The organism is Neobacillus sp. K501, from assembly GCF_053749995.1.
On record NZ_JBSLYA010000009.1, the window covers coordinates 1 to 57,671 of the forward strand.

Annotated in this window: 42 protein-coding genes and 1 pseudogene (1 of these 43 running past the window's edge); 30 read left to right on the forward strand and 13 right to left on the reverse strand. The window is 38.4% G+C overall.

Annotation, left to right across the window (positions count from 1 at the left end):
* Positions 1 to 145: 145 nt before the first annotated feature.
* Both ACWM35_RS18700 and ACWM35_RS18705 read left to right on the forward strand, forming a co-directional pair.
* Positions 146 to 6,543 (forward strand): annotated as a pseudogene (locus tag ACWM35_RS18700) (DNRLRE domain-containing protein); the annotation flags it as partial.
* Between the two features lie 264 nt (positions 6,544 to 6,807).
* The gene (locus tag ACWM35_RS18705; RefSeq protein WP_454820377.1) at positions 6,808 to 7,038 is read left to right on the forward strand and encodes a DUF7336 domain-containing protein; all 231 of its coding nucleotides are present in this window, start codon (positions 6,808 to 6,810) and stop codon (positions 7,036 to 7,038) included.
* Between the two features lie 394 nt (positions 7,039 to 7,432).
* On the opposite strand, the gene ACWM35_RS18710 is transcribed toward ACWM35_RS18705, so the two are convergent.
* From ACWM35_RS18710 to ACWM35_RS18720, 3 genes are all read right to left on the reverse strand, one after another.
* Positions 7,433 to 7,714 (reverse strand): DUF4359 domain-containing protein, encoded by a 282-nt coding sequence (locus tag ACWM35_RS18710; protein ID WP_454820378.1) that lies wholly within the window; start codon positions 7,712 to 7,714, stop codon positions 7,433 to 7,435.
* 73 nt (positions 7,715 to 7,787) lie between these two features.
* Complete coding sequence (locus ACWM35_RS18715) at positions 7,788 to 8,738, reverse strand: N-acetylmuramoyl-L-alanine amidase (protein ID WP_454820379.1); 951 nt, start codon at positions 8,736 to 8,738, stop codon at positions 7,788 to 7,790.
* A 268-nt stretch (positions 8,739 to 9,006) separates the two neighbouring features.
* Positions 9,007 to 9,771 carry a metallophosphoesterase gene (locus ACWM35_RS18720; protein ID WP_454820380.1) on the reverse strand — a complete coding sequence of 255 codons (765 nt, stop codon included), beginning with the start codon at positions 9,769 to 9,771 and terminating at the stop codon, positions 9,007 to 9,009.
* Between the two features lie 189 nt (positions 9,772 to 9,960).
* Here ACWM35_RS18720 and ACWM35_RS18725 point away from each other — a divergent pair, with 189 nt between their 5' ends.
* The 3 genes from ACWM35_RS18725 (at position 9,961) to ACWM35_RS18735 (ending at position 18,046) form a co-directional block, all read left to right on the forward strand.
* Positions 9,961 to 11,811, forward strand: coding sequence for an Ig-like domain repeat protein (locus ACWM35_RS18725; protein WP_454820381.1), 1,851 nt, complete (start codon positions 9,961 to 9,963; stop codon positions 11,809 to 11,811).
* Positions 11,812 to 12,084: 273 nt separating this feature from the next.
* The gene (locus tag ACWM35_RS18730) at positions 12,085 to 16,857 is read left to right on the forward strand and encodes a hypothetical protein (RefSeq protein WP_454820382.1); all 4,773 of its coding nucleotides are present in this window, start codon (positions 12,085 to 12,087) and stop codon (positions 16,855 to 16,857) included.
* A 124-nt stretch (positions 16,858 to 16,981) separates the two neighbouring features.
* Entirely contained in the window at positions 16,982 to 18,046 is a 1,065-nt protein-coding gene (locus ACWM35_RS18735; protein WP_454820383.1) for a glycosyltransferase family 4 protein, read from the forward strand.
* Positions 18,047 to 18,157: 111 nt separating this feature from the next.
* On the opposite strand, the gene ACWM35_RS18740 is transcribed toward ACWM35_RS18735, so the two are convergent.
* The 3 genes from ACWM35_RS18740 to ACWM35_RS18750 all read right to left on the reverse strand — a co-directional run bounded on the left by ACWM35_RS18740 (position 18,158) and on the right by ACWM35_RS18750 (position 22,292).
* A complete protein-coding gene (locus ACWM35_RS18740) occupies positions 18,158 to 19,183 on the reverse strand; it encodes an LCP family protein (protein WP_454820384.1) in 1,026 nt (341 codons plus the stop codon).
* Positions 19,184 to 19,604: 421 nt separating this feature from the next.
* Positions 19,605 to 21,452, reverse strand: a complete 1,848-nt coding sequence (locus ACWM35_RS18745) for a S8 family peptidase (protein WP_454820385.1) — start codon at positions 21,450 to 21,452, stop codon at positions 19,605 to 19,607.
* Positions 21,453 to 21,656: 204 nt separating this feature from the next.
* A complete protein-coding gene (locus tag ACWM35_RS18750) occupies positions 21,657 to 22,292 on the reverse strand; it encodes a YigZ family protein (RefSeq protein WP_454820386.1) in 636 nt (211 codons plus the stop codon).
* Positions 22,293 to 22,605: 313 nt separating this feature from the next.
* Between ACWM35_RS18750 and ACWM35_RS18755 the strand changes: the two genes are divergently transcribed.
* The 6 genes from ACWM35_RS18755 (at position 22,606) to ACWM35_RS18780 (ending at position 29,941) form a co-directional block, all read left to right on the forward strand.
* A complete protein-coding gene (locus tag ACWM35_RS18755) occupies positions 22,606 to 23,760 on the forward strand; it encodes a sensor histidine kinase (RefSeq protein WP_454820387.1) in 1,155 nt (384 codons plus the stop codon).
* A 25-nt stretch (positions 23,761 to 23,785) separates the two neighbouring features.
* Entirely contained in the window at positions 23,786 to 24,469 is a 684-nt protein-coding gene (locus ACWM35_RS18760) for a response regulator (protein ID WP_454820388.1), read from the forward strand.
* Between the two features lie 111 nt (positions 24,470 to 24,580).
* Complete coding sequence (locus ACWM35_RS18765) at positions 24,581 to 25,420, forward strand: DegV family protein (RefSeq protein WP_454820566.1); 840 nt, start codon at positions 24,581 to 24,583, stop codon at positions 25,418 to 25,420.
* A gap of 120 nt (positions 25,421 to 25,540) precedes the next feature.
* Positions 25,541 to 27,604, forward strand: a complete 2,064-nt coding sequence (locus tag ACWM35_RS18770; RefSeq protein WP_454820389.1) for an LTA synthase family protein — start codon at positions 25,541 to 25,543, stop codon at positions 27,602 to 27,604.
* A gap of 121 nt (positions 27,605 to 27,725) precedes the next feature.
* Positions 27,726 to 29,213 carry a DEAD/DEAH box helicase gene (locus tag ACWM35_RS18775; RefSeq protein ID WP_454820390.1) on the forward strand — a complete coding sequence of 496 codons (1,488 nt, stop codon included), beginning with the start codon at positions 27,726 to 27,728 and terminating at the stop codon, positions 29,211 to 29,213.
* A complete protein-coding gene (locus tag ACWM35_RS18780) occupies positions 29,210 to 29,941 on the forward strand; it encodes a ComF family protein (RefSeq protein ID WP_454820391.1) in 732 nt (243 codons plus the stop codon). Before ACWM35_RS18775 ends, ACWM35_RS18780 begins: the two co-directional genes overlap by 4 nt.
* A 10-nt stretch (positions 29,942 to 29,951) precedes the next feature.
* On the opposite strand, the gene ACWM35_RS18785 is transcribed toward ACWM35_RS18780, so the two are convergent.
* Positions 29,952 to 30,449, reverse strand: a complete 498-nt coding sequence (locus ACWM35_RS18785) for a spore coat protein (protein ID WP_454820392.1) — start codon at positions 30,447 to 30,449, stop codon at positions 29,952 to 29,954.
* A gap of 256 nt (positions 30,450 to 30,705) precedes the next feature.
* Here ACWM35_RS18785 and hpf point away from each other — a divergent pair, with 256 nt between their 5' ends.
* On the forward strand, positions 30,706 to 31,254 hold the full coding sequence (hpf, locus tag ACWM35_RS18790; protein WP_454820393.1) for a ribosome hibernation-promoting factor, HPF/YfiA family: 549 nt from the start codon (positions 30,706 to 30,708) through the stop codon (positions 31,252 to 31,254).
* A 247-nt stretch (positions 31,255 to 31,501) separates the two neighbouring features.
* Entirely contained in the window at positions 31,502 to 32,737 is a 1,236-nt protein-coding gene (locus tag ACWM35_RS18795; RefSeq protein ID WP_454820394.1) for a DUF5667 domain-containing protein, read from the forward strand.
* Between the two features lie 301 nt (positions 32,738 to 33,038).
* Here the strand turns inward: ACWM35_RS18795 and secA are convergent, their stop codons facing one another.
* Positions 33,039 to 35,552, reverse strand: a complete 2,514-nt coding sequence (secA, locus tag ACWM35_RS18800) for a preprotein translocase subunit SecA (RefSeq protein ID WP_454820395.1) — start codon at positions 35,550 to 35,552, stop codon at positions 33,039 to 33,041.
* Between the two features lie 474 nt (positions 35,553 to 36,026).
* Here secA and prfB point away from each other — a divergent pair.
* The 12 genes from prfB (at position 36,027) to cydS (ending at position 48,289) form a co-directional block, all read left to right on the forward strand.
* Positions 36,027 to 37,128 (forward strand): peptide chain release factor 2 gene (gene prfB, locus ACWM35_RS18805; protein ID WP_454820396.1). Its coding sequence is split into 2 segments (ribosomal slippage): positions 36,027 to 36,098 and positions 36,100 to 37,128, totalling 1,101 coding nucleotides; the frame shifts between segments, so codons are not numbered across the junction.
* Between the two features lie 232 nt (positions 37,129 to 37,360).
* Complete coding sequence (locus ACWM35_RS18810; protein WP_454820397.1) at positions 37,361 to 38,227, forward strand: YitT family protein; 867 nt, start codon at positions 37,361 to 37,363, stop codon at positions 38,225 to 38,227.
* A gap of 51 nt (positions 38,228 to 38,278) precedes the next feature.
* Positions 38,279 to 38,602, forward strand: a complete 324-nt coding sequence (cccB, locus tag ACWM35_RS18815) for a cytochrome c551 (RefSeq protein ID WP_454820398.1) — start codon at positions 38,279 to 38,281, stop codon at positions 38,600 to 38,602.
* A 281-nt stretch (positions 38,603 to 38,883) separates the two neighbouring features.
* A complete protein-coding gene (gene ftsE, locus ACWM35_RS18820; RefSeq protein WP_454820400.1) occupies positions 38,884 to 39,570 on the forward strand; it encodes a cell division ATP-binding protein FtsE in 687 nt (228 codons plus the stop codon).
* Positions 39,560 to 40,453, forward strand: coding sequence for a permease-like cell division protein FtsX (ftsX, locus tag ACWM35_RS18825; RefSeq protein ID WP_454820401.1), 894 nt, complete (start codon positions 39,560 to 39,562; stop codon positions 40,451 to 40,453). Before ftsE ends, ftsX begins: the two co-directional genes overlap by 11 nt.
* Positions 40,454 to 40,593: 140 nt before the next feature.
* The gene (locus ACWM35_RS18830) at positions 40,594 to 41,880 is read left to right on the forward strand and encodes a murein hydrolase activator EnvC family protein (RefSeq protein ID WP_454820402.1); all 1,287 of its coding nucleotides are present in this window, start codon (positions 40,594 to 40,596) and stop codon (positions 41,878 to 41,880) included.
* A 155-nt stretch (positions 41,881 to 42,035) separates the two neighbouring features.
* Positions 42,036 to 43,490: a S41 family peptidase gene (locus tag ACWM35_RS18835; protein WP_454820403.1), complete on the forward strand. Its 1,455-nt coding sequence runs from the start codon at positions 42,036 to 42,038 to the stop codon at positions 43,488 to 43,490.
* Between the two features lie 141 nt (positions 43,491 to 43,631).
* Positions 43,632 to 44,825: a PDZ domain-containing protein gene (locus ACWM35_RS18840; protein ID WP_454820404.1), complete on the forward strand. Its 1,194-nt coding sequence runs from the start codon at positions 43,632 to 43,634 to the stop codon at positions 44,823 to 44,825.
* A 186-nt stretch (positions 44,826 to 45,011) separates the two neighbouring features.
* Positions 45,012 to 45,575: a putative ABC transporter permease gene (locus tag ACWM35_RS18845; RefSeq protein ID WP_454820405.1), complete on the forward strand. Its 564-nt coding sequence runs from the start codon at positions 45,012 to 45,014 to the stop codon at positions 45,573 to 45,575.
* A 228-nt stretch (positions 45,576 to 45,803) separates the two neighbouring features.
* Entirely contained in the window at positions 45,804 to 47,150 is a 1,347-nt protein-coding gene (locus ACWM35_RS18850) for a cytochrome ubiquinol oxidase subunit I (protein WP_454820406.1), read from the forward strand.
* Complete coding sequence (locus ACWM35_RS18855) at positions 47,147 to 48,172, forward strand: cytochrome d ubiquinol oxidase subunit II (protein WP_454820407.1); 1,026 nt, start codon at positions 47,147 to 47,149, stop codon at positions 48,170 to 48,172. The genes ACWM35_RS18850 and ACWM35_RS18855 overlap by 4 nt, the downstream gene beginning before the upstream one ends.
* A gap of 18 nt (positions 48,173 to 48,190) precedes the next feature.
* Positions 48,191 to 48,289, forward strand: a complete 99-nt coding sequence (gene cydS / locus ACWM35_RS18860) for a cytochrome bd oxidase small subunit CydS (RefSeq protein WP_454820408.1) — start codon at positions 48,191 to 48,193, stop codon at positions 48,287 to 48,289.
* A 19-nt stretch (positions 48,290 to 48,308) separates the two neighbouring features.
* Here the strand turns inward: cydS and ACWM35_RS18865 are convergent, their stop codons facing one another.
* The gene (locus ACWM35_RS18865; protein ID WP_454820410.1) at positions 48,309 to 49,367 is read right to left on the reverse strand and encodes a hypothetical protein; all 1,059 of its coding nucleotides are present in this window, start codon (positions 49,365 to 49,367) and stop codon (positions 48,309 to 48,311) included.
* A 185-nt stretch (positions 49,368 to 49,552) separates the two neighbouring features.
* On the opposite strand from ACWM35_RS18865, the gene ACWM35_RS18870 reads away from it, so the two are divergent.
* Genes ACWM35_RS18870 through ACWM35_RS18885 form a run of 4 tightly spaced genes read left to right on the forward strand, consistent with a single transcriptional unit; the run spans position 49,553 to position 53,547 of the window.
* A complete protein-coding gene (locus tag ACWM35_RS18870; RefSeq protein ID WP_454820411.1) occupies positions 49,553 to 49,921 on the forward strand; it encodes an ArsR/SmtB family transcription factor in 369 nt (122 codons plus the stop codon).
* Between the two features lie 4 nt (positions 49,922 to 49,925).
* Positions 49,926 to 51,983 carry a heavy metal translocating P-type ATPase gene (locus tag ACWM35_RS18875; RefSeq protein WP_454820567.1) on the forward strand — a complete coding sequence of 686 codons (2,058 nt, stop codon included), beginning with the start codon at positions 49,926 to 49,928 and terminating at the stop codon, positions 51,981 to 51,983.
* Positions 51,976 to 52,584: a class I SAM-dependent methyltransferase gene (locus ACWM35_RS18880; protein WP_454820412.1), complete on the forward strand. Its 609-nt coding sequence runs from the start codon at positions 51,976 to 51,978 to the stop codon at positions 52,582 to 52,584. Before ACWM35_RS18875 ends, ACWM35_RS18880 begins: the two co-directional genes overlap by 8 nt.
* A gap of 27 nt (positions 52,585 to 52,611) precedes the next feature.
* Positions 52,612 to 53,547, forward strand: coding sequence for a cation diffusion facilitator family transporter (locus ACWM35_RS18885; RefSeq protein ID WP_454820413.1), 936 nt, complete (start codon positions 52,612 to 52,614; stop codon positions 53,545 to 53,547).
* A gap of 260 nt (positions 53,548 to 53,807) precedes the next feature.
* Here ACWM35_RS18885 and ACWM35_RS18890 read toward each other — a convergent pair whose 3' ends face one another.
* Positions 53,808 to 54,074: a transposase gene (locus tag ACWM35_RS18890; protein WP_454820414.1), complete on the reverse strand. Its 267-nt coding sequence runs from the start codon at positions 54,072 to 54,074 to the stop codon at positions 53,808 to 53,810.
* A 73-nt stretch (positions 54,075 to 54,147) separates the two neighbouring features.
* Complete coding sequence (locus ACWM35_RS18895) at positions 54,148 to 54,555, reverse strand: transposase (RefSeq protein WP_454820415.1); 408 nt, start codon at positions 54,553 to 54,555, stop codon at positions 54,148 to 54,150.
* Positions 54,556 to 55,009: 454 nt separating this feature from the next.
* Here ACWM35_RS18895 and ACWM35_RS18900 point away from each other — a divergent pair, with 454 nt between their 5' ends.
* The gene (locus tag ACWM35_RS18900; RefSeq protein WP_454820416.1) at positions 55,010 to 55,837 is read left to right on the forward strand and encodes a methyl-accepting chemotaxis protein; all 828 of its coding nucleotides are present in this window, start codon (positions 55,010 to 55,012) and stop codon (positions 55,835 to 55,837) included.
* 44 nt (positions 55,838 to 55,881) lie between these two features.
* On the opposite strand, the gene ACWM35_RS18905 is transcribed toward ACWM35_RS18900, so the two are convergent.
* Together ACWM35_RS18905 and ACWM35_RS18910 are read right to left on the reverse strand one after the other, a co-directional pair.
* Positions 55,882 to 57,087 carry an ABC transporter permease gene (locus ACWM35_RS18905; RefSeq protein ID WP_454820417.1) on the reverse strand — a complete coding sequence of 402 codons (1,206 nt, stop codon included), beginning with the start codon at positions 57,085 to 57,087 and terminating at the stop codon, positions 55,882 to 55,884.
* On the reverse strand, positions 57,084 to 57,671 hold the 3' portion of the coding sequence (locus tag ACWM35_RS18910) for an ABC transporter ATP-binding protein (RefSeq protein ID WP_454820418.1). The gene runs 93 nt beyond the window's last position; the window shows 588 of its 681 coding nt (coding positions 94-681); its start codon lies off the right edge, out of view; it ends in the stop codon at positions 57,084 to 57,086. Before ACWM35_RS18910 ends, ACWM35_RS18905 begins: the two co-directional genes overlap by 4 nt.

The window sequence follows — 57,671 nt, forward strand, 5'->3', positions numbered from 1 at the left end:
CTGAAAAGAAATAATCAGATCATATTTTTCCAGTGCAGTATAGGCACTTTTCGCCATAGAAAAAACCCCCAATAGAGTAAACAGATTTTTTATTATTTCATCTGTCTACTTTATTGGGAGCATATCACGATCTTTCATCTATCTAATGATTATTTCACTTATTATGCCATTAATGCCTAGTCAATCTCATGCAGAATCGGCATCTCCTCCTAGGAATGTATGGGGAGAAACTGCTCCACCATTTATTCCACCAAGCAAACCGGAACAACCAACTGAACCAAAAGACAATCTTCCATCACCACAACCAGGTCAGTTTACTAATGTAAGTTCAAGTCCTGTTGAACTGGTTAATCAGCGTACAGAGACTTCTAAAGTCTTTGACAATGGTGATTGTACATTTACAAAAAAAGTTTATTCAGTACCAGTACATTTTAATGAAGATGGAACATGGGAAGAAATCTCAACAAAATTAAAGGAGAATAAGAATAAGAAAGGTTTAGTATCTATCTCTACTGATCAAACAAAGCTTAAGACAAGTTTTGAAAAGAAACTAAAGAAAGGGGAATATGTAACATTACAAGTCCAGGGTCACCCCCTTACATTTTCTTTAGTAAATGCGATTGGGGAATCTGGTGAATTTCAGCCTTCTTCTGTTTCTGCAACATATGAGAACAATACCATAGGGTATAAAGGAGTTTTTCCAAAGATAGATTTAAGAAATACAGCTTTTAACGAAACTGTTAAAGAAGATCTAGTTCTTCACGAATATACTGGATATAATCAATTTGTTTTTGAAGTAAAGACCGAATTAAAACCTAGTTTACAAAATGATGGTTCAGTTATATTTCAAGATGATGAAAATAACATAGTTTATACTATGCCGGCACCTTTTATGTCTGATTCGGATATAAACCTAGAATCTGGTGAAGCATCAATTTCACACAATGTAGTATATGAATTAAATACCTCATCTTCTAAAAACACGTACCAACTAACTGTTAATGCTGATTTAGATTGGCTTAAGGCACCTGAACGAGTGTATCCGGTTTATATTGATCCAACAGTATATTCTCATATTTTGTATAATACATATACTTCCGATCGATATCCTACCACAAATTACTCGGGAGGAAATTTATGGGACCCTGGGTTAAATACCTATACCCTAAAGGTTGGATACTATGATTTTACAACAGGGACAAATGAGGCTTATTTAAAAACCCCAATTTCAGGGTTGGAGAATTTTATTATTGATTCCGCTAAACTATATTTAAATGCAGCCCATTCTTATTCCCCAACTACTCCAACAGGTGTCTGGTTGGATGAAGTAACTACCGATTGGCATTCAGGATTAGTTAACTGGAATACAAGACCAGCGTCTACTACTATAGCTTCAACTTATGTAGCAAAAGGACAGGCTGCTGTCTTTGACGTTACAAATACAGTCCGTTCGTGGGCAAATGGAACAAAGCCGAATTACGGGTTCAAGATACACAATGCAGGCTATGGTCAAACTTATTGGAAGAAATTTTTTGCATACGAGGCCGGACTACTAGCTCCTTTCTTAGAAATAAATTATAGTTATCCAAAACCAACAAGACCACGTGCAATTGCCTATTCTAACGGAAGTGGGAGTAACTCTGGTTATGTAGATCTCTCGTGGGACGCTGCACCTGGAGCAACTAACTATTACGTCTTAATATTTAATGGTTACGGATACGAAAAGATAAGTGTTGGAAATGTAACAAATTGGTCCACAAAAGGAAAGAAAATTTGGCCGACACCAGATGAAATCTCCCGTGGAGAATATGCTCTATTTGATGATGCTGAAGGGACAGAGCTTGCATTAGATCCTTCAAGCGTATATAAGAATGCATATGATGCTCATAGTCCATATGGTGATTACAGTTCTGCCCATCGATATTGGTTTAGGATTATGGCTGAATATCCAGGTGAATCCCCATCTAACACTAGCCCAATATCGGACGAGGTTACGCCTTATATTCCATTGGAACAAATAAAAAAGCCTGCTGGCTCTGCATATACAAATATTACTGGAAATAATGGCTATGTAACGGTTAACTGGGAACCTGTTCCTGGTGCAACGGGATATAAAGTTTGGATATACAACGGGAAAGATTATGAACCCTTTGATGTTGGAAATGTAACCACATGGACCACTCAAAATCAAAATATATGGCCAACTGAAAGTGAAATTGGACAAGGTAGATATCTATTACATCATGACAAATTGGGGACCGAACTTTCCCTAAATCCTTCTCCTGTTTACAAAAATTCAGGTGGAGTCTATGGTGACTATACAAATTATTGGTTTCGGGTCACAGCATATAGTTCAATAGGGTATCCAGAAAGTAATATATCAGCTGAATATACACCTAATTTTACTACAACGTCCTGGTTAGGAACGCAACAAGCTTGGGCAAGTATTCCAGTAAGAGCTGGTCAAGTTACAGCCTTTAATGGAAATTTTATTATGAATGAATCCGATTTCCACTTGGATGGACGGGGACCAAGTATCAATATAAACCGTACTTACAATAGTCAGGATTCAAATATAGGGTTATTTGGAAAAGGTTGGTATAGTTCACTAGAAGAGAATGTGAAAGAACAAAGCAACGGAAATATCTTACTCATAGAAGAGGATAAAGCAAATATTCTGTTTACTAAAATAGGAGATAATCAATATCAAAGCCCAAATGGAATATATTTAGAAATAAAGAAAACAGACAGTGGTTTTGAAATAACGGATAAAGAAAAAACGGTTACAACTTTTAACCTCGCTGGGAAAATAGTATCTATTAAAGAACCACATAAGAATACTGTCGAATATAAATATGAAGAATCTTCAGGGAAGTTAATATCCATCACAGATGCTTCAGGAAGGCAATTCTCATTCACATATTTAGGGAAATTTGTATCAGAGATAATGGGTCCTGATGAACGAAAAGTTACTTTTGAATATGATGGTAATTATTTAAACAGTTCCACAACGCCAGAAGAGAAAAAGTATAGTTATGCATATGAAAATGGAAAGCTAAGTGCAATTTTTGATCCTAAGCATACTGAAACAACCCCCTATAAAACTTCATTCAGTTACGAGAATAATAGATTGACTAAAATAACAGATCCAAATGGAAAAATAACGTCTCTAACCTACAATGATGGAGTACAAGAAGTTGTTGTTACCGATCCAAAGGGGATTAAAGATTCATATGGCTATACCATTGCGGGAAACCCTTTAAAAACAGTAGTGGATATTGAAGGGTTAAAACTTACGACATCGTATGAGTATCAGGCAAATAATTTAATGAAAAAAACAAATCCGAATGACCAAGGAATTAGAGTTTCGGAAGCGTATACCTATGATGGAAAAGGAAATGTAACAACTGTAACTGATAACCTTGGAAAAGAAAGTTTTGAGTATAATTCCAATAATGATATAACAAAGGCTACCGATGCAGAAGGTAAATCTACTACTGTAACATATAGTGGAGCAGATGCAATATCTGCAACTACTAACGATCAACATCAAGTTGCCATGACTTCAACAGTCATGCAGTATGATTCCAAAGGGAATCTAGTTAATGGAAGTCAATCATTAACTATGGGAACAAATCTATTAAGAAACGCAGGTTTCGAGGAGCCTGTCAATGAAGGTAATTTAAACGTATTTAGAATCGGAGATCAGGGGACTGTTTCCCAAGATTCAACAACCCGTGCGCCAGGAGCGCTTGAGGGAAATTCTTCTTTAAAGATTGTTTCCAAGGCTATAGATACCAACTTGGGCTATATAGCTGGTTCTCAAGACGTTTTTGTAGAACCTAATCAAACGTATACTTTAAGTGGTTGGATAAAATCAGAAAGTTTACGAAATGCGGGTGCATTTTTTAACATTACAATGTTTGATGGTAACGGGAATCCCATTCCATCTCCTTATAGAGATAATCGATATAGCAAGATTTTTGGTACGATGGATTGGCAGGAACGACAACTCACCATCCGCACAACGAATGAAACCAGGAAAATCCGCTTCTATCTGGAAGTAGAACATCAGGATTCATCGGCTGCTGGAGGTACTGTTTGGTTCGATAACATGCAATTGGAAGAAGGAGTTGTTTCATCGTCTTTCAATCCTGTTCTAAATAGTAGTTTTGAAAACAACTTAGAAAATTGGACTATGTACACTGGAAATGGAACAATGGATGGTGTGTCTACAGATGGATATCAATCATTAAAGTTAACACGACCCTCAATCGATGAACAAAATTATGTTCCACTACAAAAAGTCATACTTAATCAGTCTAAAGCAGAGGAAGTTACTATTACAGGGATGAGCAAAGCAGATGGTGTAAAACATTCCAGTGAAAGTAATGAATTAACCTCAGATTATGCAATTGTTACTAACGTAATTTATTCCGATGGTACGGTGGGTGTCTTTAGTGCTCCTTTTGCACTAGGTACTCATGACTGGCAAAGATCAGCAGTTACAGTACCAGCGTCTAAGCCAATTAAAGAGTTGCATATACACCCTCAAATTGCTGGTAAAGTAACTGGAACAGTCTGGTATGATGCTATTCGTGTAATAGATGGAAATAAACTAACAAGACAAGAATACGATAGTGACGGAAATTATATTACAGCCGTTTATGATGAAGAAAATCGTAAAACATCATTTACTTACGACATTTATGGGAATAAACTCACCGAAACGGATCCTAATAATAACAAGAAGACTAACGAGTATAACAAGGATAATCAGTTAACCAAAACAACCTTAGCAAACTTAACCTCAGTGGGCTATCAATATGATGATAATGGTAATACCACGAATAAGAAAATCACTGCGGATGGTAAAACACAATCGGTATCTTATTTATATGACGTAGATAATAAATTAACTGAATTTCAAGATGCACTCCAGCGTAAAATTTATTACACATATGATTTTAATTCAAACTTAATTCGTACAAAAATGCCAAACGGTCATCTTTTAGAATGGTCCCACGATCCTGCAAACCGTGTAACCGAAGAAAAGAGAAACGGTGTAAAAGTTTACGGATATGAGTACGATGCTAATGGAAATGAAACAAAGGTTAGTGATGTGTTAAATGGTACCTCTAGTGTCAAGACCTATGATGTTGGAAATCGCCTAACCAGTAACACTGACCGTGGAGGAAGTGTAACGTGGTCTTATTACGATAAAACTTTTAAACTGAAGGAAATGAAAGCAACGCATGGTACCTTCAGTAATACTACAACATACGATTATAACCCATTAAATCAAAATACTACGGTTAATGATGGAGGTCAAACCTATTATTTTGATTATGATGAATTTGGTAATGTTCGAACCTATTCATCTGGGAATGGGACAGGATCATCCTATCACTATGACCACACGAATAAGCTCAATCAATTGTCTATTGGAACTAAATTAGGAGAAGTTATTCTTAACGAGAAGTATAAATACGATGCAAATAGTAATTTAACTTCTATCAATAGACTAACAAATCTAGGTTTACAAACACTTTCCTATGAGTTCGATTCTATTAATCAATTAAAGAAGGAATCTCTCCCTGATGGTACAATTAAAGAGTACAACTATGATGGTTTTGGTAATCGTTCAAGTGTAAAAGTAACAACGCCAACTGGTACAGAAACAACCATATCATCGGCTTATAACAATGGAAATCAGTTAACTAAATTTGGTACAGAAACACTTGCCTACGATGCAAATGGAAATAGAATAGCAGATGGAAAGTATGCTTATTCTTGGAATGAAAAAGATCAGCTAACATCTGTTACTAAAAAAGGTGAAGTTACTCCTTTTATAACCTTCAAATATGATCATGATGGGAGAAGAATCGAGAAGAATGTAAATGGACAAGTAACCCGTTACTACTATAATGGTGATAGCATTAATGTATTATACGAAACGGATGGTAACGGTGTAGTACAACGTTCCTATGTCTATTCAGTAGATGGTATTCGTTTAGCCATGAAAGCTAGTGGGCAAACGTTCTATTATCATTACAATCGCCATGGTGATGTCATTGCCATGACAGATGTTAATGGTAGTATTGTAGCAAGTTATGAATATGACGCATGGGGGAACGTTACAAAAAGGGAAGAGCAAGGAATTGTCGTCGATAACCCATTTGGATATGCCGGGTATCAGTATGATGAAGAACTTAATATGTATTACCTCATGGCAAGATATTATCAGCCAGAACATGGAGTATTCCTATCAATGGACCCTGATCCAGGGGATGCAGACGATCCTATAACACAAAATGGGTATACTTAGCTAGTAACAATCCAATAATGATGGTAGACCCGGATGGACACTGGGTTTGGTTAGTTATAAATGCAGGTTTTGCAGCTTATGACGGATACAAAGCTTATAAAGCAGGCGGGGATTGGAAACAAGTCGCTTGGGCGGCAGGATCAAATTTTATTGGAATAGGTAAGGTAACGAAGGTAGCAAAAGTAGCGAAAGCTACTAAGGTTTCAAGTAAAAATTATTTATTGAAATCAGACCTTCAATTATTCTCAAAAGCATTTAAAAAGCCTGTGTCAGGGAAATCCGCAAAAGAGATGGCAAAAGACGTCCCTAGTTGGGCTAAAGGAAGTAGACCATACGTTGATGAGAATGGAAAAACTTTTGCTAAGAGATTGCTAGATAATAGATACGGACCTGGGAATTACCCTACTGGACCAAAGAGTGAGTTTAATATGATAAAAAAGTGGGGAGACCGAGGATTTAAATAAGGGAGTGTGTATTTTATGCAATATTTTTATCTATTACAACATTGCTATGAGAAGAATTATGGAGAACAAGTAGTTGAGGAAACAAAAATATTAGGCATTTATTCTTCCAAAGCCCTTGCCGAAAAAGCCATTGAAAGGCTAAAGGATTTACCAGGATTTAATAATTATTCTTTAGATTGTTTTTATATAGATAAATATGAAATAGACAAAGATTATTGGTCAGAAGGTTTTGGATTTAACATATAAATGAATATAACATGAGTTTAAATAAAAGCCTTAGAGACAAATTTTCTTAAGGTTTTTACATGGGGTGGAGTGATGAATGAAAAGCAGATAAATCCAGATAACCAATGCTATATATGTATAGGTAAACGTAAAATAATCTGTAAACCTTGATTGGCTAAATGCCTTTCAAGGTTATTTTTTTGTGGAGCTGCCGAGAGCCGAATAAACTTCCTTTTAACTTAAGAATAAAGATTACCTTTGTAATGCCTATATGATGTTCTAATAATGTAAATGGAAGAGTAACTCGTTACTACTATAATGGTGATAGTATTAATGTATTGTATCAGAGCCATTAAGTACGACGCCAATGGCAACCGTACGTAAATGCCCCTCTCGGTTAAGAGAAGAGCATTTATTATTCCCCTGGTGAATGAACCCAGTAGAAATTATTAAGGAATCCGATAGCTGTTACATATTCGTCCTTTGAATCATCAAATTTTGTTTTGTAGAATGTAAACAAACCGTAATTTTTTTTTATCGTGAAAGTATTAATTACCGGTCCACTTAACATTCCGATAATAGGATGTCCTTCACTTGTTATTTCTTCTTTTACGAATGAAACATATTCATCTTTGGAAGGGTTAGTGGCAAAAGCTAATACAAGAAAAATTAATGTTGCTGATAGGAATATCCTCATTTTTTTCACCTTGTTTTAACTTAGTTATTAACCCTTTAATATTTTTTTATTCAAAATGAGAAGATCTGTATTTTTATTGAATTGTAAAGTACCAACCTTTTTCATTCAACCAGGCTTCCATTTGCGAAAACATTTCTGTACCCTCTACAAAGTCTCCAATCGTGATGTTGGAAGAAAAAGCTCCCCAATTCCGACTTACCAGATAATCTGCTAATTCTTTCATCATTTGTTGGTTTAACCCACCAGTTACAAACTGAGCTTCTGTAGATGAGACAGAATCAATGGTAAAATACCAACCCTTACTATTTAGCCAAGCTTCTATTTCAGAAAACATTCGAGTCCCTTTAACAAAATTCCCAATTCCGACAGAGGCAGTTAGAGCAGCCCAATTTTTACTGACTAGAAAATCTGCTAAATCCTTCATCATGTTTTGATTGATGCCGCCAGTTATCATTCTTGAAACTTTAGGACCTTTTTTTGGCAAACCTAAAAATGAAGCGGCCCCTCGAGCATGGGCTCCTCCAACGGCTTTTAAAAATTCTTCGTTTTTTAGATAATTTGCATCTGTACTATCTATAAATAGATTTTCTGTTAAAATTGCATCCATGTTTGTTTCCCTTAAAACCGCAAAATCGGCTCGCTTTTTTCCTCGGTCTGAAATGGATCCAAATAGTCGCATAGCCGCTAAAACTTCATTATGAATCATATTTTGCAGGGTGACAGTTGAAGTGCCGGCTTTATTATAAATATAGCTTTCAAAACCAGTTCCCCCACCTGCGTTTATATGCACACTAATAAATACATCTGCTCCCCAATTGTCTGCCACATCATCACGATTGCTTAATGGAAATGTTTGTTCATACCCCCGAGTAGTCCTTTGCTCAAATCCTGTGTAGTGAGCATCTAAATAGGCCATTGCATATTCAACAATCTTAAAGGTTAAGTGTTCTTCTTGCAATCCATTAGCAGCAGCGCCAGTGTCGTTACCGCCGTGACCTGGGTCCCACATTAATTTTTTTGCCATTATCTCCACTCTCCTTTGATATTAGTAAATGAATAACAATTTATTTTGTATAGTTAAAAACGGTAATTAATTTTTGATTAACCTTGGAGCTTGTAGTGAATTTTCTGCAATTGCCCAAAAAATCCTAGAGTTTCCTGAAATTACATCATAAAAAAATTCATCTGGAAAATACTCTGCTTGCAATGCCGCAGCTGCTTTTCATTGGCTTCTAATATCAAAAAAAAAGAGCCCTATCAGGACTCTTAGAATATTAATATTTCATTAGATATTAAACATATATAACCGATAATTCACTTCTAACTCCAAACCGTATATTCATTCTGGATTGTCCTAAACCTTTCGATATATATAGATAACGACCATTATGAATATGCAAACCTTTATAAATCCCTCGTATAATTAATGGACTTTTAAATAATTTATGAGATAAAAAGGGAAAATTAAATTGTTTTCCATGTAAATGCCCCGAAACCATGAGAGTGAATACCTGATTCGTATAATCTATGATATTTGGGTCGTGACACATCACGATGGATGGCTTATCCATTGGGATATTACGGAAAGATTTATTGATATCATGATGACCAGTGCAATAATCGTCAATCCCCACGAGAACAAAATCATCTAAATCGATCCATTGGTTTCTTAAGACTTTTATCTTGAATTTTTCTAATGACTTTATGCAAATATCAACAGGTCTTATGGAATAATCCTTATTCCCCAAAACGGCAAAACATGGAATAGAGGTATTTTGAAGGACAGTTAAATATGGTTCAAGTAAAGCTTTACTATTTTCCCTTTCCATAAAATCTCCCGTAAAAAGAATTATGTCGGGCGTTTCCCTTCTGATGACTTTTTTTATTTTTTCTGGTGAAATTCTTAATCTTTCAACATGTAAATCAGATAGGAGTAAAATTTTCTTATTCAATCCTAGAGGTACACGCACATACTCAATTTTAAGCCATTGAGTCGGCAGTACGAATATCATATATGACAGTAAAAATAATAAAATCCCTATGTACCAATAAAGCATAACTAATAGCTCCTTAATCTGTATTATAGAGATTTTAAATTAATTTTCATCAAATGTATATAGAATAAGAAGTCATAAAAAGGCCGAAAAAATATTTTCAAAAAAATGTATTTTTTTGCCGAAAAATAGAGTTTAATTAATATTAAGAGGACTTGTCTATTATTAATTTATATGGGGGAGCGAATTCAGTTGGCTAAAAGAGTAATAGTATTATTGGGTATGTTGATTGGATTGCCAGGGATGGTTTGGGCTGATACAAGTTTGGCGAGTATACCAAACAAAGAGCTTATCATTGAAAATTCTTCTGCAGATGTTACCGGACCGACTCTTGATTCAATCGACCTAAGTTCAACATCCGTAAAGGTCGGGGAAGTATTAACAATCACAGTGAAAGCGATTGATGATTTTTCTAGCGTGAATAAAGTTAATGTGAATTTACATAATCCAGAAAAAGACGTCTCAAAATATTTAACTTTGAATTACGATTCCAATTCAGGAAAATGGATTGGAAAATATATGGTAGAAAAGAATGATATCGATGGACCTTATGATATTCATATATCGATGCAAGATGAGGTCGGTAATGGAACCCAACTATTTTTTGTAGGTAATTTCAATGTTGAAAATCCGTATTTTGATAGAAATGCTCCTGTTCTAAATGGTGTTGAATTATCAAATACTGAATTAAATTATGGTGAGGAATTAGTTATTACCGCTTTCGTCCAGGATGACAAATCAGGAGTCCAATCTGTTAGTGGTACGATAAAGGATCCAAATGGCTCAGATCGACCTCTAGAGTTTATCTATGATAAAACTTCGGAAAAATGGATTAGTGGGTTTTCAATTATTCCTAGTGACCTGCCTGGAGTATGGAAATTACAGTATATCTATTTAAAAGATAACTTCGGAAATTCTAGTTGGCAATCTATAGACAAAACATTTACCATATCTAACATATGGTTTATTTCGCCAAGTTATTATGATGCATGTTGGTATTATTCGATTCAAAACTATTACAATGCAGTCTACTTCGCTGGAGTAGCAATAGCAGAAGGCGATTCACGTGCAGAAGTTCAGGATTTAATGAACAATGCAGCGAAAGGACTATATAATGCTGCTGCTACAATGAATATGGAAGATGCTAAAAATAGTTATCAATTGCTTATTTCTGCTCAAGGAGTACCAAGCAATCTTAAGGCAGCTGCGGAAGAGAAGTTAAAAACACCAACAGTAGTAAAGTCTCCAAAGTATGAAGAAGCAAGTTGGTATTATTCTAATCAAAATTATTACAATGCAGTGTATTTTGCAGGGGCAGCAATAGCAGAAGGCGATACTCGATTAGAAGTTCAGGAATTAATGAATAGTGCGTCAACGGCATTATATAATTATGCGTCAAGGATGAATAGTGAGGATGCAAAATATGCATATCAGTTACTAGCTTCATCCCCTGGAGTCCCAAGTGACATAAAAATTGCAGCTGAAGTTAAACTAGAAACACCGCCAGCAGTAAAGTCTCTAAAGTATGATGATGCATGTTGGTATTACTCTATTCAAAACTATTACAATGCAGTGTACTTCGCTGGAGCAGCAATAGCAGAAGGCGATACTCGCCCTGAGCTTCAAGAATTAATGAATAATGCATCTAAGGCATTATTTAATGATGCATCAAGGATGAATAGCGAGGATGCAAAATATGCATATCAGTTGCTAGTATCATCCCCGGGAGTCCCAAGTGATATTAAGGAGGAAGCGCAAGAAAAATTAAAACCAGTAGTAGTGTCAGCGAAATATAATGAGGCAGTCTGGTATTTCTCCGTTGCCAATTATTTTAATGCAGTGTACTTTGCAGGAGCAGCCCTTGATGAAGGTGATGCACGTACTGAAGTACAAGAATTAATGAAGGATTCAGCTAGTAAACTATTGAATGCAGCGGAAACTATGACAAGTGAGGATGCAGGATATGCTTATCAATTACTCGCTAGCACAACTGGTGTTCCTGCTGATATAAGGGATTCAGCAGAAGCGAAACTAAGTAAATAATTGTTAAATGGATTCCAAAGTATTAATTTGGAATCCATTTCTTTGTCTAAAAGTAGAATTACTCAAAATTTTTGATTGAATATATTGTTTAAACATATTGAATTAGACTTGTAAGGTTAATCTTTTGAGATAACATTAAATAGTAAAAATTACATATTAGTATAGTAATATTTACCTGTTATTTTTCGACAATTTATAGCAAATATCCCAATTTTGGGGTATGATTTGGTAGTATTATAGTAGTTTAATAGAATAAAATTGGGGGAAAAGTAATTGGGTAGAAAAATTGTTTTATCTTTATTGAGCCTATTGATTTGCTTTCCAGGGATTGGGTTTGCAAACACGGGTATGCAAGTGGGTTCAACTAGTGTTGAAATCAATAACACTAATGAACAAACAAATCCTGAACTTAATGGTCAAGGAATCGATGGAAATTTAAGCAATACAAGTGAAGTTGAGGTACCTGGGCCTCAATCAGATTATACAGCTCCTATACTTGATAGTGTTGAGCTTTCCTCGACAGAATTGAACTTGGGCGAAGAATTAGTGGTAACACTAACTGCACACGATGATTCTGAGATTAGAAATATTATCGGATATTTAACAAGCCCAAGTGGAAAAAGTAACGGATTAAATTTCATATTTAATGAAGAAACACAAAAATGGATTGGAACATTCACAATTGATAGTAATACTGAACCGGGAGAATGGAGATTAAATGACATTTATCTATCTGATATTAATGGAAACAGTGACACGAGAGTCATTGTTAAACCATTTACGGTTAATAACCCAGATGCAGATTATTTAGAGCCAGTACTTGATACTGTTGAATTATCTTCTGATTTGGTCAATAATGGTGAAGATTTAGTTGTATCAGTCACCGCTCATGATGATAAGTCAGGTGTGTCAAGGGTATGGGGATTAATTACAAGTCCAAGTGGAATAAGTAGATATCTGGATTTTGAGTATAATGAGGATACAGATAAATGGACAAGCTTCTATACCATTAGCCTTCGAGATGAAGCTGGAGAATGGAAATTAAGTGAAATAAATGTAGAAGATAGTCATGGTAATATTAATTGGGAGCGGATAGAAAAAACATTTACCGTACATAACCCGGATGCAGATTTCACAGAACCTGTATTGGATAGTTTGGTTGTTAGCCCGAATCTCGTTAAAGTCGGGGAGAAAGTAAAGGTTACAGTAAATGCACATGATGATAAAGGAATTACAGAAGCTCGTGTTAATCTTGAAACACCAAATGAAGGTTGGGTGACGATTAATCTCTCTTACAATGAAAGTACAGATGAATGGGTTGGAGAGCGTAAAATCAGCTACAGTGATAAACCAGGCAAATGGACAGTAGGAAATGTTTGGTTAGAAGACCAGGCTGGTAATTACAGTGTTAATTATTCTGAGGGTTCATTTATAGTAGAGAATCCTTATGCAGACGCTACTTCCCCAGTAATTTCCAATATCAAAATTACTCCGTCGATTATTCAAGTTGGAGAAAAAGTAACCATTACAGCTGATGTGACGGATGATAAAGCTGGAGTTCGGAATGTAATTGCAGAATTAAATCATGAATTAGGGGATTATAAAGAAATTTCATTAGTATTCAATCCAACAACTCAAAAATGGACTGGAAGCTTCGAAGCTCAAGAATCGACAATTCCTGGAGATTGGTCTATTTCTATTATGGCGGAAGATAAACAATTTAATAGGGCATACCAGGAATCAGTACAATCAATTAAAGTAATAAACGATAATGGTGATTATACTGGCCCAGTGATTAATGAAGTGATAGTCCCGAATGAAGTTAAGTCTGGAGAACAGATAACTATTTCAGCTAATGTGGAAGATGAGCAATCTGAAGTTGGTTCAGTATGGGCATATGTAAGTTATGTTGGAAATGTTACCTTTAAATACGATAGTACTACAGGAAATTGGGTGGGTACGGCAAAAGTGCCGACAAACATTCCTAATGGAGAAGAAATTTTTGTATATGATATAAATGCATTCGATTTAAAGGGAAACTATACAGAGCAATGGCTCGAGGATAAGTCAGCAATTGTACATAATTTAACAGGTGACTATACAGCTCCTAAATTAGAGGATGTACAGATTAGTTCTTTAGATGTAGTTGCCGGACAAGGAATCCAGGTAAAAGCGAAAATTAGTGATGGTCAATCTGGCTTAAAAGAGGTTGGAGCTATCATTTCATCTGGTGATCAACCACATATCTTCTATTTAAACTACGATGAAGCATCTGGAATGTGGATTGGAAATTACACCTTTAGTAAAAATGCTATGCCAGGTCAGATGGAATTACAATTGAGTGTTCTAGATCACAATAATAATTCAGATTTTATCCATACAGAACAATATATCAGCATTAGTAATCCAGATTTCGAGGAAACTTCGCCAGTTATTGAAAACATCGAAGTGACACCAGCTAGTGCTAATGTTGGCGATGAGGTTACGATTTCTGTAAGCGTGACAGATAATGAATCAGGCGTTGATTATGTTGAGGCTTCATTACAATCGCTTTTTGACCCAAATGGATCTATGGTTATTCCACTCACATATGAAAAAGACCAAGATAAGTGGATTGGAAATTATAAAGTGATGGAAAATGATTCTGATGGGCTCTGGGAGGTAAGTATTTTTGCTGCTGATCGTTTCAAGAACACAGCATTTGCATCCAAAGCATTACAAATTAATAATCCCGATGGGGATAGTGACTCACCTTCCTTAGAATATATTAAAGTATCTTCACCAAGTGCAAAAGTTGGTGAAACAGTTCACTTTGAAACAAAGCTATCAGATTTTAAGTCAGGGGTTCAATTTGCAAATATCTTGATAAAACATACCGACTCTGATCGTACAGTTAAGTTACCGTTAAGCTATGATAAAGTCAAAGATGTTTGGGCTGCTAGCTATACAATCCCAGCCTATTCTACAGCGGGCTTACAACAAATAGGCTTAGAAGCAATGGATTTTGCCGGTAACGAGATGTGGGAATTAGAAGAACAAAGATTATGGATTTTCAACGAAAATCCGGATGAGGATGCGCCGATTGTTGGAGAAATTTCCTTTACTCCTAGCCAGGTTTCTGCTGGTGATACAGTACAGTTCAAGGTTCCAATTCACGATGCTTCCTCTGGCGTAAAAAATGCATCGGCCAGCTTGGTTTATGGTGCTGAACTTGACTCATATGAATATTATGTAAAATATGTTAGAGATATAGATTTAAAATATGATGAAGAGCAAAATGCTTGGATTGGTACCTATACGGTAAAACCAACTGATACTCTCGGTTCATGGAATATTCATGTAATGACTGAAGATCTTGTTGGGAATTTCGGGTATGAAAGTTTAAAACAAAGTTTAGTAATCTCAGATACAGGTATGAAATCACCGAAGTATGATGAAGCCATTTGGTATTACTCTACAAATAGCTTTTATAACGCAGTATATTTCTCAGCAGCAGCGTTAGATGAAGGTGATCATCGTGCTGAGGTACAAGATTTATTAAATAGAGCAGCAAAGGCATTATTTGATTCAGCCGCAACAATGACGAGTGAGGATGCAGGTTATGCCTATGAATTACTAGTATCAGCAGCAGGCGTTCCAAGTGAAATTAAATTGGCAGCAGAAGCAAAATTAGCAGAGCCGCCAGTGGTAATATCACCAAAATACAATGATGCAGCTTGGTATTACTCTGTAGGCAGTTATTATAATGCAGTATATTATGTCGGAGCAGCGATTGCAGAAGGTGACAAGCGGGCAGAAGTACAAGATTTAATGAACAAAGCGTCCAAAGCATTATTTGATGCAGCGACATCGATGACAAGCGAGGATGCAGGCTATGCCTATGAATTACTAGTGTCAGCAGCAGGCGTTCCAAGTGAAATTAAATCGGCAGCAGAAGCAAAATTAGCAGAGCCGGCAGTGGTAATATCACCAAAATACAATGATGCAGCTTGGTATTACTCTGTAGGCAGTTATTATAATGCAGTATATTATGCCGGAGCAGCGATTGCAGAAGGTGACAAGCGGGCAGAAGTACAAGATTTAATGAACAAAGCGTCCAAAGCATTATTTGATGCAGCGACATCGATGATAAGCGAGGATGCAGGCTATGCCTATGAATTACTAGTGTCAGTAGCAGGCGTTCCAAGTGAAATTAAATCGGCAGCAGAAGCAAAATTAGCAGAGCCGCCAGTGGTAATATCATCGAAATACAATGATGCAGCCTGGTACTATTCTGTTAATAATTACTACAACGCGGTGCACTTCGCTGGAGCTGCGATTGCAGAAGGCGACAAACGTGTGGAAGTACAAGATTTAATGAACAAAGCGTCCAAAGCATTATTTGATGCAGCGACAACGATGACAAGCGAGGATGCAGGCTATGCCTATGAATTACTAGTATCAGCAGCAGGCGTTCCAAGTGAAATTAAATCAGCAGCAGAAGCAAAATTTGCAGAGCCGCCAGTGGTAATATCACCGAAATATAATGATGCAGCCTGGTACTATTCTGTTAATAATTACTACAACGCAGTGTACTTCGCTGGAGCAGCGATTGCAGAAGGCGACAAACGTGAGGAAGTACAAGATTTAATGAACAAAGTGTCCAAAGCATTATTTGATGCAGCGACAACGATGACAAGCGAGGATGCAGGCTATGCCTATGAATTACTGATTTCAGCATCAGGAGTCCCAAGTGAAATTAAATCGGCAGCCGAAGTCAAATTAGCAGAGCCGCTATTAGTCATTTCACCAAAATACAATGAAGCATCTTGGTACTATAGTGTTAACAATTTTTATAATGCAGTGTTTTTTGCCGGAGTAGCAATTTCAGAAGGTGATAAACGATCAGAAGTGCAAGATTTAATGAACAAGGCAACAAAAGCATTATTGGATGCCACAACAACGATGACAAGTGAGGATGCAGGCTATGCCTACCAATTACTTGTAGATACTGTTGGGGTACCGTCAGTAATAAAGGAATTAGCAAATTCAAAATTGGTTAATTGAAGTAAGAGCAGATTTCAAGGTTGAAACTCAACCTTGAAATCTGCTTTTTTTTTCAATATAAGCCATTTTATATGTTATCTTTCTAGCATAATGGACAATATATGGTTAAAAGGAGGGGAAATCATTGAAGCTGCTACTTATTTTGCTACTTTGCTTTATTACTTCAGTATTACTTACTCCTTTGGTAAAAAAACTATCCTATATCGTAGGAGCAATAGACTATCCAAATCAGCGGAAAATCCATCAAACCTTTATGGCTCGACTTGGTGGGCTAGCTATTTATATTAGTTTTTTATTAGGTATACTCATTTTACAGCCAGTTAATCCTTATTCTACCTATATTTTAGTTGGAACCTTAATTATTGTAGTTACTGGATTATTAGATGATACTTTTGGGCTTTCCCCAAAAATAAAATTAGTAGGGCAAATTGGAGCGGCATGTATTGTAGTAATAATAGGTGGACTTGATATCACTTTTATCAATTTGCCTTTTGGGGGGCAGTTTTATTTAGGGATTTTAGAAATCCCTCTAACAATTATTTGGATTGTTGGCATTACCAATTCAATAAATTTAATTGATGGGTTGGATGGGCTTGCCGCAGGGGTTTCTACAATTGCATTAATTACAATATCCGGAATGGCAATCACCATGGGGAATAGTTATGTTATAACAGTTGGAGCAATTCTAATATGTTGTACTCTGGGTTTCCTTTTCTTTAATTTTTATCCTGCAAAAATTTTTATGGGAGATACAGGAGCATTGTTTTTGGGTTTCATGATATCTGTGCTCTCTTTGTTGGGCTTCAAAAATGTTACTTTTGTTTCATTCATTATCCCAGTTATTATTCTAGGGGTTCCTATAACTGATACATATTTTGCAATTATACGACGAATAGTCTCAAAAAAGCCACTCACTTTACCAGATAAATCCCATCTGCATCATTGCTTAATACGAATTGGATATACTCATAGACAAACAGTGCTGATTATTTATGGGATTGCCATCATGTGTGGTATTGTTGCAGTTATCATAGCAGTAACAAATACAAGGGAATCATTGATTTTTATTATCTTGCTATTTATTTTGGTACAATTGTATGCAGAAAGAATTGGATTATTTGGTGGGGAAATCCAACTTTTTATAAGAATAGCACGTATATTCAGGCCTCAAATAAAAGACAAAAGTTGAATCTGTTGCTCTTAGATATTTTCTTTAACCTTTTCCTATTATACAAATTAATTAAAAAAGAGGGGCATAAGCCTTTTTAACTGACTTGTGTCACCCTCATTTTGAATTGTTTTATTTATCTGATTCTTCTTCTAGAGCTGTTTCTGTGCTAGTATCTGAACTTAAACTAAGATGTGTTTGTAATTGGGATTGAACATTTTGTAATGATTGTTGGTTTAATTGATAATAATAAGCTCCACCAATTGTAGAATCGCTACCCTCTAATGATAGAGTTTCAAAGCTAAGATTGCTTCCGTTAATAGCATAACTCAATAAGGATTTTATCTCATTAAATGAAAGATTTGTTTCCATGTTTTTACCAACTGCGTCGATGATATCTGTTTGTTTGGTAATGGAATTAAGGGAAACTGATTTTTTCAAAATCGCTTTTAAAATTTCCTGTTGACGTAATCCTCTATAAATATCACTGTCTTGATGGCGAGTTCTTGCAAGTGCTAATGCTTCTTCGCCATTTAAATTTTGAAGACCAGGTTTTAAGGTTATCGCGCCTTGTCTGTCTTTAGAATCTTGTTCCTTAATCAAATATGGAACTTCAACTTCGATACCATCAATTGCATCAACTACATCAATAAATGCGTTAAAGTTCATTTTTACATAATAGTCAATTGGAATATCTAAAACTTCTTGAACCGTCTCTATCGCAAGATCTGTACCACCGATTGCATGTGCCGCATTAATTCTTGTTTTATTTTGTTTACCAGGAATTTTCACATAAGAATCACGGGGGATACTTACTAATTTTACTGAATTTTCCTTTTTATTAAGAGTTGCGACCATTAAAGCATCAGATCTTGTTCCTTTTCCAAAATCCCGAGTTTCACTGTCATCTACCCCGATTAACAGGATTGAGACATTATCCATTTTAGGATCAACCTTTTCTTCCCTTTTTTGGGTTACAGATTCGACTGGTTTATATGACTCATTAACTACAGACTCGGCTTTATTATATAATAGTGTCCCGTAGGCAACTGCACTTATTGCGAGTACCAAAATAGGAGTAAGAATCCAAATAATAATTCGTTTTTTTCTCTTCTTCTTTTTTTGCTTTTTCCTCAATATTCTTAGATCTTGAGACATATTGGTTAACTCCTTTTTTATTTCAATGATTAATAAAAACCTCAATTAAGACTAAATTACATTTTACTATTAATTTGAAGTTTCGTAAATTGTAATTTTTTGTAGTTTTTTGGAGTTTTATAATAATATTCTAGACCTATTCGCTTTTAACGTTTCTAACATTAAAAAGTAACCGACAACAATCATTTTTCTGAAAATGACGTGGAAATAGGCAATTTTAAGATTCATAATATTATGGCATCTTAAGTTGATGTAATCGTAAAGTAATTATCTTCTATAAGAAAAGAAAAAAGCACTCTTTGCTAAATCGCATTGAATGCTTGGAAAAACTTTCTCTATCTAAAAACAAGTATTCATTTAAAGATTTCGTATTTATTTTTAGTTTTTCTTAAATCAATTGCTATTGACTATTTTTCTTTTACTATTGAATTAATTGGGTGTTTGTCCACCAACCACGTGTATCACGGAGCCATTGTGCCTTTTGTTCAGCAACTTCAAGTCCGGCAAATCCGCCTGTTACGATACGGAAATACCTTTCCATTCTTCCGGAAGGCTCATAAGTGGCCCACCAGCCTCTATTCGTAAACTGAGACAAGGATTGTCTGACGGCATTTTCGTCAAGAAACTCTCCTGTTCTAATCCGATAATAGTATACAAGTTCTCCCTTTTCCTCGTATGTGGCCCACCAGCCTCTTGCCGTAACACGTGCAAGTGATTCTTTTACTGCTGCTTCTCCACCAAGACCGCCTGTTACAATTCGATACATGTCAGGTTCTCCAGTTGGTTCGTAAGTAGCCCACCAGCCTGTGTCGCGTACTAATTCTCTAAGTGCCCGCTCCACATTCTCTTTTCCTTTAAATCCACCAGTCACAATCCGATAGATGGAATAGGCAGGTCTGGTTTTTTCATACGTCATCCACATTCCTGTGCTCGACTGTACAGCGTTCATGGCTTGAACTGTTGCATCTTCACCAGTATACTCACCTGTTACGATTTGAAAATATGGGGCAGTCTGTCCAGTTGACTCATATGAAGCCCACCACCCAGCCTGGACTTGAAGCTTATCCAACTCATATTTTACTTTGCTTTCACCAAGGATTCCCCCTGTGATTACGCGATAGATAGAAGGCGCATATGGGGTGTTCGGTACTTCTGGTTGAACATCTGTCGGAGCTTGTACCAATCCATATCCAAACCAAGGGTCTTTTCCTTTCTGCCCTAAATCGAGTGCATTCCCATCCAACAGGTTTCTTAATTCATTGTTTGTTAAAGTTGGATGTGCCTGTTTTAATAAAGCAAGATCTCCAGATACAAAAGGTGCTGCCATAGAGGTACCACTTAAATAAGCATATCCATTATTTAAATAAGTGCTTTTTATTCTAGCACCAGGCGCACTGATGTCCACCTCTGAACCGGTAGAAGAAAAACTTGCTCTATTCTTATTTGCATCAATAGCTGAGACTGCAATAACAGACGGATATTTCGCAGGATATTCCACGTTATCCCCTGTACCATCGCTCGTTCCTGCATTACCAGCTGCGGCTACAACCAAGATTCCATTAGTGTAAGCGTTATCGATTACGTTACGCAAAGCATCGGAAGGTAGGTTCGATCCTACACTCAAATTGATAATATCCATTTTATTTTCGATAGACCATTCAATTCCAGCAATAATATCTGACAAATAACCTTCTCCACTAGAATCTAAAACTTTAACTGCAAACAATGAGCTTTCGGGTGCTATTCCCACTACGCCCAAGGAATTCTTTTTTGCACCAATAATCCCTGCAACATGTGTGCCATGACCATTATCATCATAAAAACTAGATGAACCACTTACAAATGATACGCCACCAGAGATGGTCAAGTCTTCATGCTGGGCAATTCCAGAGTCAATTACGGCAATTTTCACACCTTTACCTGTATATCCGCTAGACCATGATTGTGGAGCGTTAGTTGTTTTGATACCCCAATCCTGTGTTTCATTTTTAATTTTGACAAGGGTGTCTTTTTCAACAGACTTAACATTTGGATTAGCTTCTAGTAAGTCGATTGCTCCTATTGGTATAGTGGCGCTAACTGCAGCAGCCTTCTCCAACTCTTGATCTACAATTCCATATTTATCTACTAAACTACTATCAGCATTCTTATTAAATACAACAATTACTTTTTCTGATTCTAGCTCTGCTGCCGTCGATGATCCTATCCCCGCAAAAAGCATTGATACGGAGAGGAAGGCTGAACTTATCATTTTGTGATATTTCCCCATGTAATGGTTTCCTCCATGCAATGTCATTACTACAATTTTGATTTTACTCGAAAATTGTTGTTATATGAATATTATTTTCTTTGCCTATTTACCCTTATTTTGGATGGTCGTGCATCAATTATTTAGAATTAGTTGAGGAGATTTAGTTAAAGTTTCTACTATTATATTTAATGTGAGAACTAAAACAAGAAAAGAACCCCATAATTAATGAAGTTCTTCCTCTAAATAGACGTTATTTCCTTCTTGTATATTACACTGAGCATTTGTTAATTCCACTAACCATTTTGAAAATTCCTGAACTCGATCCTCATCCACATAGACTTCAACTTCCACAACATCCAAATAACGAATTTCCTTTATCTTGTATTCGCTAGCCCGTAACTCTTTCTCTATTTTCCCAAGCCAAGTATATTCAATCTTCACATGCATGATTTGGACAAGCCTGCGTTCCACTATCCCCACAGCATCCAGCCCTTCAGAGGTCGCTTTCCCATATGCGCGAATTAACCCGCCTGCACCAAGTTTAATACCGCCAAAATAGCGCGTAACAACTACTACAGTGTCTTTCAGCTTCCTCTTTTTCAAAACCTCTAAGATAGGGACGCCGGCTGTTCCACTTGGTTCGCCGTCGTCATTGGCTTTTTGGATTTGGTCGTTTTCGCCAATGAGATAAGCAGAGCAGTTATGGGTGGCATCCCAATATTTTTTCTTTAGTGCTTGAATGAATTCTTGTGCTTCCGCTTCGGTTTCTGCTCTTTTAATATGGGCAATGAACCGTGACTTTTGAATGATTATTTCATTCTCTCCGGTTTCCTTGACGGTATAATATCGAGATAACATAGCGTGGCGTGGCTCCTCTCAGATTGATATCTGCCAACTTTTATCATTTTTTCGATGCTAAATGCCTAGTTTAAGCACTTTAGCCTATTTGTATTATTGGTGTAATATAACTTTAATATCTAAGTAAAACAACCCATGTTATAATAATTCATGTGTTAACAGGGGTAAATTAAATTAATTTTTTAATAATCGTTTAATACCCAATATTATACTACTAAACTCACGATGTTGGGAAAATTTTCAGTTGAATACTTAGTAATAGTAATATGTGCTAATACGCGTTAAACTAAGTAAAAGGTCTCTGGAGGAAAGAATGGCGAAATTTCAGAAGATTGATGTTAAGTCTATTGACGAGATTCGGGAAGAAATGATTGATACTGTGACAAGCAGTAAAGGTGATATCTTTCGAATAAGCGAGCAATGCCGACAAGACTATGAAAATATGAAGAATGAATTAAGTGAAATAAAAGATTCGATGGTCAAACTTGTAGAAGAAGAGGATTTTCTTGAAGAACAAGTATTAAAGGCTAGAATGAACTTATCCGAATTAAGCAGGAATTTTAAAGCCTATTCGGAGGCAGAGGTTCGAGAAGCTTATGAAAAGGCTCATCAATTGCAAATGGATCTCTCCATCAATTGGCAATTTAAAAAGCAACTATTGGAAAAACGTGAAGATCTAGAACGAAGATTAATGGGGTTAGAAGAAACGATTAATCGAGCAGATCAGTTGATATCGCAAATTTCTGTGGTAATGAATTACTTAATGAGTGATTTAAAGCTAATGGGTGAAGAATTGCAAAATGCGAAGGAAAAGCAGGATTTCGGGTTGAAAATTATCGAAGCCCAAGAAGAAGAAAGAAAACGCCTGTCACGGGAAATTCACGATGGTCCAGCACAAATGCTCGCCAATGTCATTATGCGTTCTGATATTGTGGATAAGGTCTATCGCGAACAAGGACCAGATGAAGCATTATTAGAGATGAATAGCTTCAAAAAAATGGTTCGCGCGGCCCTTTATGAGGTTCGGAGAATTATTTATGATCTGCGCCCAATGGCACTTGATGATTTAGGATTAGTTCCTACCCTCAGAAAGTATCTACAAACGATCGAAGAATATCATAACGCTTCAAAAATTAATTTTGTGAATATTGGACTAGATCAGCGGCTACCTACGAAGTATGAGGTTGCTCTGTTTCGATTAATTCAAGAATCGGTGCAAAATGCACTAAAACATGCAAATGCCTGCGAGATAAGAGTAAAACTTGAGATGACACAATCCTCCATCAATGTCGAAATCAAAGACAATGGAGCTGGATTTGAAATAAATCAAAAAAAGCCGGAGTCTTTTGGCCTAATTGGCATGAAGGAGCGAGTCGAACTGCTTGAGGGCGAGCTAACGATTGATTCAAAAATTGGCAAAGGAACGACCATTTTGGTACAAGTTCCATTATCGAATAAATCATATTAAGTTGAAGGATTAAGGGGGTAATACCATGACGACCAAGATTGCTATTATCGATGACCACCAGTTATTTAGAGAAGGAGTTAAACGAATTTTAGAATTTGAAAAATCCTTTCAGGTTGTGGCCGAAGGGGATGATGGCGGAGATGCTACTAGAATTGTGAATGCATACAATCCTGATGTGGTAATTATGGATATTAATATGCCTCACGTGAATGGCATTGAAGCTACACGCGAGTTGGTGGAGAAGTTCCCTGAAACAAAGGTCATCATCCTTTCGATTCATGATGATGAAAACTATGTTACTCATGCCCTGCAAACAGGGGCAAAGGGTTATTTATTAAAAGAAATGGACGCAGATGCATTGATTGATGCTGTACGTGTTGTGGCTGATGGTGGCTGCTACTTACATCCAAAGGTAACGCATAACCTTGTGAACGAATATCGCAAGCTGACAGCTGGCCGTACAGGTGGAGGAGCATTTGTTCAAACACTTGAACTCCGTCGCCCGCTGCATCTGTTGACTCGCCGCGAATGCGAAGTATTACAAATGCTCGCAGATGGAAAAAGCAACCGTGGTATTGGGGAAGCGTTGTTTATCAGTGAAAAAACGGTTAAAAATCACGTGTCAAACATCCTGCAAAAAATGAATGTTAATGACCGTACACAAGCTGTTGTTGTCGCGATCAAAAACGGCTGGGTAGAGGTTCGTTAAAAGATTACGATGGACACGCTCTTTAAAGGGCGTGTCCTTTCTTTTAAAAAGATCAATTATCATATAAAATACATAATAGATGGAAAAATGATTAAGGATGGTATTCAAAATATGAGAACGGCTGTTGTTACAGATAGTACAGCGTATATCCCAAAGGAGATACGCGAGCAATTTAATATACATATGATTCCGTTAAATGTTATTTTCGGGAATGAAGTTTATCAGGAAGAAATTGATATTACGGCATCACAATTTTATCAAGAGGTAAAAGAAAAGGAACTACCTACAACATCACAGCCGCCAGTTGGGAAATTTGTTGAGTTGTTTGAACAGCTATCCAAGGATTATGAGGCAGTAATTTGTATTCATCTTTCCAGCGGGATCAGTGGAACCTATGCGGGCTCGGTTACTGCCAGCACGATGGTGGAGGGAATCAAGGTCTTTTCCTTTGACTCAGAAATCAGCTGTATGCCACAGGGGTTCTATGCAATCGAAGCGGCAAAAATGGGACTGGATGGGGAAGAGCCAGAGCTCATTATGTCGCGGTTAGAGGAATTAAAAAAAACAGCCCGAGCGTATTTTATGGTTGACGATTTATCGCATTTGCAGCGCGGTGGACGCCTTTCAAGTGCTCAAGCCATCATCGGCAGTTTGCTTCAAGTCAAGCCGCTCCTTCACTTCCAAGACAAGGTCATCGTCCCATTTGAAAAAATTCGTACACGCAAAAAAGCGATGAAACGGATAGCGGATCTCTTAGGAGAAGATGCGGCCAGTGGTGAAGCTTATCAAGCATCCATAATCCATGCGAATCGCGAGGAGGAAGCATTGGAATGGAAGACTGAGCTTGAAGCTTTGTATCCAAATGTAGAATTCTCCATCAGCTACTTTGGAGCCGTCATCGGCACCCACCTCGGCGAAGGCGCCATGGGTATGGGCTGGATGAAAAAATAAAAAAAAGCATTCGCGCACAAGCGTAGGATGCTTTTTTTTTGTTAATAATGAAATAAGGGTGGCTTTCGATTTTTATGGTTATTTGGAATAAATAGCTATAATTTCCCTATGGAGGTAATAATGCTAGAAAAAACTATTACTGATATTTTATTATTAATTTCACTTAATGGGATTATTTCATGCATATTAATATTATCTTTTCAATTAGTTGCAAAATCCTTTCACTTTATGTCTATTGTTAGCTGGTTTTTAGAAGACATCAAAAAATTTGCAATAAATGTTCTTAGTATCTCTATCATCTTGATGATAACAGGTAAGTATCAACTGAATATAATTAAAAATTTGGAACAATCAAATCCCAAAGCAATCACAGTAATAAAATATTCTTTTATAGTAATTTTAACAATAATTGTATCATTGATAACAAGTTACAACAGTCAATACTTCCAGTTCAGTTTGGATGCGGTCGCAACTGACCAATGGATATTAGCAAACATTCAAATTTTTATAGCTAGTGCGCTAGTCTTCTTTTTCATTTATTTATTTATGTTTTCATTAATTGGAGAAATTTATATTAGTTCAATTATTACCTCCATTTTAATATTAACCCTAGGCTATGTGCACTATCAAAAGCTGAATTTTAGAATGGAGCCGTTATATCCTTCTGACTTAAGTCAAATAAAACAAGTAATTGATATTATACCAATGATAGGAGAATATATATCTTTTACAACAGTTATTGTCATTGTAATAGTAATAGGAGCATTACTTTATCTCCTTAGGTTTTTACCAAAGGCAAATCTTCGAATTTGGATGAGAGTTATATTATTAGTAGTAACTACCGTGATGCTTTATTCTATATTCTATTTTCCAGAGACTTTTATGAAAAAATACATTGAGGATACAAAAGTGGATATAGTGAAATGGAATCAGTTGGAAAATTATAGTACTAACGGATTTGTCTTTGGGTTTATTTCTAATCTGCACACTGATGTTCTTGATAGACCAAAAGGTTATTCAAAAAAGTTGGTGTTAGAAACTGCTGATAAATATATTATTTCAAATGGTAACCAATCCGAGGTTGAAAAGCCCAATATTATCTTTCTTATGAATGAGGCATTTTGGGATCCAATAAAATTAGCAAATGTACAGTTTAGTAGTGATCCACTTAAGAATTTTCGTAGCCTTTTAGAACGCCATTCTGGTGGCTATTCTTTATCACCGGTTTTTGGTGGAGGAACTGCAAATGTTGAATTTGAGGCGTTGACGGGACTATCAAATTATTTTTTAAAGGTGGGTTCTATTCCATATCAGGATGTTATTGATAAAAAAGCATTTATACCTACGATTGCAAGCGAATTGAATTCAATCGGGTATAAGTCTTTAGCAATTCACCCATACAATAAAGTTTTTTATAAGAGAAATAAAGTGTATCAAACATTTGGATTTAATCATTTTCTCGACATGGAGAAAATGAAATATAAAGAGGTGGCTGGGACATATAGGTCTGATGAATCTTTATCAAAAGAAATCATATATCAAGTAATGAAACAGAAAGAACCTTTGTTTATACATGCAGTATCAATGCAGAATCATCAATCATACCCTAATGACCGATATGAAAACACCGAGATAAAGGTTGTAGGTCTTTCGGAGGAATCAAAAGGAATTCTAGAGATATATACAGAAGGTGTAAATCAGGCAGATGATGCTATGCAATTGTTAGTTAATAAGCTTGAAAAGTTAGGAGAACCAACAATCATTGTTTTTTGGGGTGACCACCTACCTTCACTAGGTCCTAATTTACAAGTGTTTAAAGAAGCTAATTATTCAAACGCAAATGACAAAAATCTATATGAAAAGGAACTTTCGGAAACACCATTACTCTTTTATGCGAATTATCCTATAAATAAACAAGAAATACAGACTTTGAGTCCGATTTATTTTGGTCCTATTGTTTTTGATATGGCAGGTTTGAAAAAACCATCATTCTATAATCTTCTTGATAAGATCAAATTAGAACTCCCTGGTTTAAAAGACACAATTCAAATTAATGGAAACCAACAATTTGTAACGGGAAAGTTAACGAGAGCACAAAAGGAGCTCCTTGCCGACTACAAATTAATACAATATGATTTACTGATCGGAAAGCAATACAGTAAAAATATTTTATTTTCCAAATAAGAGTGGGAAACCACTCTTTTTTAGTGTTTAAAAATTTGATTATAAACTTTTAATAAATAATGCAGGGATTTACTATGTTTTTGGCGAAGAAACAACTAACTAATATAAAGAAGGTGAAATTTTGCGTTTCCATTTAAACATTGAAAATTTAGTCCAACAAAAATATAATGAAAATTCCCTGCCCATCTCACAAATCCCAGAGATCCCCCAGCCTCCACTTAACAAAAACTACTCCTTCGATCCTGACTTTCAGAAGCTCCTCGCCGGTAAACAACTGCTCCTCGATGATATTCCGAGCCCATTAAACGTAATCCAAGCCCATTATGAAAGTGGATATATAACCTATCGTAAAGGGATTGAGTACATTGGGAAAAGTCCCGTCTGTGTCCGTTGTGGGAACAAGGAGCATCACTGGTTTGCCCAATTTCCCTGCTCGAGATGCGGCGAAACTTGTCTTTACTGCAGAAAATGCTTGATGATGGGCAGAGTCGCTGCCTGCAGCCCGCTCATTGGCTGGAATGGTCCTTCACCACAAACTCAGCTACCAGCAAAGATTCTCGAATGGCAGGGGAAATTATCAGAGGGTCAAAAGTCTGCTTCTGATCAAGTGGTAGATGCAATCGAGCAAAACCAAGAACTCCTGGTCTGGGCGGTTTGTGGGGCAGGAAAAACTGAGGTATTGTTTGCTGGAATTGAGTCAGCACTTATGGCTGGAAAGAGGGTCTGCATCGCGACACCTAGAACGGATGTGGTTCTAGAACTGACCCCAAGGCTTAAGGCTGCTTTCCCCAAAATAACCGTTGCTTCTTTATATGGAGGAAGCTCAGACCGCCATCTCTATGCCCCGCTTACAATTGCCACTACTCATCAGCTACTTCGCTTTTATCATGCCTTTGACACCATCATCTTGGACGAGGTCGATGCTTTTCCCTACACGGTCGAGGAATCACTGCAATATGCCGCTATTCAAGCGCGCAAACCTACATCGGCCATGATCCACCTAACGGCAACACCCAATGACAAATGGCAGCGTGAATGCCGTTCAGGAAAACGAGCCTTCACTACGATCCCAGCCCGATTTCATCGCCATCCACTCCCAGTTCCCCGATTTGAGTGGTGTGGCAATTGGCAAAAACTCTTGAAAAAAGACAAACTTCCATCGAATGTCCTTAGTTGGATAAAACATCGAATTCAACAGAACAAGCAAGCGCTAATCTTTTTCCCCCATATTCGCCTAATGGAAAAGGCACTCCCGATTCTTCACCACTATGCTCCTAATATTGAAGCTGTTAATGCCGAGGACCCCAAACGAAAAGAAAAGGTCCAAAAAATGAGAAACCAAGAGCTTTCCATATTGCTGACAACAACAATCTTAGAGCGCGGGGTTACGTTTCCCAACATTGATGTCGCTGTGATTGGTGCGGAGGATGATATTTTTTCCGAAAGTGCTCTTGTCCAAATTGCTGGAAGAGCAGGCAGGAGCAAGGATTTCCCTGATGGTAATGTGACGTTTTTCCATTATGGAAAAACAGAATCAATGTTAAAGGCACGAAAACAAATTACTGCAATGAACCATGAAGGAGTCAGAAAGGGTCTGATTGACGAATGAAATCATATATTACGAACTTATTTCCTAATACCCACTGTTTAATTTGTCATGAAATAATCCATGTTGAAACTAGCTGGGGATCAATTTTTTCTGCAGAGAAAGTTCAGCTTCTATGTTCTTCTTGTGAGGGACAGTTTGAAACAATAGAAGGGGACGTATGTAGAATCTGCAGCCGGTCATTTGAAAATTTGGAAGATAAATTCCGTCATGGAGATCTATGCCATGACTGTTTTCGCTGGGAAGGTGATCCAGAATGGCAGGGGTACCTTCATCAAAATATATCTATTTATCTTTACAATGAGTTTTTTAAGGAAGTGATGGCAAGGTATAAGTTTCGGGGAGATTATCTATTAGCCAAAATATTCGCTGAGATGATGAAGGACTTTTTGCGAAAAATAAATCCAGATGTCCTGATTCCAATCCCATTAAGTGAGAAGCGGCTATATGAGCGTGGCTTTAATCAGGCGGAAGCTTTAATTATCGAAGCTGGTTACCAGCCAACAAAAATGCTGTCACGAATCCATTCGGAAAAACAGTCAAAAAAATCTCGTCACGAGCGGATTCATATTCCACAAGTTTTTCAAGTTGAAGTAAGAGAAAACCTAGCAGGTAAAAATGTGCTGCTCATTGATGATATTTACACAACAGGTTCTACACTTAGGCACGCAGCAAAGCTTTTAAAAGTAGCGGGGGCGGAAAGGGTACAATCCCTCACACTTGCCCGCTGAATCTTTGTGTTTAAAATTTCATTTTGAGAGCCTTATGTGCCATTTCGACATCATGGCCTAACAATTGACCTAAATCATAGGAAGGATACAGACCGTGGTTATACATATAATTAAAGACACGCTCATGTCCTTTAATAGCTGCGTTTAATTGTTTGGAGAGGACATTTCGCAATGCGGGGGTTGCTGTTTCCGTTATGGCTACCCCAAGGTTTCGAACCATCGTTTTTGACAAGGCGAGTAAGTCTCCTGCGTAAAAGCCAATGTCCTCCCGATAATCGTCCTCATCCCTGCTTTGATAGCCCGGGGCTGATGGGTAGAATTTTAACAGTTCCTTAAGATTTTGCTCAAGGTCATGAATGCATTTTCGATACAGTTCTTTTAATTCTTGATCAGGGACTTTTTTAAAGGACATTTTTAGTTTCATCAACCCGATTGACTGAAAGGCTACAAGTTCATGCAGCTCCAATGTTTCATGCCAGGCAAGAGTTCTCCTATCTTGTTGTTCCAATTTGCATGCCTCCTTTTACTTTTTTCACTTTTGTAGCCTATTCATAGGTCGTTTTAGTGGTAATTTGTCCCAGTAAATAATAAACTAAAGATGTAGAATCCTTTATTAAAAAAGAGTCCAATGGAGTCGATGCTTGTCACTATTTCCCCTATGTTTTTGTCAAAAAATCGACATATTTTTTGTTCTGATTTAGCAGGATAATCATAGGGTAAAATAGAAATGTAATTACATAGGAATATAAAGGAGGAGTCCACAAATGAATTATAACGTTCGTGGTGAAAACATTGAGGTAACTCCAGCAATTAGAGAGTATGTGGAAAAGAAAATTTCTAAATTGGAAAGATATTTTACCGAAACACCTGAAGCCAAAGTAAATGTGAATTTAAGATTCAATCAAGATAAAACATCTAAGGTTGAGGTAACCATTCCACTTCCGAATTTAGTTCTTCGTGCAGAAGAAACAAATGTTGATATGTATGGGGCGATCGACTTAATTTCTGATAAGCTAGAACGTCAAATCCGTAAACATAAAACAAAAGTAAATCGTAAGTTCCGTGAAAAAGGTGATTTCCCAATTACCTTTGCCGTTTCTGAAAATACAGAGGCACATGATGTGGAGGATGAAGATTTAGAGCTTGTTCGTACCAAACGTTTCGATCTTAAGCCGATGGACAGCGAGGAAGCCATCCTGCAAATGAACCTGTTAGGACATAGCTTCTACGTATTCAACAACTCTGAAACCAACCGTACCAACGTGGTATACAAGCGTAAAGATGGTCGATATGGTTTAATTGAAACACATTAATATGAATTTGTAGCGTAGCTCCCAGCATTTTGGGGCTGCGCTTTTATTTTGTAAAAAATCACCAACTGGATATCTAGAGGGCAAAAGGATTGTTACTCAAGGTAATGGTCTATTTTTGTGGAAAAATTTACGCATTTCTTATTCCTGAAAAAAAATATACACTCTTCTTACAAACCTACCCACAAAATTTGATAAGATACGACGTAATTTTTGTTAGATAAATATTTTTATTAGGGGGCTAAACAACGTGAAGAAGAAAAAACTGAATCAATTAGTAACAAGCAGTATGCTGGCAACAACTTTGGTGTTTTCATTAGGAACCGGTGCAGCATTTGCCAATGATGATGAAACTCAAGCAACCGAAACAACAATTGAACAAGTTGAGATTGTGACGGAAGATACGACAACTACTAGTGAGGATACTACTACTGGTGTAGCAGTTGACGAAACCACTACGGAAGAAGTGACAGAGCCAACAACTGAAGAACCTGTCACTGGCGAAGAAACAGATACAGAAGAAGTTACTACTGATGAAGAATCAACTGAATCAACTGAATCAACAGATGTAACAGAGGAAGAGGAAACAGCAGCACCATCATTAGTGCCTGGAGATTTCTTCTATTTCGTTAAAGTAATGACTGAAAAAATTCGCCTTGCTTTTACATTTGACGACTATAAAGAGGCACAGCTATTAGCTGATTTTGCGGCTGAGCGGATTGCTGAAGCAAATGCATTAATTGCTGATGGAAAATCGGAGGAAGCGGCAGAACTTTTAAAAGAAGCTATTGCTACTCAACAACAGGCAGATGAAGTATTACCAGAATCTGAAGCAGTGACTACTGAACCTGACGGCGAAGAGACAGAAGAAGTGGCTACTGAAACTGAGGGCGAAGCAACAGAATCTGCAACTCCAGATTCTGATAGTGAAGCAACTGAAGTTGAAAAGAAGCTTGCTCACAATGTTGACGCATTAATGGCTGTTCTTGCAAAGGTTGAAAATCCAAAAGCACAACAAGCCATTATGAAAAACATCGAAAAGACGTTTGTTAAGCTAGACAAAAAGTTTACTAGACTTGAAGAAAAACAAGCTAAACAAGCAGAGAAAAAGAACAAAATCGAAGAAGGGACTTCTGAGGATGTAGTAACAGAAGTAATTTCTCAGCCTGAAAATGAATCAAGCACAAACCAAGTAACAACGACAACTGAAGTTGGAGAAGTAAACAAAGCAGCAGAATTGGAAGCAACTGTAGCTGCCGAAAAAGCTGTGGCAAAACAGCAAGAAGCGTTGAGAAAAGCAGAAGAAATGAAACAGGTTGCTGCACAAAAAGCGGAAGAAATGAAGCAAGAAGCAGCTAGAAAAGCGGAAGCAAAACAGCAGGAAGCAGCTGGAAAAGCGGAAGCAAAACAACAACAAGCCGCTCAAAAGGCTCAAGGTAAGCAAAATGCAGCTAATGGAAAAGCTGAAGGAAAAGGAAATAACTAATTTATCACAAAGGTGCACATATTCTGAGGTGCACCTTTTGTTTTGCTATGAGAATAGCAGTTTATTTCGTAAATCTGTGTGACCGGAAATCGAAAGAAGAAGGTAGTTGGGTCACAGCAAAAGGTCTGGAGTGACCGGAAATCGAAAAAAGAAGCAAGTACGGTCACATAGAGATCTATTTTTCATTAATGCGGCATATAAACAAAGCAAATTCAAAAATGTCAGGCGAAATATGGTAGAAAACACCATATGAAAATGAAAAAAGGGCAGACGATCACAAAATCGCCTGCCCTCTCATATATTATTTCCCTGCCCCACAGCAGTTCTTATATTTCTTTCCACTTCCGCAAATACATGGGTCATTGCGGCCGACGTCCATTTGGTTTACTTTTGGTTTTTTCTTGACGGGTTCTCCGTCCTCTTTTGGATGAACGGCTTGACCTTTGGCTACTTCCTGGCGCTCAAGATTATTACGGATTTCTGCTTTCATCAGATACATGGCAGCTTCTTCCTCAATCGATTGAACCATCGCCTCAAACATCGCAAAGCCTTCATGCTGGTATTCACGAAGCGGGTCGATTTGACCGTATGCACGTAAATGGATACCTTGGCGCAGCTGATCCATCGCATCGATGTGGTCGATCCACTTAGAATCTACAGCTCTGAGCAGAACTACTTTTTCAAATTCGCGCATTTGCTCTGGTGATAAAATTTGCTCTTTCTCACTATAGCGTTCTTTCACCTTTGCAAAAATAAGCTCGACCATTTCCTCTGGATCTTTCCCGCGTAAGCTGCCAATGGTGATGTCGCCTTCATGAAGCAAGTTGGCATTCAAATACTCGATAATCCCCTGAAGATTCCAAGCTTCTTCATCCTCATGTTTCGAGGCGTGGGCATCAACACTGCGCTGAATGACGGTTAATATCATTCTTTCAGCAATTTCACGCAAGTCCTCTGATTCTAACACTTCATCACGCTGGGTATAAATGATTTCCCGCTGCTGACGAAGAACATCGTCATATTGCAGGAGCTGTTTACGGGCATCGAAGTTATTGCCCTCTACGCGTTTTTGCGCAGATTCAACGGCTCTCGAAACCATTTTACTTTGAATTGGCTGGGAATCATCCATACCAAGACGTTCCATCATCGATTTCATATTATCGGAACCGAAGCGGCGCATCAGCTCGTCTTCCATCGATAAGTAGAATTGGGTTACCCCTGGATCTCCTTGACGTCCGGAACGTCCGCGAAGCTGGTTATCAATTCGACGGGATTCGTGTCGCTCAGTACCGATAACGGCAAGTCCGCCTATTTCTCTTACCCCTTCACCAAGCTTAATGTCAGTACCACGGCCGGCCATGTTCGTTGCAATGGTAACAGAGCCTTGGTGACCTGCTTCAGCAATAATTTCCGCTTCACGTTCATGGTTTTTCGCGTTTAGGACATTATGTTTAATCCCTTTTTTCAAAAGCAGCCCTGAAATGAGCTCAGATGTTTCAATCGCAACCGTACCCACAAGAACAGGCTGTCCTTTTTTATGACGTTCGGCAATATCCTCGACAACTGCTCTAAATTTACCACCCATGGAAGAATAAATTAAATCGGCACGATCGTCACGGGCGATCGGTTTATTCGTTGGGATTACGATAACATTCATATTATAAATATTTCGGAATTCTTCTTCCTCTGTTTTTGCTGTACCGGTCATACCAGCCAGTTTTTCATACATACGGAAGTAGTTCTGGAAGGTGATCGTTGCCATCGTCATACTTTCATTCTGAATTTCAAGGCCTTCCTTCGCTTCAATTGCTTGGTGCAGCCCTTCACTATAACGGCGGCCTTTCATCAGACGACCAGTAAATTGGTCAACAATCACGATTTCGCCATCTTGGACGACGTAATCTACATCCAAGTGCATGCTGACATTGGCTTTTAATGCCTGATTGATATGATGGTTTAAAGTAACATGTGAAATATCAAATAGGTTCTCAATTCCGAAAGCTTTTTCAGCTTTGCTGATTCCTTCTTCGGTCAGCATGACACCCTTTGTTTTTTCATCATAAGTAAAATCTTGATCTTTTTTCAACGTACGCACAAACGCATTGGCGTGAATGTAAAGTGTTGCCGACTTTTGTGCAGAACCAGAGATAATAAGCGGAGTACGTGCTTCGTCAATTAAAATAGAGTCCGTTTCGTCGATAACCGCATAAAAAAGTGGGCGCTGAACCTTTTGCTCCTTATAAAGAACCATGTTATCACGCAGGTAATCGAAGCCAAACTCGTTGTTTGTACCGTATGTAATATCACAGGTATAAGCTTCCTGTTTTTCTTCCTTTGATTTGCTGTTTAAATTCAAACCGACCGTTAAACCTAGGAATTGATAGAGCTGACCCATTTCATTTGCGTCACGGCTGGCTAAGTATTCGTTGACGGTAACAACATGTACACCTTTTCCAGAAAGTGCATTCAAATAAACCGGCATTGTTGCCGTTAACGTTTTACCTTCCCCGGTTTTCATTTCGGAGATATTCCCTTCATGGAGTGAAATTCCCCCCATGAGTTGAACGTGATATGGATATAAGCCAAGCACACGTCGGGCACCTTCACGGACAACCGCAAATGCTTCAACTAATAAATCATCCAGTGTTTCGCCCTTTTGATAGCGTGCTTTGAATTCTTCCGTTTTTTCACGGAGTTGATCATCACTAAGTTTTTCTGTTTCTGATGCTAGTGCATCAATTTGATTTGCAAGTTTGTCTAACCGTTTCAGTTCGCGTTTATTAAAGTCGAACACTTTATTTAAAATCCCCATCATATGAAGAAACGCTCCTTTATTTCGAGATTAACCTATTTAATTACTACATAAATTCTTACAAAAACACTCGATAATTTCCCTTTTATCTTACCACTTCCGCTATGGAGTGACAACTTTGTTACCGATAGGCCATCTTGTCGATCGATCCAATTAAATCGGAGAATTAATCCTCTCTTTAATATGTGGATAAGTATCTTGTTATTTGAATTATCACCAAATTCATGTAGATAAGTTCGGTGAAATTGTAGATATGTGGATGAATTTTGGGAATAATCACAAAAAACTGTAGATAACTAGGGTTATCCACATCGCATTTCTGAAAATAATGAATAGGGGTTGTTAATAAGTAGTGTTATCCACAGAGGCAATACAACTTTGGAATTTTCTATCTAAACAGGCTATAATGGATGAGGACTCAAGAACGATAAGAACATAGAATATGGTACAGACCGAATATTTATAGAGGTGACGATGATGGAATTAGCAGAAATTCGTAATGAACTTGAAAAAACAGCTACTCGTTTAGCGGACTTTAGGGGGTCCCTTTGACCTCGAAAATAAAGAGGCAAGGATAGCAGAGTTAGAGGATCAGATGCTGCATCCTGATTTTTGGAATGATCAACAGGGAGCACAGGCGGTTATTAGTGAATCAAATGCACTAAAAGAACAGGTCAATGAATTTCATGCCTTGAATGAAACATTTGAAAATTTGGAAGTAAGTTATGAGCTTGTAAAAGAAGAAAGTGATGCTGAATTACAAGCAGAGCTTGAAGAAGAGTTGACAGGGCTGACCTCCCGCTTAAATCAATTTGAACTTCAGTTACTTTTAAGTGAAGAATATGATAAAAATAATGCAATTTTAGAGCTTCATCCAGGTGCAGGTGGAACAGAGTCACAGGACTGGGGCTCGATGCTGCTTCGAATGTACACGCGTTGGGCGGAGAAACGGGGCTTTAAGGTGGAGACACTGGATTATCTTCCTGGTGATGAAGCAGGTATAAAGAGTGTGACCTTGGCAATCAAAGGTCATAATGCATACGGGTACTTGAAGGCTGAAAAAGGTGTTCACAGACTGGTAAGGATATCACCGTTTGATTCCTCTGGACGACGTCATACATCATTCGTATCATGTGAAGTCATGCCTGAATTTAATGATGAAATCAATATCGAAATCCGTACAGAGGATTTAAAAATTGATACGTATCGTGCCAGTGGTGCGGGTGGACAGCATATTAATACAACTGATTCTGCTGTTAGGATTACCCACACGCCAACAGGAGTTGTGGTTACCTGTCAATCGGAACGTTCACAAATTAAAAACCGCGAGGCTGCGATGAAAATGCTAAAAGCCAAGCTATATCAACGTGAAATCGAACAGCAGGAAAAAGAACTTCTTGAAATCCGCGGAGAGCAAAAGGAAATCGGCTGGGGAAGCCAAATCCGTTCTTACGTCTTCCATCCATATTCCATGGTAAAAGACCACCGAACAAATACGGAGAGCGGTAACGTTCAGGCTGTGATGGACGGGGATTTGGATCAGTTTATAAATGCTTACCTACGTTCCCGAATTTCATAATCATATAGAAGCCTTTGCCCTATGAATGGGTAAAGGCTTTGTTATTGACACAATTTGATGCAAATAATGGATTTCCTCATGAAAACCACCATAATGACAAATGCTAATAAAAATTTCATCCCTTTAATGCTTCACTTGACCACCATTTACACTGCATTTTCTCCATGCTATACTCACTCTCGGTTACTTTAGAAAATTATATTAGAATTGCCAAGTTAAGGGGAAATAGCAAATGACTAGAAAACGAAATCAACAGCAAATACAGCCTAAATTTGAAACGGCGCTTGAATATATTTATGTAATAATTGGTTCTGGGATTATTGCACTCTCATTTAATGTTTTTCTCCTGCCTAACCAGATTGCTTCAGGCGGCGTCAGTGGGATTAGCACGATCCTTTTAAGTGTGTTTGGCTGGGAGCCCGCGTATGTGCAGTGGGCGTTTAATATTCCATTATTCATTGCTGGTGTTATTTTATTAGGAAAACAATTTGGAGTAAAAACTCTTGTAGGAACGATATTTCTTCCGTTTGTTGTTTTTTTTACAAAAACGATTGAGCCTTGGACAAATGATGCACTGTTGGGAGCGTTATTTGGCGGTATTGGTGTCGGCCTTGGTTTAGGAATCGTGTTTAGGGGAAATGCTTCGACCGGAGGCACCGATTTGGCCGCGCAAATTATCAATAAATATACAGGTTTAACACTTGGAACCTGTGTCGTCCTAATCGATGGATTGATCGTGATGGCAGCAGCAATTGTGTTTGATATTGAACGAGGTTTGTATGCCTTGATTGCCCTTTATGTAACAAGTAAAACCATTGATTTAGTTCAAGTTGGCTTGAGTAGATCAAAGACAGCGATGATTATTACGAACAAACAGGAGGAAGTCCGTGAGGGAATTCTGAATAAAATCGACCGAGGTGTGACAAAACTATCTGCATACGGTGGTTTTACCGATCATGAACGTCCAGTCCTAATGTGTGTGGTTGACCAACGGGAGTTCACAAAATTGAAACAATTGGTCAAAACCCTTGACCCGTCTGCGTTTGTTGTGGTTATGGATGCAGCTGAGGTATTAGGTGAAGGTTTCAAACGCGCATAAGACTGGGTATACTAGGGGTGTATGGAATTTTTTCTCATAGGGGGATAAATGATGAAGAAAAAGCTACTAAAAATGCTAATGGGAACTGCTCTTGTCATGGGCCTTGCTGCTTGTGGCGGCGGCGATGATGAAGGCGGCGGTGACACTGCACAAGCAGGGGATGCTGAAAAGATCTACGATCAAAAATGCTCAAGCTGTCACGGCGGGGATTTAAAAGGTGGCATGGGGCCTGATTTGAGTGCTATTGGAGCAAGCAAGTCCAAGGATGAAATTGCCGACATTATTAAGAATGGTACTGACGGCGGAATGCCAGCAGGTATTATTTCAGGCGATGACCTAGATAAAGTTGCTGACTGGCTCGCAGCTAAAAAGTAAAATAAAGCTATTAAACGTTCTGTATCAAAAGCAGAACGTTTTTTATTTTAAAAGTTTTTGTCGAAAAACTTTTATGGTAAGATAGGATACATATGTCAATATATGAAGTATTTGAAAAGAAACTGTAATATTTTTACCGCTTTTCATCATGGTTGAGAATGTTATAATGAATTTATGCGAAATCCTTCACATTTTGTAAGGGATTTTGTTTTTATGCAGGAAAATAAAAGTTGTTGTCGAATTTTCTTCAGTTCACAACTAAACTTAAAATAGGTGATCTAATGATAGAATTGCAAGAAGTTTATAAGAAGTATCCAAATGGCGTAACTGCAATTAATGGGATAGATGTTCGAATTAACCAAGGAGAGTTTGTCTATGTGGTTGGTCCGAGTGGTGCAGGAAAATCAACATTCATTAAAATGATGTACCGTGAGGAAGTACCGACTTCAGGGACGATTACCATGAACGGCGTGAACCTTGCAAAATTAAAGATGAAAAAGGTACCACTTTTTCGCCGGAACCTTGGGGTTGTCTTTCAGGATTTCAAACTTCTTCCGATGTTAACTGTCTATGAAAATGTTGCCTTTGCTTTAGAGGTTATCGAAGCACAACCGAAAGTTATCAAGAAACGTGTAATGGAAGTGCTTGATCTTGTTAACTTGAAGCATAAGGCTAGAATGCTGCCAACAGAATTATCTGGTGGTGAGCAACAGCGTGTTTCGATTGCCCGTTCGATTGTGAACTCGCCTAAAATTGTGATTGCGGACGAGCCTACAGGAAACCTCGATCCAGAGACATCATGGGAAATTATGAATATTTTTGAAGAAATTAATAATCGAGGAACGACCATTATCATGGCCACGCATAACCGGGAAATCGTGAATACGATTAAGCACCGCGTGATTGCGATTGAAGCTGGAAAAATCGTTCGCGATGAGCAAAGAGGGGAGTACGGTTATGAAAATTAGAACCCTTGGCCGTCATGCCCGTGAAAGCTTAAAAAGTATTACCAGAAATGGCTGGATGACCTTTGCATCCGTGAGTGCTGTTACGGTAACGCTTATCTTAGTCGGTGTATTTTTCGTTATTATGATGAATCTTAATCGCGTGGCAGAAACCATTGAAGAGGACGTGCAAATCCGCGTTCACATTGATGTAGCGGCAAATGAAGAAGACCAGAAGGCACTGAAGAGTAAGATTGAACAGCTTCCAGAAGTAAAAAGTGTTAAATATTCTTCGAAAGAAGACGAACTCCAAGCCTTAATTAAAAGTATGGGTGAGGATGGGGATTCCTTTAAGCTTTTTGAACAGGACAATCCACTGAACGATGTTTATATCGTAAAAACGAAAAATCCAAATGACACAATGAAAATAGCCGAAAAAATGGCGAAGTTTGAATATGTCACAAAGTCCGTCTATGGAAAAGGGACGGTCGAGAAGCTATTTAAATTTATTAATGCCAGCCGTAACGTAGGTATTGTCCTAATCGCTGGGTTATTCTTCACAGCTGTTTTCTTAATTTCCAATACGATTAAAATTACCATTATTGCTCGTCGAAGAGAAATAAAAATCATGAGATTAGTTGGAGCAACGAATGCCTTTATTCGCTGGCCGTTCTTCTTAGAAGGATTATGGCTTGGAATACTAGGAGCGATTTTACCAATTATCTTAATTTCTATTGCATACTATAATGCTTATGCTTTTCTAGCTCCAAAGCTTGTAGGTAATTTTATTCAAATTTTACCGTTTGAGCCATTTGTTTATCAGGTAAGCGGCTTGCTTGTGTTAATGGGCGGACTGATCGGCGTTTGGGGAAGCGTTATGTCAGTAAGAAAGTTTTTGAAGGTTTAGTTTTCTGAATTTAGCTCCAGCGCCTGGACAAGGCGCTTGCGCTTTTTTTGATGCAGGAAGGGTTTGGGGAAGGTTCTCCCTTCCTTTTTTCTCGGGCGATTTTCCTGTACATAAATACACATAGAGAGGAGTATCGGGCGTTGAAGAAATCACTAGTAATTTTCACCTTTGCGACAACGGTAGGATTCGGTTCGATGTTTGGAGGAATCGTACAAGCTAATACTGTTTCAAGTCTGAAGGAACAGCAGAATAAGGTTCAAGGTGATCGTTCAGAGATAAATTCAGATATTAAAGAGGCTGAAGAAAAGATTAATAGTATTAAAGGACAACAAGCTGGTGTAAAGTCAGAAATGCAGCGAATTGACTTAGCGATTGGTGATACCCACGCGAAGATTCGTGAAAAAACAGCTAAGGTAGAAGAAACAAAGGTCGAGATTACTAGACTTCAAGAAGAAATAAAAGTAACGAAAGAACGGATCGATAAAAGAAATGAGCTTTTGAAGGAGCGGGCACGAAATTATCAGGAAACAGGCGGAATGGTTAGTTATCTTGATGTTTTGATGGGTTCAAAAAACTTTAGCGATTTTATCGACCGTGCAAATGCCGTGGCTACGATCATGCAAGCAGACCAAGAAATTTTAAAGCAGCATGAAGCGGATAAGAAGAGTCTTGAAGAGAATCAGATAAAAGTAGAACAAGAGCTTGCTAGTGTTGAAAAAATGCTAGGTGAGTTAGAAACAATGAACCAGGAATTAAATGCTCAACGAGAGCAAAAAAATCAAATGCTGGCTACATTAGAGCAGCAAGAGGAAGAAATTCATTCGCATAAAATGGAACTGCAGGAAGAGGAGCAAGTACTTGCTGCACAATCGGCAGCTCTACAAAAGGCAATCAAGCTTGAGCAGGAGCGTGCAGCAAAAGCGGCAGCTGACGCTGCAGCCGCTGCGGCTGCGAATAACTCTGCAACTAGTGGTGGTGGAGGTTCAGTCTCTGCTCCGCCAGTTTCTAGTGGTGCATTTGGACTGCCAGCGAACGGAAGATTTACCTCTGGTTTTGGTAATCGGGATAGTTTCCGTCCAGGAGATTTCCACCCAGGTGTCGATATTGCGAATAGTGCCGCTGGTGTCCCAATTTGGGCCGCAGCTGACGGTGTTGTAAGTAGTTCCTATTATTCTAGCAGCTATGGAAATGTTATTTTCGTTGTTCACTCGATAAATGGCCAAACCTACACGACTGTTTATGCCCATATGGAAGCACGGATGGTTGGAGCAGGAGCAACTGTGAGCAAGGGGCAGCAAATCGGTATCATGGGCAGCACAGGTGATTCCACTGGGAAGCACTTGCACTTTGAACTGCATAGAGGCCAATGGACACAAAATAAAGCGAATGCAATTAACCCTGTTGGGATTGTACCAATGCCATCATGATCAAATGTAATGGAAGAAGCTGAGCTTCTTCCATTTTTTTATACTGGAAAAATTCATAACTCGTCCATTTCCTACATATAAGTTAATAATCAGGCTGTCATGTGATTCGTTTTAATAATAAGTGATAGACATGGTTTTATGAGGGAGGGAACGGAATGAGAGGGAAATGGATTGCCCTGCTTTTGATTGCCTCGCTGCTGACAGGAGCTGGGGGTACTTATGCCGGGATGCAGTGGATAGAAAAATCGAAGGAAGATTCAGCCTTAGAGCAATCATTAACAAAACAGAAAATGAAGGTAACAGAACAAGCAAGTTCTGAAGATCTAAGAAAAGTGAACAAAGCCTACGAATTAATCCTAAGTCAGTATGTAGAAGAGGTCAAAAGCGATAAATTGATTGAAGGTGCGATTCAGGGAATGTTGTCAGTCCTCGAAGATCCCTATTCCGTTTATATGAATAAGGAGACAGCACAGCAATTTAATCAAGCACTTGAATCGTCGTTTGAAGGAATTGGGGCAGAGGTTGGAATGGTCGATGGAAAAATTGTGATTGTATCTCCATTTAAAAATTCCCCTGCTGAAAAAGCTGGCTTAAAGCCCAATGATGAAATTATAAAAATTGATGGAAAAAGTGTGGAGGGCATTGATCTCAGTAAGGCGACAATAAAAATTCGCGGAAAAAAAGGAACAAAGGTTGGTTTGGAAATTGCCAGAAAAGGGCTTAAAGAGCCACTTATCATCCATGTAACCCGTGATGAAATTCCGATTGAGACCATCCATGCTTCAATGAAGGAGCAGGACGGAAAAAAGGTTGGTTATATAGAAATCACATCTTTTTCTGAGGATACCGCAGAAGATTTTAAAAAGGAATTGAATTCATTAGAAAAGAAAGATATGGAGGGATTAATCCTTGATGTGCGAGGAAATCCTGGGGGCAGGCTTGATAGTGTAGAAGAAATTTTGAAAGAATTTGTTACAAAGGAAAAGCCTTATGTCCAAATTGAAAAGAGAAACGGTGAAAAACTAAGACATTTCTCCAGCCTGACAGAGAAAAAGGATTATCCTGTCGTGGTTCTTATTAATAAAGGTAGCGCATCTGCATCTGAGATTTTAGCAGGTGGACTGAAAGAAGCAGCAGGCTATCCGTTAATTGGTGAAACTTCGTTCGGCAAAGGCACGGTTCAACAGGCTGTAGATATGGGTGACGGCAGTAATATTAAATTAACGTTATTTAAATGGCTAACTCCAGATGGCAAGTGGATTCATAAGAAAGGAATTAAACCGGATGTGGAGATGAAGCAGCCAGCTATTTTTGATACGCATCCCCTCCAGGTTGATGAGCCGCTTGTAGAGGATATGAACAATGAGCAGGTGAAAAATGCCCAAGAAATTTTGGAAGGCTTAGGCTTTGCCCCGGGGCGAACGGATGGCTATTTTAGTTCTGAGACAACGACTGCTATAAAAGGATTCCAGCAGCAAGCTGACTTAGAGCCAACTGGAAAAATTGATGCTAAAACGGCTGCTAAACTCGAGGAAGAAGCAATTAAAGAAATGAAAAAAGAGAAAAACGATCTACAGCTGCAAACCGCATTAAGATTGGTTACACAATAACAGGGGCTTTGGCCTCTGTTTTTTTATTTTTTATTTTTCAAGAAACTAGCAATAGGTTTTATCCCTCGATTTTGGTAAAATAATCTTTAGGAGACTTTTTACGAGATTAGTAGAAATAATTGATAGAGGCAGGTGGTATAGTTGGTGCAAGCATGGCTTATGGAGCTATTAATAGGGACTGGTAAATTATTTCTTCATCCGGTATTTTACTATCTCGTTTTCCTTTCGGGGGTCTTAGGCGTGATGAGAGTAAAGCGCGAGCGGAAAGATTTCCATGTGCGGGCTTTTGATGCTTATTTTGAGCTTCGTCAGTTGTTTCCCCTCGGTATTGTTGCGGGCCTTGTGCTCTCGGTTATTACGGTAGCAGTGGGAGTCGCCGTACCATTTGCCGCAATTCTTCTTATAGCTGCTTTTACAATTTTACTAAGTTTTACAACAAATATTCGATTGATGTCACCTGCATACACGGTCGGGGCAGCATTTTTTGCGATATGCTTAATCGCCGAAAAAAACTGGTCGATTCCAGGATTCAGGGAGGCATTTGAAGCACTTGATGAGAAGATTTATCCTTCGGTGGTTTTAGTTCTAGCCTTGCTGTTAATAGTTGAGGGTATACTGATTACTAAAAATGCGGGGAAAGGAACTTCTCCAAAGATTGTAAAAAGCAGACGCGGGCAAAGTGTCGGCGCTCATGAAGTTAGACGTTTTTGGCTGCTTCCGCTGTTTTTGCTGATTCCAGGAGATGCACTTACACTATCATTTGAATGGTGGCCAGTTCTTTCTGTTGGCGGAGGATCTTACTCATTAATCTTAGTTCCATTTGCAGTTGGATTTCATCAGCAAATCCAAGGAATGCTGCCTAAGCAGTCCATTCAGTTAGTAGGGAGACGTGTTTTTTCTCTGGGAGTTATGACAACACTATTGTCCATTGTTGGCTATTGGTATCCGCTTGTATCTATCGTGGCTGCGGCACTGGCTATTATCGGCAGGGAATCGATTTCCTTATTGCTACGACTGAAGGATGATAGTTTACCGTTTTATTTTTCGAAAAAGAATAATGGTTTGATGATTATTGGGATCATTCCAGAATCACCTGCTGATAAGCTCGGGCTTCAGGTTGGGGAGCTTGTTTCGAAAGTAAATGGCGTCGCCGTTCGTGATGAACAAGTCCTTTATGAAGCTCTACAAAAAAATCGAGCTCATTGTAAGCTCGATATTCTCGATACAAATGGAGAGGTTCGCTTCGTTCAACGTGCGTTATATGAAGGTGATCATCATGAACTTGGTATTCTATTCGTTCAAGATGAGCGGAAGTATGATGAAAGAATAGGTTGATGTAATTATAGTTGCCTGCTGACACAAACCTCTGTGTGAAGCAGGTTTTTTTTATAGCAGAATTCACCGCAAATCCCTCGGAAATCATTCAGAATCATGTTGAAAAATCCTTCATTTCCACGGAATATTTTGGACTCACCATGCAAATCATAAAATGGAAATTTTTTATGAAAGGTGGTTCAGCCAGTGTGGTTAGCGTTTTATCATCCTATTAGTTTAAGTTTCGAGGGAGCATCTTCGATCATATTTTATTTCATGGTTTACTCATTGTTCGGCTGGCTTTTAGAGAATTGCTACAGCAAATTTACAGGCCGTGAATTTTTTAAACCGAATTTTTTCCTTGGACCGTTTAAGCCAATGTACGGCTTTGCCCCTCTTTTATTGGTTTATTTCATTCGTCCAGAAACAAATTTGACGGTTGTCATCCTTCTTTGCTTTTTCATTCCAACCATTGTTGAATATGTAAGCGGAGTGTTACTACAAAGATTTTTTCAGCGACAATGGTGGGATTACTCCGATATGCCCCTGCAGCTGAACGGGCATATTTGTTTACCGTTCTCGCTTTGCTGGATTTTCCTATCGCTAATCTGTTTAAAGTGGATCCATCCTGTCATCGTGTCTTTGTACGGATCCATTGAGTTTGTTTGGGCTTGGGTTTGGCCAGCTACATTCTTATATTTTATTGCTGAATTGGCTTTAGCAATTCGAAGACATTCCACTCAAGGGTTTACCACTGATACCATCCAATAGCTGTTCAAACGGATGCCAACCATATGGCATCCGTTTTGACTTAAAAAAATCAAAAATATAACTTTATCATTTGGGAATGATAATACAGAAGTAAAGAGAGTAACAGGAGTGGTTTCTATCTACAAGAAACAGGAACGGGTATTAGTTTGGCTTAGCTTTATTGTTGCTTGCATTATAGGGCTTTCGTTTATTGGTAGGCTATTTTCAGGATAAAGAGGTGTGCGGGAATTGGGAAATGAAGAAGCAGTCTTTTATAGCCGAGTCCTAACAGAATTAACCTTATCCTTCCACATTATTTACGCGACCATAGGTGTGGGAATCCCTCTGATGATCATGATTGCCCAATGGGTGGGAATCAAGAAACAGGATGAACATTACATACTGTTGGCAAGACGCTGGACACGTGGATTTGTAATCACCGTTGCGGTCGGTGTGGTGACAGGCACCGCTATTGGCCTGCAGCTATCCTTGTTATGGCCGAAATTTATGGAACTGGCGGGAAATGTGATCGCCCTCCCTTTGTTTATGGAGACATTTGCATTTTTCTTTGAAGCCATTTTTCTAGGGATCTATCTTTACACGTGGGACAGGTTTGAGAATCAAAAAAAACATTTGCTTTTGCTGATTCCGGTTGCGATTGGTGCCTCATTTTCAGCTGTTTTTATCACGATCGTCAATGCTTTTATGAATGCGCCTCAGGGTTTTGATCTTGTCAATGGACAGCTTGTTAATGTGAGTCCGCTCATTGCGATGTTTAATCCAGCAATGCCAACAAAGGTTGCCCACGTTGTGGTAACTGCTTATATGACATCCGCATTTGTGCTCGGTTCTATTGCTGCCTTTCGGTTAATGAAAGGGGCAGATCATGTTTATCATAAAAAGTCTTTATATTTAATGATGAAGCTTGGTTTCGTTTTCTCAATCTCCTCGGCGATTATCGGTGATTTCTCTGGAAAGTACTTAGCTGAGTATCAGCCGGAAAAACTGGCTGCAGCTGAGTGGCACTTTGAAACAGAGGAAGGAGCACCGCTTATCCTGTACGGCGTCTTAGAGAACAATGAGGTAAAATATGCGCTGAAAATTCCGTTTGCATTAAGTATTTTGGCGCATAGTAATCCCAGTTCTGAAGTTACTGGACTTAATGAATTTCCAAAGGATGAAGTGCCGCCATTATATATACACTATCTGTTTGATACCATGGTTACGATTGGCATGTGGTTGACCTTTTTATCGTTAATATATTTACTAGGTATCTGGAAAAAATGGCGCTTCATTTCTTCTCAATGGTTTCGCTGGCTGCTTGTTCTCGGCGGTCCACTTTCAATTGTTGCGATTGAAGCAGGCTGGTGGCTTGATGAAGTAGGGCGGCAACCTTGGATATTACGAGGAATCATGAAGACAAAGGATGCAGCGACAACTAGCGGTCAGGTAGATGTTATGCTGTTATTATTTGCAGGTTTATATTTAGTTTTAGGCGCAGCAAGTATTGTCGTGCTGTCAAGAATGTTTCGAAAGAATACCGTGGAACAGGAATTAACCGACCGCGCCTTAGAGAAAGCGGGTGACATGAAATGAACCTTGAAATCATTGGTATCTCTGTTTTATGGTTGTTTCTTTTCGGTTATGTGATTATCGGCTCGATAGATTTCGGTGCTGGGTTTTTTAATGCTTATAGTATCGTAACCAACCGGCAGCATATTTTAACGAAAATTATCCAGCGATATTTGTCACCTGTTTGGGAAGTCACTAATGTGTTTTTAGTATTTTTCTTTGTTGGCATCGTCGGTTTCTTCCCGAAAACCGCTTTTTATTATGGAACAGTGCTTCTAGTTCCAGCGAGCATTGCAATTATTCTTCTGGCGATTCGCGGATCGTACTATGCCTTTACTACCTATGGGGGACTGAAGCATAAAAGATATGCTGTTCTTTACGGACTTTCAGGGTTACTGATTCCTGCTTCGTTATCCATCGTCTTGACGATTTCCGAGGGCGGCTTTGTGTCAATGGAAAATAATGCGCCAGTCATCAATTATTGGACATTGTTTACGAGTCCGTTAAGCTGGAGTATTGTGGTGCTCAGCTTGTCCGCAGTGTTATATATATCAGCGGTATTTTTAACTTGGTATGCAAATTATGCCAAGGATGTGGAGGCAACGGATTTAATGAGGAAGTACGCGCTGATCTGGGCTGCACCAACCATCATCACCGCCACCGGAATTATTGTCGAATTGGCAAATCATAATCCCGAACATTACGAAAGATTGCTTGATCTATGGTGGTTATTTTTAATGTCTGCATTGTTATTTGCAGGAACGGTGTACTTTATTTGCCGGAGAAGGAGCTACGGGACAGCTGTGTGGCTGATGATTGGCCAGTTTTTACTTGCGTTTTTTGCTTATGGATTCTCTCATTATCCTTATTTACTGTATCCGCTTTTGACAATATATGATGGTTTTACGAATGAAGCGATGGCAACTTCTCTAGTTATCGTCTTTATTGCCGGGCTTGGCTTGCTTCTGCCATCGTTGTATCTTTTGTTAAAACTGTTTTTATTTAATAAAGAATATGTTCGTGGGAAACGAGATGGTCATGTGTAAGGAGAGTGGACAGACAAGATGGATGAGTTTTTTATTTTTTATGCCCCGCTTCTATTCGTATTTCTTTCAATAGTAGCTGCATTTTGGATAGCTGTGAAGGACGATGCCATTAAATGAGATAGAGCCGAGGTCAGTCTCAGCTCTGTTTCTCTATTTTTGTTTTTAAGGTTTCGAAAAACATATGGGGTTCATCTGGGCGAAGGTGAACCTTTGTTACTTTCTTCTTAAATCCGTACATCATCTTTGTTTCCTGTGGCGAGTACAACTCAATTTCAATAGCAGGTTTTTCTCTCATAAAGTCGGGCATACATGCGTCAAAAACAATTTTTTCCTCTTCTTTAGAAATCTTTTCAGGACCTTCATAATAGTGAATGCTTTTAATCTCCTCAATCGGAACGATCAGTTGCTTCATAATCCCGACTTGTAAATATAAATGTTGATTCGTAATGATAAATGGTGTTAAACGTATCGCTTGAATTTCTGCTAAAAAGATGAGTAATGTATACAGATTTAACACGAGTGCAATAATGGCCACGATTTCATTCCAAGAATGAAGCAAAAAGTGAAAACCAACCGACTCTAGGATAAGAGCGTGTATTAACATTACATAAACCGCAATGGCACTCGTTTTTTTATGAGAGGTGAAGACTAGTCCGGATTGTAAAGGTTTTTTTCTCCAAGAAAATAGACTGTAATAAAACATTGTTATTTCAGAAGAGATGATTTCGAGAAAACGGTTTGGCTTCAAATAACGAGTGAAAGCTTGTTCTAATCGATAAGGAAATGTGGAGAATTCAACCGAATTTGATTGATAAAATTTAATGATAGCCGGCATTTTCGTCATCAGTTTAAAGACAATATAGGACTCTAATAAAAATAGTGCACCCTCACCGGCAAATAAGATGTATTTCACAAATGAATAAGAAGCAAGATAGCCTTGAGGGATAATGAGCCAAGCTGTACCATATCCTGCTAGCAAGACAAGCAATAAATATTTTAATGAATACCGCTTGCGGATAATAAAAAAGTAGGTGATTAACGGCACAACGATAAGAAAATCTACTAGTGAGCCCAGAGCGACCTCTTTCGAAAGGGGCTGCATCATGTTTAACTGATAAAGGAGTATGTTCGAACCAACTACTAAGGTAAGCAGGCTAATAAACCACATCCACCTCGTTTTTGATAGAGCCACCATAAAAATCCCCCCTTTAATACTATGTATCTAGTAATATTTTATCATTGAAAGTAAGATTTATCCAATTTCCGGCAGGTAATTGAGCCTTTTTGTAAAAAATTCCTTTCAAATTCATTGACATTCAAATGTCCATTTGAATATTATATAATCAAACGAATATTTGAATGAGAAAAGAAGGTGAATATATGAAAGAGCGAGATGTATGCGAGGTTTCATGTGTCGATGATGAAAAAACGATGCGATTACAGCCTCTTGTTGAAAATGAAAACATAATAGGTGTAACAAAGCTTTTTAAAGCTTTATCGGATGAAACACGAATGAAAATTGCCTATGCGTTGACGCTGGAGGAGGAACTTTGTGTTTGTGATGTTGCCCATATTGTTGGAGCAACAACAGCAACAGCTTCCCATCACTTGCGCCATTTAAAAAGCTTAGGCCTTGCAAAATACCGAAAAGAGGGGAAGCTAGCATATTATTCCCTTGATGACGATCATGTTAAGCAACTGATTCACATCGCCTTTGAGCATCAGGAAGAGGTGGCAGGCCGTGGGTGATTCAATGGAAAAACAAGTTTACCGCGTTCAAGGCTTTTCCTGAGCTGGTTGTGCCGCAAAGTTCGAAAAGAACGTAAAACACCTGGATGGTGTTGTCGATGCAAGTGTCAATTTTGGAGCTTCGAAGCTCACAGTCTATGGAAATGCTACACTTAAAGACTTGCATGTGGCGGGGGATTTTGAAAAACTAACCATCTACCCTGAAAAACAAAAGCAGCCAGTCTTGGAAAAAGAGCCATTCTGGAAGAGTTATGGAATGCTTGGATTATCATTATTGCTGTTGACTGCAGGTTATATTTTTGAAAAAAATCTCTTGTTTGCAGTATCGATTTTAGCCGGAGGATTTCCACTTTTTAAAACAGGCCTGAAAAACCTGTTCCGACTTGATTTTGATATGAAAACACTGATGACAATCGCCATTATTGGTGCAGCAATCATCGGGGAGTGGCAGGAAGGTGCGATAGTGGTTATCCTGTTCGCAATTAGCGAGGTGCTTGAGGGCTATTCGATGGATAAAGCACGGGCATCGATCCGCTCACTTATGGAGCTGACACCAGCAGAAGCGCTAGTAATCAGGAACGGTAAAGAACTAGTTTTGAAAGCTGAGGATATTGAAATTGGCGATATGATGCTAGTAAAGCCGGGGCAAAGAATTGCGATGGATGGAGTGGTTGTTGAAGGGACCAGCTTCGTCAATCAAGCTGCGATAACCGGTGAATCGGTTCCGATGGAAAAACACCTGGATGATGAAGTGTTCGCTGGGACCTTAAATGAAGAAGGCTACCTAAAGGTTAAGGTCACCAAGACTCACGATGATACAACAATTGCTAAAATCATTCATTTGGTTGAGGAGGCGCAAGGCGAAAGAGCGCCGTCGCAGCGATTTGTTGACCAATTTGCCAAGTATTACACACCAGTGATTATCGCGATTGCCGTTTTGGTCGCGGTAGTGCCGCCATTATTTTTGGGTTCGGAGTGGAGTGAATGGATTTATCAAGGGCTTGCCGTACTAGTGGTCGGTTGTCCATGTGCCCTCGTTATCTCAACTCCTGTTTCAATCGTAACAGCCATTGGCAATGCAGCTCGTAATGGCGTGCTGGTCAAAGGCGGGAGCTATTTAGAAGAGGCCGGTGCGCTAAAGGCGATTGCTTTCGATAAAACCGGCACGCTGACAAAAGGGACTCCCATTGTGACCGATTTTGTCAATTTCAGTGAAGATGAGAATCTGTTTACTAAGATTGCTGCACTTGAAAGCAAATCGCAACATCCACTTGCGTCGGCTATTGTAAAACAAGCAAAGGAATATCAAGACATTGTTGTCGAGCAGTTTACTTCCATTACCGGAAAAGGGCTCCAAGGACATATAAATGGTATTTTATATCGAGTTGGGAATCATAAGCTTTTTGAATCGATTCCAACTGAAATCCGAACTCAAATCAGTACTTTGCAAAATCAAGGGAAAACGGTGATGATCGCCGGGGCAAAGGAAGAAATCATCGCTCTTATTGCGGTTGCCGATGAGGTTCGTGAAAGCAGCAGCCGTATTATCAAGCGCCTGCATCAACTGGGAATCGAACAGACGATTTTATTGACCGGGGATAACCAAGCAACAGCCGCAGCCATTGGCGGGCAGGTTGGAGTGAAGAGAATGGAGGCAGAGCTGTTGCCTGAGGATAAATTGGCTTTTATCAAAGACCTCAAGCAGCAATTCGGAAGGGTAGCGATGGTGGGTGATGGAGTCAATGATGCCCCCGCCCTTGCATCCGCAACTGTTGGTATCGCAATGGGGGGAGTCGGAACCGACACCGCATTGGAAACCGCAGACATTGCCCTAATGAATGACGATCTCACAAAGCTTCCATTTACGATTAAGTTAAGTAGGAAAACCCTGCAAATAATCAAACAAAATATTGCCTTATCCATTGGGGTGAAGCTGTTAGCTCTTGTATTAGTTGTCCCAGGATGGCTGACGCTGTGGATTGCCATTTTTGCTGATATGGGTGTGACTTTACTGGTAACTTTAAATGGATTAAGACTATTAAGGGTGAAGGACCATGAATAATCAGTGGAATCAATTTATTTACCGCATATGGTCACCGGTTTATGATTATTTTTTTAATAAAGGGCCATTTCTAAAGGCAAGAAAACAAGTATTCTCCTCAGTGCCTTTTCATCATGGAGATAAGGTATTGTTTGTTGGAGTGGGAACGGGTGCAGATTTAGAGATCATTCCTACTCATAAAATGGAAATAACAGCTATTGATTATTCTGAGGAAATGCTCTCACAGGCAAAAAAGAAGTTTCCTTCTTCACAAATCTGTTTTCAACAAATGGATGCTGAAAATTTACAATTTCCGGATAGCTCCTTTGATTATGTTATTGCAAGTCTCATTCTTTCAGTTGTACCCAACAGTGAAAAAGCGTTTGCCGAAATGGCTCGTGTAACCCAATCAAACGGTCAAATGATCATTTTTGATAAGTTTGCCCAAAAGCCATCTTTTATGAAAACGGCAATTCGCCCATTGATTCGCCTACTTGGTACGGATATTGGTGTTTCTTTTGAAAAAATGTTTCAAAAACATGCTTCGCATCTCACTGTAATAGAGGATCAGGATGTGTTGTTTCGAGGAATGTATCGCAAGATAAAGATAAGAAAAAACTAATTTGAAATCCGTTGGGAGAGGATTTATATGGGTCACCATCATCATCATGGACACTCACATGGTCATGGCCATTCTCATGGTCATTCCCATACAAGTAATAAAAAAGCGTTATTAAGTTCGTTTATTTTGATTGCTGCCTTTATGGTGGTTGAAGTAGTAGGTGGAATATTAACGAATAGTTTAGCGTTATTATCAGATGCCGGTCATATGTTAAGTGATGCCGCTGCACTAGGTTTAAGTTTTTTTGCCATCAAGCTAGGTGAAAAACAGGTTTCCCAGGAAAAAACTTATGGTTATAAGCGCTTTGAAATTATCGCTGCTGCGCTAAATGGTTTAACACTCGTGATCATCTCGCTTTACATCTTTTATGAAGCATTCCAACGCTTTTTCGCACCTCCTGAAGTACAAAGTTCAGGGATGCTAATGATTTCGGTAACTGGTTTAGTGGTGAACATTATTGCAGCCTGGATTTTAATGAGTGGAGATAAGGATGAAAATCTCAACGTCCGCAGTGCCTTCTTACATGTACTAGGAGATATGCTAGGATCAGTGGGAGCGATAGTTGCGGCTCTACTAATCATGTTTTTCGGCTGGACAATCGCGGATCCGATTGCCAGTGTGATTGTCGCTGTGTTGATATTAATCAGCGGCTATCGTGTCACAAAGGATTCCTTTCATATCTTAATGGAAGGTGCGCCTACACAAATCGATATAGAGCAAGTGAAAACAGCCTTGAGCAAAATTCCTTTCGTGAAAGAAGTCCATGATTTACACATCTGGACCATCACTTCCGGCTATCCAGTATTAAGCTGTCACATTACCATTTTTGATGAGGGAGTCCATGATGAAATTTTGGCACAATCTCAAAAGATTTTACATGATGACTTCCATATCGAACACAGCACTATCCAAGTTGAAAAAGCAGCAATCGGCTGCCCAAGCCCGCATGGGAATTGTAACTAAACAGTATTCTATTGCAATGAATAATTTGTGAAATCAATCTTACTTAATAAAAAAAGGCAACTAACCTTAATATTCAAAGGTGTTGCCTTTTTTCACCCTTTACAATAAATTAACATTCCAGACACAAAAAAGTACATCCCTTTCCCTTATTCCTACACAATATGTAGTGGAGATTATGAACACTAGAGTCGTACTGAGGTATGTGCCATTTCATTAGTATTTAAGTGAAAGTTAACGAAACGCTGTTGTTTGTAGGATATCTACGACAACCTTATTTTACATCTTAGTATTTCAAAATCAGCAACAAATTTGTGGTCATTCGAACTAAGTTTACTAGATTTCAATGAGCTGGTAGAAGGTATCTCATTTTCAATTTGTGGTTTGTAGGTTTCTACCCACCTGCGAACCGTGTTAACACTTAAGTCGAACTTTCGAGCAGTTGCTGAAAAATTTTTAATATCCAAGGCATATCTGGCTACGGACAATTTAAATGTGTCTGAGTATGTTTTTCTTATTGTACTGGCCACTTATGTACTCCCCCCTATAGTGTAGGATTGTATATGAAAGTTATATTTTGAGGTAATTATGCATAATGGTTACTCATGATGATCTATTTGCAGCTTTTTCTTTTAGCCTTTCATTTTCCATGAACATTCGACCAATATGTTGTTGAGAGCTTAACAATTCTTTTTGTAGTTGTTTATTATCATTTGTTAGCTGTTCAATTTCGTTTTGCAACTTAATCACAAGATTGTTAAGTTGCTGTACTGATTCTGCAGAAAAACTCGAATCTTCAGACTGCCTATTCTCATTTATTATTTCATCAGATTTGATTTCAGCTGTAAAAAAGATATTTTTTTCCTCAAAATCCCTTTTCCATTTTCTAACTGTATTTACATGTACACCATTATTTCTGGCTGCTTCAGAAATATTATTATGAATTTGTGCCTCTCGTACTACTGCCTCTTTAAATTCATCTGAATAGTGGTTAGATAGTGTTGTAGCCATAATATAAACCCTCCACAGTGTATTGTATGTATAGTATTTTATACTAGTGTTCTGGTGATGTAAATATTTATTAAAAACAATTTTAGGAATAAAACTTCAAGCGGGAAGCTTAACTGTATAATAATTATCCATCAATTGAACTTATCGTGGGTTGTATTAGGTAATTTTACCCGCGAATCGCATCCTCAATAATTGCTTAAGGTAGACAAGGTACTATGATTATTATGTTGAAATTAACATTTATGTGTTCACTTTTACCTCGAGTGTTATAGTATACACTGTACAAGTGGGGTACTTTGTGAAAATTTGAAAGCAGAGTTAAGTAAAATGTCCATTTTCTATTTAAAAAGTTGTTCATCAATTTTTTTCATCCTTTTTGGGTAAAACTCTTCTATGATTGGTTTTTCCAAAACATGGTGGGAATTTTCAAAGAATACGAATGAGGAAAAGGTGAATGAGGTTGTCACAAAAGCTGCAGGAATTGATGAATAATGCCGAGTTAATCCAGAAATCCTTTACGGAACCAACGAGCGTAGTGATTACGGATACGAATCAATATTTACTCCAATTGCCAGCTGAATTTGATACAGTTCGAATTCCAGCAGGAACCCCCTTAAAGGAAATTAGTTCGCCACTTATTGAAGATGCGTTGAAAACGGGGGAAGTCCAGAGGATGGAAGCGAGTGCGGAACGATTTGGTAGGGCATTTATGATAACAATTAATCCAATTATCGATCAAAAGAAAGTGGTCGGTTTATTCATAACAACTACAACAACTGAAAAAATTGATGTATTAAGGAGATTATCATCTGAATTAGCTGCAACCGCGGGACAGATGATGACAACGACAGAACAAGCAGCCAGTGTATCCAAAATGATTGAGGGAAACATTCAGAAGATCTCTCATGATTCACAGAAGATGATGAAAACAGTGGAAGACGCTTATGAAGTAATCAAATCGATTCAAGATATTGCTAATCAATCCAATATACTTGGATTAAATGCTTCGATTGAAGCTGCAAGAGCAGGAGATCATGGCAAAGGTTTTGCCGTAGTGGCAAATGAGATTAGGAGAATGGCGGATCAAAGCAGGGATTCTGCGGTTCATACCATCAAGTTCCTAGAAACCGTAAGTGAATCGATGAAACATAATAACCAATCGATTCAAGATATAGCATCCATGATGGGGGAACATTCGATTAGTATTCAAGAATTAAACAACTCATACCATATCATTACGTCAGCGGCAGAAAAGTTAATGGAAACTGCTAACAATGATTGAATAAAAATAGGAACAATCCTACGGGTTAGGATTGTTCCTATTTTTTATTCGTAGCGTAAAGCATCAATCGGACTAAGTTTCGATGCTTTGTTTGCAGGGAGGATACCGAAAATAATCCCAATAAAGGCTGAAAAACTAACCCCAATTAATATGATTAATGGACTCATTGACGCAGAAATCGGGGAAAGTTTAGAAACTAGGATCGTTCCAATGGAAGCTAATCCAATTCCAATCAGTCCTCCTAAGGACGTAAGAGTGACAGATTCAATCAGGAACTGCAGAAGAATTTTTCTCCTCGTAGCGCCTATGGCTTTCCGCAGGCCGATTTCTCTTGTCCGCTCTGTTACTGAGACAAGCATGATATTCATAACTCCAATCCCGCCAACTAACAGGGAAATACCGGCGATACTGCCAATGAGTAATGTCAGAAGGGAGATCATCGTGTTTAATTCTTTCTCATAATCAGCAAAGTCATTGGTGGCATACCTGCCGTCCTCCAATTCCTTTTTTTCTGTCAGGGCTTCAGCTGCGAGCCTGCCTGTCTCGGAAACATTTTCAGGATCACTGGCAATCACCTGCAGCATTTCAATTTCTCTATTGCCAAACATCATCGAAATAACGGATCTTGGCATCATCATTTCGCCATTTTCCTTATCGCGAAATTGCTCAGGAATAGGTGAAACATAAACACCAATGATTTTAAAGGGATTCCCATTTAAATCTATAATTTCTCCAATTGGATTTTCTGATTCCTCAAAGTATTTCTTTCTTGCATTAGTGTCAATGAGGATGACTCGATTAAGTCCATCATTGTCGGCTGCATAGAAAGCACGACCCTCGTTGATCATTATATCTTTAGCAGAAAAATATTCTGGGCCGACACCAGTTATCTGCATTTCACCTTGAACATCATTTCGAAGCAAGGAGCCCCAGCCTTGATTTGTGGCCACGACTGCCTTTACACCAGGAACAGCTTGAAGAGTCTGGATATCCTCCGTCGTTAGTTCGGGCTCTTGCCAAAAGGTTTCCGTCTCACCTTCGGGTGGGATGTATTCATAATAAAGATCAATCGCATTCTTATCAGTAGCAAATAATTCATCGGTCATCTGCTTCTTCGTACCCTGACCGATTGCGACAATAATTATAACTGCGGCAACCCCAATAATAATCCCAAGCATGGTTAAGATAGACCGAATCTTATGATTTAATACAGAAGATAGGGCGATTTTAAAGCTCTCCCAAATATTCATGCTGTCACCCTCCGGTCTTCGGTGATCATCCCATCTTTTATCGTAATAATCCGATTTGCATAGGCAGCGATTTCCTCTTCGTGAGTGACAATAATAACCGTCTTTCCTTCTTCGTTCAGCTGAGTAAATAGCTTCATAATTTGTGCACTTGTTTTGGAATCAAGTGCACCGGTCGGCTCATCGGCCAAAAGAATCGTGGGATTGTTGACCATAGCTCTAGCGATCGCAACCCGCTGCTTTTGTCCTCCAGATAATTGATTAGGTAAATGCTTCATCCGGTCCTCTAAGCCAACTTTTATCAGCATTTCCTTTGCTCTTGCCATTCTTTCTCGTTTGGAAACACCCGCATAAATAAGCGGCGAGGCGACATTTTTCAAGGCGTTATCTCTAGGAAACATGAAGAATTGTTGAAAAACAAAGCCAATATGCTCATTTCTTAAGCGAGCAAGCACATTTTCTTTTGCCGAGCTGATTACTTCTCCATTTAATTCAAACGTACCGGATGTCGGATAATCTAAAAAGCCAATAATATTCATTAAGGTAGATTTACCAGAACCGGAAGGCCCCATTATGGCAACAAATTC

Excerpts from the sequence above, each read along its gene's own strand:
- ACWM35_RS18810 (WP_454820397.1), top strand. The coding sequence starts at position 37,361 with ATGACTAGAAAACGAAATCAACAGCAAATACAGCCTAAATTTGAAACG.
- ACWM35_RS18740 (WP_454820384.1), bottom strand. The coding sequence starts at position 19,183 with ATGTCTCAAGATCTAAGAATATTGAGGAAAAAGCAAAAAAAGAAGAAG.
- cydS (WP_454820408.1), top strand. The coding sequence starts at position 48,191 with ATGGATGAGTTTTTTATTTTTTATGCCCCGCTTCTATTCGTATTTCTT.
- ACWM35_RS18765 (WP_454820566.1), top strand. The coding sequence starts at position 24,581 with ATGAGAACGGCTGTTGTTACAGATAGTACAGCGTATATCCCAAAGGAG.
- ACWM35_RS18905 (WP_454820417.1), bottom strand. The coding sequence starts at position 57,087 with ATGAATATTTGGGAGAGCTTTAAAATCGCCCTATCTTCTGTATTAAAT.
- ACWM35_RS18705 (WP_454820377.1), top strand. The coding sequence starts at position 6,808 with ATGCAATATTTTTATCTATTACAACATTGCTATGAGAAGAATTATGGA.
- ACWM35_RS18895 (WP_454820415.1), bottom strand. The coding sequence starts at position 54,555 with ATGGCTACAACACTATCTAACCACTATTCAGATGAATTTAAAGAGGCA.
- ftsE (WP_454820400.1), top strand. The coding sequence starts at position 38,884 with ATGATAGAATTGCAAGAAGTTTATAAGAAGTATCCAAATGGCGTAACT.
- ACWM35_RS18750 (WP_454820386.1), bottom strand. The coding sequence starts at position 22,292 with ATGTTATCTCGATATTATACCGTCAAGGAAACCGGAGAGAATGAAATA.
- ACWM35_RS18885 (WP_454820413.1), top strand. The coding sequence starts at position 52,612 with ATGGGTCACCATCATCATCATGGACACTCACATGGTCATGGCCATTCT.
- ACWM35_RS18715 (WP_454820379.1), bottom strand. The coding sequence starts at position 8,738 with ATGGCAAAAAAATTAATGTGGGACCCAGGTCACGGCGGTAACGACACT.
- ACWM35_RS18745 (WP_454820385.1), bottom strand. The coding sequence starts at position 21,452 with ATGGGGAAATATCACAAAATGATAAGTTCAGCCTTCCTCTCCGTATCA.
- ACWM35_RS18770 (WP_454820389.1), top strand. The coding sequence starts at position 25,541 with ATGCTAGAAAAAACTATTACTGATATTTTATTATTAATTTCACTTAAT.
- ftsX (WP_454820401.1), top strand. The coding sequence starts at position 39,560 with ATGAAAATTAGAACCCTTGGCCGTCATGCCCGTGAAAGCTTAAAAAGT.
- ACWM35_RS18900 (WP_454820416.1), top strand. The coding sequence starts at position 55,010 with ATGAGGTTGTCACAAAAGCTGCAGGAATTGATGAATAATGCCGAGTTA.
- ACWM35_RS18710 (WP_454820378.1), bottom strand. The coding sequence starts at position 7,714 with ATGAGGATATTCCTATCAGCAACATTAATTTTTCTTGTATTAGCTTTT.
- cccB (WP_454820398.1), top strand. The coding sequence starts at position 38,279 with ATGAAGAAAAAGCTACTAAAAATGCTAATGGGAACTGCTCTTGTCATG.
- ACWM35_RS18865 (WP_454820410.1), bottom strand. The coding sequence starts at position 49,367 with ATGGTGGCTCTATCAAAAACGAGGTGGATGTGGTTTATTAGCCTGCTT.
- ACWM35_RS18755 (WP_454820387.1), top strand. The coding sequence starts at position 22,606 with ATGGCGAAATTTCAGAAGATTGATGTTAAGTCTATTGACGAGATTCGG.
- ACWM35_RS18760 (WP_454820388.1), top strand. The coding sequence starts at position 23,786 with ATGACGACCAAGATTGCTATTATCGATGACCACCAGTTATTTAGAGAA.
- ACWM35_RS18855 (WP_454820407.1), top strand. The coding sequence starts at position 47,147 with ATGAACCTTGAAATCATTGGTATCTCTGTTTTATGGTTGTTTCTTTTC.
- ACWM35_RS18780 (WP_454820391.1), top strand. The coding sequence starts at position 29,210 with ATGAAATCATATATTACGAACTTATTTCCTAATACCCACTGTTTAATT.
- hpf (WP_454820393.1), top strand. The coding sequence starts at position 30,706 with ATGAATTATAACGTTCGTGGTGAAAACATTGAGGTAACTCCAGCAATT.
- secA (WP_454820395.1), bottom strand. The coding sequence starts at position 35,552 with ATGATGGGGATTTTAAATAAAGTGTTCGACTTTAATAAACGCGAACTG.
- ACWM35_RS18880 (WP_454820412.1), top strand. The coding sequence starts at position 51,976 with ATGAATAATCAGTGGAATCAATTTATTTACCGCATATGGTCACCGGTT.
- ACWM35_RS18870 (WP_454820411.1), top strand. The coding sequence starts at position 49,553 with ATGAAAGAGCGAGATGTATGCGAGGTTTCATGTGTCGATGATGAAAAA.
- ACWM35_RS18835 (WP_454820403.1), top strand. The coding sequence starts at position 42,036 with ATGAGAGGGAAATGGATTGCCCTGCTTTTGATTGCCTCGCTGCTGACA.
- ACWM35_RS18720 (WP_454820380.1), bottom strand. The coding sequence starts at position 9,771 with ATGCTTTATTGGTACATAGGGATTTTATTATTTTTACTGTCATATATG.